At 43.2% G+C, this 52468-nt stretch carries 62 protein-coding genes, 4 tRNA genes, 1 rRNA gene and 1 pseudogene (1 of these 68 only partly in view); 48 read left to right on the forward strand and 20 right to left on the reverse strand.

Annotated features, from left to right (window positions below):
• From rplP to FTV18_RS01250, 21 genes are all read left to right on the forward strand, one after another.
• Nucleotides 1-409, forward strand: the 3' portion of a protein-coding gene (rplP, locus tag FTV18_RS01150) for a 50S ribosomal protein L16 (RefSeq protein WP_004786917.1). Its footprint begins 5 nt before the window's first position; only the last 409 of its 414 coding nucleotides appear in the window; its start codon lies beyond the left edge, outside the window; it ends in the stop codon at nucleotides 407-409.
• Entirely contained in the window at nucleotides 409-606 is a 198-nt protein-coding gene (gene rpmC / locus FTV18_RS01155; protein WP_004786915.1) for a 50S ribosomal protein L29, read from the forward strand. The genes rplP and rpmC overlap by 1 nt, the downstream gene beginning before the upstream one ends.
• Complete coding sequence (rpsQ, locus tag FTV18_RS01160) at nucleotides 603-860, forward strand: 30S ribosomal protein S17 (protein ID WP_004786913.1); 258 nt, start codon at nucleotides 603-605, stop codon at nucleotides 858-860. Before rpmC ends, rpsQ begins: the two co-directional genes overlap by 4 nt.
• 91 nt (nucleotides 861-951) lie before the next feature.
• Nucleotides 952-1320, forward strand: coding sequence for a 50S ribosomal protein L14 (gene rplN, locus FTV18_RS01165; RefSeq protein WP_001982634.1), 369 nt, complete (start codon nucleotides 952-954; stop codon nucleotides 1318-1320).
• 9 nt (nucleotides 1321-1329) lie between these two features.
• On the forward strand, nucleotides 1330-1647 hold the full coding sequence (rplX, locus tag FTV18_RS01170; protein WP_004786911.1) for a 50S ribosomal protein L24: 318 nt from the start codon (nucleotides 1330-1332) through the stop codon (nucleotides 1645-1647).
• A 16-nt stretch (nucleotides 1648-1663) separates the two neighbouring features.
• On the forward strand, nucleotides 1664-2200 hold the full coding sequence (rplE, locus tag FTV18_RS01175) for a 50S ribosomal protein L5 (protein ID WP_004786908.1): 537 nt from the start codon (nucleotides 1664-1666) through the stop codon (nucleotides 2198-2200).
• 9 nt (nucleotides 2201-2209) lie between these two features.
• Entirely contained in the window at nucleotides 2210-2515 is a 306-nt protein-coding gene (gene rpsN / locus FTV18_RS01180) for a 30S ribosomal protein S14 (RefSeq protein ID WP_004786907.1), read from the forward strand.
• Between the two features lie 12 nt (nucleotides 2516-2527).
• Complete coding sequence (gene rpsH / locus FTV18_RS01185) at nucleotides 2528-2923, forward strand: 30S ribosomal protein S8 (protein WP_004786905.1); 396 nt, start codon at nucleotides 2528-2530, stop codon at nucleotides 2921-2923.
• Between the two features lie 13 nt (nucleotides 2924-2936).
• Nucleotides 2937-3470 (forward strand): 50S ribosomal protein L6, encoded by a 534-nt coding sequence (gene rplF / locus FTV18_RS01190; RefSeq protein ID WP_004786903.1) that lies wholly within the window; start codon nucleotides 2937-2939, stop codon nucleotides 3468-3470.
• Nucleotides 3471-3484: 14 nt separating this feature from the next.
• Nucleotides 3485-3835, forward strand: coding sequence for a 50S ribosomal protein L18 (rplR, locus tag FTV18_RS01195; RefSeq protein ID WP_004281497.1), 351 nt, complete (start codon nucleotides 3485-3487; stop codon nucleotides 3833-3835).
• Nucleotides 3836-3837: 2 nt separating this feature from the next.
• The gene (rpsE, locus tag FTV18_RS01200; RefSeq protein ID WP_004786901.1) at nucleotides 3838-4335 is read left to right on the forward strand and encodes a 30S ribosomal protein S5; all 498 of its coding nucleotides are present in this window, start codon (nucleotides 3838-3840) and stop codon (nucleotides 4333-4335) included.
• Nucleotides 4336-4341: 6 nt separating this feature from the next.
• The gene (gene rpmD, locus FTV18_RS01205; protein ID WP_004786899.1) at nucleotides 4342-4518 is read left to right on the forward strand and encodes a 50S ribosomal protein L30; all 177 of its coding nucleotides are present in this window, start codon (nucleotides 4342-4344) and stop codon (nucleotides 4516-4518) included.
• Nucleotides 4519-4521: 3 nt separating this feature from the next.
• Nucleotides 4522-4962: a 50S ribosomal protein L15 gene (rplO, locus tag FTV18_RS01210; RefSeq protein ID WP_004786897.1), complete on the forward strand. Its 441-nt coding sequence runs from the start codon at nucleotides 4522-4524 to the stop codon at nucleotides 4960-4962.
• 45 nt (nucleotides 4963-5007) lie between these two features.
• Complete coding sequence (secY, locus tag FTV18_RS01215; protein ID WP_171505548.1) at nucleotides 5008-6327, forward strand: preprotein translocase subunit SecY; 1320 nt, start codon at nucleotides 5008-5010, stop codon at nucleotides 6325-6327.
• Between the two features lie 20 nt (nucleotides 6328-6347).
• Nucleotides 6348-6464: a 50S ribosomal protein L36 gene (rpmJ, locus tag FTV18_RS01220; RefSeq protein ID WP_000867907.1), complete on the forward strand. Its 117-nt coding sequence runs from the start codon at nucleotides 6348-6350 to the stop codon at nucleotides 6462-6464.
• Between the two features lie 107 nt (nucleotides 6465-6571).
• Complete coding sequence (gene rpsM / locus FTV18_RS01225; protein WP_004786893.1) at nucleotides 6572-6928, forward strand: 30S ribosomal protein S13; 357 nt, start codon at nucleotides 6572-6574, stop codon at nucleotides 6926-6928.
• A 19-nt stretch (nucleotides 6929-6947) separates the two neighbouring features.
• A complete protein-coding gene (rpsK, locus tag FTV18_RS01230) occupies nucleotides 6948-7334 on the forward strand; it encodes a 30S ribosomal protein S11 (RefSeq protein ID WP_001040166.1) in 387 nt (128 codons plus the stop codon).
• Nucleotides 7335-7346: 12 nt separating this feature from the next.
• Nucleotides 7347-7973 carry a 30S ribosomal protein S4 gene (gene rpsD / locus FTV18_RS01235; RefSeq protein WP_004786890.1) on the forward strand — a complete coding sequence of 209 codons (627 nt, stop codon included), beginning with the start codon at nucleotides 7347-7349 and terminating at the stop codon, nucleotides 7971-7973.
• A gap of 16 nt (nucleotides 7974-7989) precedes the next feature.
• Entirely contained in the window at nucleotides 7990-8997 is a 1008-nt protein-coding gene (locus FTV18_RS01240; RefSeq protein WP_004786889.1) for a DNA-directed RNA polymerase subunit alpha, read from the forward strand.
• An 18-nt stretch (nucleotides 8998-9015) separates the two neighbouring features.
• Nucleotides 9016-9381 carry a 50S ribosomal protein L17 gene (gene rplQ, locus FTV18_RS01245; RefSeq protein WP_004786886.1) on the forward strand — a complete coding sequence of 122 codons (366 nt, stop codon included), beginning with the start codon at nucleotides 9016-9018 and terminating at the stop codon, nucleotides 9379-9381.
• 207 nt (nucleotides 9382-9588) lie between these two features.
• Nucleotides 9589-11079: an NAD(P)/FAD-dependent oxidoreductase gene (locus FTV18_RS01250; protein WP_180016537.1), complete on the forward strand. Its 1491-nt coding sequence runs from the start codon at nucleotides 9589-9591 to the stop codon at nucleotides 11077-11079.
• A 53-nt stretch (nucleotides 11080-11132) separates the two neighbouring features.
• Here the strand turns inward: FTV18_RS01250 and FTV18_RS01255 are convergent, their stop codons facing one another.
• Nucleotides 11133-12305: an acyl-CoA dehydrogenase family protein gene (locus FTV18_RS01255; RefSeq protein WP_180016536.1), complete on the reverse strand. Its 1173-nt coding sequence runs from the start codon at nucleotides 12303-12305 to the stop codon at nucleotides 11133-11135.
• Between the two features lie 182 nt (nucleotides 12306-12487).
• On the opposite strand from FTV18_RS01255, the gene FTV18_RS01260 reads away from it, so the two are divergent.
• The 5 genes from FTV18_RS01260 (at nucleotide 12488) to FTV18_RS01280 (ending at nucleotide 17815) form a co-directional block, all read left to right on the forward strand.
• Nucleotides 12488-12745, forward strand: coding sequence for a succinate dehydrogenase assembly factor 2 (locus FTV18_RS01260; protein WP_005233752.1), 258 nt, complete (start codon nucleotides 12488-12490; stop codon nucleotides 12743-12745).
• Nucleotides 12738-13124: a hypothetical protein gene (locus FTV18_RS01265; protein WP_180016535.1), complete on the forward strand. Its 387-nt coding sequence runs from the start codon at nucleotides 12738-12740 to the stop codon at nucleotides 13122-13124. Before FTV18_RS01260 ends, FTV18_RS01265 begins: the two co-directional genes overlap by 8 nt.
• Before the next feature lie 545 nt (nucleotides 13125-13669).
• Complete coding sequence (locus FTV18_RS01270) at nucleotides 13670-14710, forward strand: hypothetical protein (RefSeq protein ID WP_004786877.1); 1041 nt, start codon at nucleotides 13670-13672, stop codon at nucleotides 14708-14710.
• A 72-nt stretch (nucleotides 14711-14782) separates the two neighbouring features.
• The gene (rrtA, locus tag FTV18_RS01275) at nucleotides 14783-15355 is read left to right on the forward strand and encodes a rhombosortase (RefSeq protein WP_180016534.1); all 573 of its coding nucleotides are present in this window, start codon (nucleotides 14783-14785) and stop codon (nucleotides 15353-15355) included.
• Nucleotides 15356-15532: 177 nt separating this feature from the next.
• Nucleotides 15533-17815: a TRAP transporter large permease subunit gene (locus FTV18_RS01280; protein ID WP_180016533.1), complete on the forward strand. Its 2283-nt coding sequence runs from the start codon at nucleotides 15533-15535 to the stop codon at nucleotides 17813-17815.
• A gap of 48 nt (nucleotides 17816-17863) precedes the next feature.
• Here the strand turns inward: FTV18_RS01280 and FTV18_RS01285 are convergent, their stop codons facing one another.
• From FTV18_RS01285 to rnr, 6 genes are all read right to left on the reverse strand, one after another.
• Nucleotides 17864-18739, reverse strand: a complete 876-nt coding sequence (locus FTV18_RS01285) for a DMT family transporter (RefSeq protein WP_180016532.1) — start codon at nucleotides 18737-18739, stop codon at nucleotides 17864-17866.
• A 60-nt stretch (nucleotides 18740-18799) separates the two neighbouring features.
• Nucleotides 18800-19219, reverse strand: a complete 420-nt coding sequence (locus FTV18_RS01290; protein WP_180016531.1) for a hypothetical protein — start codon at nucleotides 19217-19219, stop codon at nucleotides 18800-18802.
• Between the two features lie 14 nt (nucleotides 19220-19233).
• Complete coding sequence (locus tag FTV18_RS01295; RefSeq protein WP_171064841.1) at nucleotides 19234-19446, reverse strand: YheV family putative zinc ribbon protein; 213 nt, start codon at nucleotides 19444-19446, stop codon at nucleotides 19234-19236.
• A 40-nt stretch (nucleotides 19447-19486) separates the two neighbouring features.
• Nucleotides 19487-21526 carry a M3 family metallopeptidase gene (locus FTV18_RS01300; protein WP_180012366.1) on the reverse strand — a complete coding sequence of 680 codons (2040 nt, stop codon included), beginning with the start codon at nucleotides 21524-21526 and terminating at the stop codon, nucleotides 19487-19489.
• 83 nt (nucleotides 21527-21609) lie between these two features.
• Complete coding sequence (locus tag FTV18_RS01305) at nucleotides 21610-22191, reverse strand: hypothetical protein (protein WP_179992776.1); 582 nt, start codon at nucleotides 22189-22191, stop codon at nucleotides 21610-21612.
• A 78-nt stretch (nucleotides 22192-22269) separates the two neighbouring features.
• Nucleotides 22270-24717, reverse strand: a complete 2448-nt coding sequence (gene rnr / locus FTV18_RS01310; protein WP_180016530.1) for a ribonuclease R — start codon at nucleotides 24715-24717, stop codon at nucleotides 22270-22272.
• Between the two features lie 260 nt (nucleotides 24718-24977).
• On the opposite strand from rnr, the gene FTV18_RS01315 reads away from it, so the two are divergent.
• The 5 genes from FTV18_RS01315 (at nucleotide 24978) to FTV18_RS01335 (ending at nucleotide 26314) form a co-directional block, all read left to right on the forward strand.
• Nucleotides 24978-25067 (forward strand) — tRNA-Ser (locus FTV18_RS01315).
• A gap of 13 nt (nucleotides 25068-25080) precedes the next feature.
• Nucleotides 25081-25157 (forward strand) — tRNA-Arg (locus FTV18_RS01320).
• A gap of 48 nt (nucleotides 25158-25205) precedes the next feature.
• Nucleotides 25206-25282: transfer RNA gene (locus FTV18_RS01325), tRNA-Arg, on the forward strand.
• A gap of 117 nt (nucleotides 25283-25399) precedes the next feature.
• Nucleotides 25400-26005, forward strand: a complete 606-nt coding sequence (locus FTV18_RS01330; protein WP_180016529.1) for a dihydrofolate reductase family protein — start codon at nucleotides 25400-25402, stop codon at nucleotides 26003-26005.
• Between the two features lie 232 nt (nucleotides 26006-26237).
• Nucleotides 26238-26314 (forward strand) — tRNA-Arg (locus tag FTV18_RS01335).
• A 100-nt stretch (nucleotides 26315-26414) separates the two neighbouring features.
• Here the strand turns inward: FTV18_RS01335 and FTV18_RS01340 are convergent.
• Entirely contained in the window at nucleotides 26415-27716 is a 1302-nt protein-coding gene (locus FTV18_RS01340; protein ID WP_180016528.1) for an SRPBCC family protein, read from the reverse strand.
• A gap of 160 nt (nucleotides 27717-27876) precedes the next feature.
• Here FTV18_RS01340 and FTV18_RS01345 point away from each other — a divergent pair, with 160 nt between their 5' ends.
• The 3 genes from FTV18_RS01345 (at nucleotide 27877) to FTV18_RS01355 (ending at nucleotide 30240) form a co-directional block, all read left to right on the forward strand.
• Entirely contained in the window at nucleotides 27877-28374 is a 498-nt protein-coding gene (locus FTV18_RS01345; RefSeq protein WP_125279712.1) for a YcxB family protein, read from the forward strand.
• 26 nt (nucleotides 28375-28400) lie between these two features.
• Nucleotides 28401-29042 (forward strand): fumarylacetoacetate hydrolase family protein, encoded by a 642-nt coding sequence (locus tag FTV18_RS01350; RefSeq protein WP_179992780.1) that lies wholly within the window; start codon nucleotides 28401-28403, stop codon nucleotides 29040-29042.
• A 259-nt stretch (nucleotides 29043-29301) separates the two neighbouring features.
• Complete coding sequence (locus FTV18_RS01355) at nucleotides 29302-30240, forward strand: DMT family transporter (protein ID WP_180012352.1); 939 nt, start codon at nucleotides 29302-29304, stop codon at nucleotides 30238-30240.
• Nucleotides 30241-30367: 127 nt separating this feature from the next.
• Here FTV18_RS01355 and FTV18_RS01360 read toward each other — a convergent pair whose 3' ends face one another.
• Complete coding sequence (locus FTV18_RS01360; protein ID WP_159122614.1) at nucleotides 30368-31615, reverse strand: YihY family inner membrane protein; 1248 nt, start codon at nucleotides 31613-31615, stop codon at nucleotides 30368-30370.
• A gap of 113 nt (nucleotides 31616-31728) precedes the next feature.
• Between FTV18_RS01360 and wrbA the strand changes: the two genes are divergently transcribed.
• Entirely contained in the window at nucleotides 31729-32325 is a 597-nt protein-coding gene (gene wrbA / locus FTV18_RS01365) for an NAD(P)H:quinone oxidoreductase (RefSeq protein ID WP_159122613.1), read from the forward strand.
• Between the two features lie 50 nt (nucleotides 32326-32375).
• Here the strand turns inward: wrbA and FTV18_RS01370 are convergent, their stop codons facing one another.
• Nucleotides 32376-32792 (reverse strand): hypothetical protein, encoded by a 417-nt coding sequence (locus FTV18_RS01370; RefSeq protein ID WP_171064836.1) that lies wholly within the window; start codon nucleotides 32790-32792, stop codon nucleotides 32376-32378.
• 190 nt (nucleotides 32793-32982) lie between these two features.
• On the opposite strand from FTV18_RS01370, the pseudogene FTV18_RS01375 reads away from it, so the two are divergent.
• Both FTV18_RS01375 and FTV18_RS01380 read left to right on the forward strand, forming a co-directional pair.
• Nucleotides 32983-34092, forward strand: a pseudogene (locus tag FTV18_RS01375) (CsgG/HfaB family protein); the annotation flags it as partial.
• An 86-nt stretch (nucleotides 34093-34178) separates the two neighbouring features.
• A complete protein-coding gene (locus FTV18_RS01380; protein WP_004786838.1) occupies nucleotides 34179-34853 on the forward strand; it encodes a hypothetical protein in 675 nt (224 codons plus the stop codon).
• A 282-nt stretch (nucleotides 34854-35135) separates the two neighbouring features.
• Here the strand turns inward: FTV18_RS01380 and FTV18_RS01385 are convergent, their stop codons facing one another.
• From FTV18_RS01385 to FTV18_RS01395, 3 genes are all read right to left on the reverse strand, one after another.
• On the reverse strand, nucleotides 35136-35711 hold the full coding sequence (locus tag FTV18_RS01385) for a xanthine phosphoribosyltransferase (RefSeq protein WP_004786836.1): 576 nt from the start codon (nucleotides 35709-35711) through the stop codon (nucleotides 35136-35138).
• A 90-nt stretch (nucleotides 35712-35801) separates the two neighbouring features.
• A complete protein-coding gene (locus FTV18_RS01390) occupies nucleotides 35802-36461 on the reverse strand; it encodes a DUF3108 domain-containing protein (protein WP_373683638.1) in 660 nt (219 codons plus the stop codon).
• Nucleotides 36462-36668: 207 nt separating this feature from the next.
• Nucleotides 36669-37355: a hypothetical protein gene (locus FTV18_RS01395; RefSeq protein WP_004786832.1), complete on the reverse strand. Its 687-nt coding sequence runs from the start codon at nucleotides 37353-37355 to the stop codon at nucleotides 36669-36671.
• A 261-nt stretch (nucleotides 37356-37616) separates the two neighbouring features.
• Between FTV18_RS01395 and FTV18_RS01400 the strand changes: the two genes are divergently transcribed.
• Nucleotides 37617-38474, forward strand: a complete 858-nt coding sequence (locus FTV18_RS01400; RefSeq protein WP_180004392.1) for an energy transducer TonB — start codon at nucleotides 37617-37619, stop codon at nucleotides 38472-38474.
• Here FTV18_RS01400 and FTV18_RS01405 read toward each other — a convergent pair.
• The 5 genes from FTV18_RS01405 to miaB all read right to left on the reverse strand — a co-directional run bounded on the left by FTV18_RS01405 (nucleotide 38471) and on the right by miaB (nucleotide 42512).
• Nucleotides 38471-38872: a hypothetical protein gene (locus tag FTV18_RS01405; protein ID WP_034704356.1), complete on the reverse strand. Its 402-nt coding sequence runs from the start codon at nucleotides 38870-38872 to the stop codon at nucleotides 38471-38473. The two genes, FTV18_RS01400 and FTV18_RS01405, sit on opposite strands and share 4 nt — an antisense overlap.
• A gap of 158 nt (nucleotides 38873-39030) precedes the next feature.
• Nucleotides 39031-39330 carry an antibiotic biosynthesis monooxygenase gene (locus FTV18_RS01410; protein ID WP_180016527.1) on the reverse strand — a complete coding sequence of 100 codons (300 nt, stop codon included), beginning with the start codon at nucleotides 39328-39330 and terminating at the stop codon, nucleotides 39031-39033.
• Between the two features lie 92 nt (nucleotides 39331-39422).
• On the reverse strand, nucleotides 39423-39905 hold the full coding sequence (gene ybeY, locus FTV18_RS01415; RefSeq protein ID WP_180016526.1) for an rRNA maturation RNase YbeY: 483 nt from the start codon (nucleotides 39903-39905) through the stop codon (nucleotides 39423-39425).
• A 34-nt stretch (nucleotides 39906-39939) separates the two neighbouring features.
• Entirely contained in the window at nucleotides 39940-41016 is a 1077-nt protein-coding gene (locus tag FTV18_RS01420; protein ID WP_004786823.1) for a PhoH family protein, read from the reverse strand.
• Between the two features lie 38 nt (nucleotides 41017-41054).
• The gene (miaB, locus tag FTV18_RS01425) at nucleotides 41055-42512 is read right to left on the reverse strand and encodes a tRNA (N6-isopentenyl adenosine(37)-C2)-methylthiotransferase MiaB (protein WP_180016525.1); all 1458 of its coding nucleotides are present in this window, start codon (nucleotides 42510-42512) and stop codon (nucleotides 41055-41057) included.
• Between the two features lie 334 nt (nucleotides 42513-42846).
• On the opposite strand from miaB, the gene FTV18_RS01430 reads away from it, so the two are divergent.
• The 6 genes from FTV18_RS01430 (at nucleotide 42847) to FTV18_RS01455 (ending at nucleotide 47753) form a co-directional block, all read left to right on the forward strand.
• Complete coding sequence (locus FTV18_RS01430) at nucleotides 42847-44781, forward strand: transglycosylase SLT domain-containing protein (RefSeq protein WP_373684721.1); 1935 nt, start codon at nucleotides 42847-42849, stop codon at nucleotides 44779-44781.
• Between the two features lie 34 nt (nucleotides 44782-44815).
• A complete protein-coding gene (locus FTV18_RS01435) occupies nucleotides 44816-45454 on the forward strand; it encodes a ribonuclease I (protein ID WP_179992790.1) in 639 nt (212 codons plus the stop codon).
• Between the two features lie 172 nt (nucleotides 45455-45626).
• Complete coding sequence (locus FTV18_RS01440) at nucleotides 45627-46613, forward strand: malate dehydrogenase (RefSeq protein ID WP_004786815.1); 987 nt, start codon at nucleotides 45627-45629, stop codon at nucleotides 46611-46613.
• Between the two features lie 177 nt (nucleotides 46614-46790).
• On the forward strand, nucleotides 46791-47069 hold the full coding sequence (locus tag FTV18_RS01445; protein WP_004786814.1) for a DUF2789 family protein: 279 nt from the start codon (nucleotides 46791-46793) through the stop codon (nucleotides 47067-47069).
• 46 nt (nucleotides 47070-47115) lie between these two features.
• Nucleotides 47116-47379 carry a DUF2789 family protein gene (locus FTV18_RS01450; protein ID WP_005233812.1) on the forward strand — a complete coding sequence of 88 codons (264 nt, stop codon included), beginning with the start codon at nucleotides 47116-47118 and terminating at the stop codon, nucleotides 47377-47379.
• A 116-nt stretch (nucleotides 47380-47495) separates the two neighbouring features.
• Nucleotides 47496-47753 (forward strand): DUF2789 family protein, encoded by a 258-nt coding sequence (locus FTV18_RS01455; protein WP_104425715.1) that lies wholly within the window; start codon nucleotides 47496-47498, stop codon nucleotides 47751-47753.
• 71 nt (nucleotides 47754-47824) lie between these two features.
• Here the strand turns inward: FTV18_RS01455 and FTV18_RS01460 are convergent, their stop codons facing one another.
• Together FTV18_RS01460 and FTV18_RS01465 are read right to left on the reverse strand one after the other, a co-directional pair.
• The gene (locus FTV18_RS01460) at nucleotides 47825-48352 is read right to left on the reverse strand and encodes a hypothetical protein (protein ID WP_159122609.1); all 528 of its coding nucleotides are present in this window, start codon (nucleotides 48350-48352) and stop codon (nucleotides 47825-47827) included.
• Nucleotides 48353-48423: 71 nt separating this feature from the next.
• On the reverse strand, nucleotides 48424-49026 hold the full coding sequence (locus tag FTV18_RS01465; RefSeq protein WP_159122608.1) for a 2OG-Fe(II) oxygenase: 603 nt from the start codon (nucleotides 49024-49026) through the stop codon (nucleotides 48424-48426).
• A 113-nt stretch (nucleotides 49027-49139) separates the two neighbouring features.
• Here FTV18_RS01465 and FTV18_RS01470 point away from each other — a divergent pair, with 113 nt between their 5' ends.
• From FTV18_RS01470 to FTV18_RS15620, 4 genes are all read left to right on the forward strand, one after another.
• Complete coding sequence (locus FTV18_RS01470) at nucleotides 49140-49997, forward strand: 23S rRNA (adenine(2030)-N(6))-methyltransferase RlmJ (protein ID WP_004786802.1); 858 nt, start codon at nucleotides 49140-49142, stop codon at nucleotides 49995-49997.
• Between the two features lie 37 nt (nucleotides 49998-50034).
• Nucleotides 50035-50856 (forward strand): CDP-diacylglycerol--serine O-phosphatidyltransferase, encoded by an 822-nt coding sequence (pssA, locus tag FTV18_RS01475; protein ID WP_005233819.1) that lies wholly within the window; start codon nucleotides 50035-50037, stop codon nucleotides 50854-50856.
• Nucleotides 50857-50880: 24 nt separating this feature from the next.
• Nucleotides 50881-51960: a DUF6670 family protein gene (locus FTV18_RS01480; protein ID WP_180012345.1), complete on the forward strand. Its 1080-nt coding sequence runs from the start codon at nucleotides 50881-50883 to the stop codon at nucleotides 51958-51960.
• A gap of 438 nt (nucleotides 51961-52398) precedes the next feature.
• A 16S ribosomal RNA gene (locus tag FTV18_RS15620) occupies nucleotides 52399-52468 on the forward strand; the annotation flags it as partial.

Here is a 52468-nt window from a genome sequence, read left to right on the forward strand (position 1 = left end):
GCAACCTAAACGTACTAAATTCCGTAAGGTGCAAAAAGGCCGTAACACTGGTCTAGCTCACCGCGGTAGCTCAGTATCTTTTGGTACTATCGCACTTAAATCAATCGAACGTGGTCAAATGACTGCACGTCAAATTGAAGCAGCGCGTCGTACAATTAGCCGTCGTATTAAACGTGGTGGTAAAATCTTTATCCGTGTATTCCCGGACAAGCCAATTACTTCTAAACCACTTGAAGTGCGTATGGGTAAAGGTAAAGGTTCTGTGGAATACTGGGTTTGCCAAATCAAACCAGGTAAAGTCTTGTACGAAATTGATGGTGTTAACGAAGACCTAGCTCGCGAAGCGTTCACGCTTGCTGCTGCTAAACTTCCGTTTAAAACCACTATCGTGACTCGGACGGTAATGTAATGAAAACTAAAGATCTACGTGAAAAGTCGGTAGAAGAGTTGACAGCTTTGCTTGATGAGCAACAGCTAAACCAATTCCGTCTTCGTATGGCGAAAGCAACTGGTCAATTGGGTAAATCGCACGAAGTGCAATTGACTCGCAAGACTATTGCTCGTATCAAGACCCTCCTTACCGAAAAACAGGGGAACGGACAATGAGTGAAAATACAGTCCGCACGTTAACAGGCAAAGTAGTAAGCGACAAGATGGAAAAATCTATCGTTGTTCTTATCGAACGCCGTGTTCAACACCCGTTGTATGGCAAATCAATCCGCCGTTCAACAAAATTACATGCTCATGATGAGAACAACACAGCTAAAGTTGGCGACGTTGTAACCATTAAAGAAAGCCGCCCAATGTCTAAAACTAAGTCATGGACTTTAGTTGAAGTTGTTGAAGCAGCTGCTGAGTAATTAACGTTCTTGTTGCATCATCGGTCAATTTCGAGTACTCTTTGAGCCTTTCGAAATTGTGACCGGTGATGCTCGGTTTTGGAGTAGGGCAATGATTCAGACCGAAACTATGCTCGACGTAGCAGACAACAGTGGTGCTCGCCGCGTACAATGTATTAAAGTACTTGGTGGTTCACATCGTCGTTATGCTTCTGTTGGCGACATTATTAAAGTTACTGTAAAAGAAGCAATTCCACGCGCACGTGTTAAAAAAGGTGACGTGATGAATGCAGTAGTTGTACGTACAAAATTCGGTATCCGTCGTCCAGACGGTTCAGTGATTCGTTTCGACGATAACGCTGCTGTTATTTTGAACAACAACAAAGCGCCGATTGCAACTCGTATTTTCGGACCAGTGACTCGTGAACTTCGTACTGAACAGTTCATGAAAATTATTTCATTGGCTCCTGAAGTTCTATAAGAGGCGATCATGGCTAAGATTAAAAAAGGCGATCAAGTAATTGTGATCGCAGGTAAAGAAAAAGGCAAACAGGGTACTGTTCTGTCTGTTTCTAATGACCGCGTTAAGGTTGAAGGCCTTAACTTGGTGAAGAAGCATCAAAAGCCGAACCGTGTTACTGGCGCTGAAGGCGGCATCGTAACTCAAGAAGCTTCGCTTCACATTTCAAACGTGGCAATTTTTAATGCTACAACCCAAAAGGCTGACCGTGTTGGTTACCAAACGATTGACGGCGTGAAAACTCGCGTATTCAAATCTAATGGTGAATCAGTGGCGGTAGCGAAGTAATAGGTTGAAAAAGGCAATGGCCAGACTTAAAGCACGTTACAACGACGAACTTAAAGCTCAATTAAAAGAACAATTGGGAATTAAGAATGTGATGGAGATCCCTCGCATCACTAAAATCACTATCAACATGGGTGTTGGTGCAGCTTCTGCTGACAAGAAACTCCTTGATGGTGCTCTTTCTGATATGCAAGCTATCGCTGGTCAAAAACCAGTTCTTACGTTAGCTCGTAAATCTATCGCTGGTTTCAAAATCCGTGATGGTTGGCCGATTGGTTGTAAAGTTACTTTACGCGGCGAACGTATGTACGAATTCTTAGACCGTCTGATCTCGATTGCGATTCCTCGTATCCGTGACTTCCGTGGTTTCTCTGCGAAATCATTTGATGGTCGTGGTAACTACTCAATGGGTCTTAAAGAACAGATCATGTTCCCTGAGATCGATTTTGACAAGATTGACCGTATTCGTGGTATGGACATTACCATCACTACGACTGCTCGCACCGATGACGAAGGCCGTGCGCTAATGCGTGCATTCGGCTTCCCGTTCAAATAAGAGGTCGAAATGGCTAAGAAAAGTATGATTAATCGCGAATTGAAACGCGAAGCTACTGTTGCTAAATACGCTGCAAAACGTGCTGAATTAAAAGCAATTATTGCAAACGTAAATGCTTCAGATGAAGAACGTTTCGATGCGATGATGAAATTACAGGCATTACCACGTAATGCATCTCCAGTACGTCTACGTAACCGTTGTGGTTTAACTGGTCGTCCTCATGGTTACTTCCGTAAGTTCGGCTTAAGCCGTAACATGGTACGCGATAAAGTAATGCAAGGTGATGTACCTGGCGTTGTTAAGGCAAGCTGGTAAGGAGCACTATAAATGAGTATGCAAGATACCGTTGCCGACATGCTAACACGTGTTCGTAACGCACAAATGGCAAAGAAACAAACTGTTTCTATGCCTAATTCTAAGTTGAAAGTTGCGATAGCTAACGTACTTCAACAAGAAGGTTATATTTCAAACGTAGAAGTTGCTGAAGTTGAAGGCAAAGCAACTCTTACTTTGACTTTAAAATATTTTGAAGGCAAGCCAGTTATCGAAACTGTGAAACGCGTAAGCCGTCCAGGTCTACGTCAGTATCGCGGTAAAGATGCACTTCCAAGCGTTAAGCAAGGTTTAGGTATTGCAATTGTTTCTACAAGCAAAGGCATCATGACTGATCGCGCTGCACGTGCTGCAGGCGTTGGTGGTGAAGTTATTGCTTTTGTTTCTTAATAGGTGATTCCTCATGTCTCGTGTGGCTAAAGCCCCAGTAACTGTACCTAACGGTGTAACAGTTACTCAGAACGGCCGGCAGGTCGAAGTGAAAGGCAGCAAAGGTACATTGTCTTTCAACCTGCATGCGCTGGTCGAGCTAAAACAGGAAGACGGTACTCTAGTTATTGCTCCTAAAGCTGAATCTAAAGACGCTTGGATGCAAGCTGGTACTGCTCGCGCTGTGCTTAACAACCTTGTAAAAGGTGTAAGCGAAGGTTTCGAACGTAAGTTACAACTTATCGGTGTTGGTTATAAAGCTGCGGTTAAAGGTAACGTTGTTAACCTTAACCTTGGTTTTTCACACCCGATCGACTATACGCTTCCTGAAGGTGTAACTGCTGAAACTCCAACTGCAACTGAAATCGTACTTAAATCTGCTGATAAAGCAGTTCTAGGTCAAGTCGCTGCAGATATCCGTGGTTACCGTCCACCAGAGCCTTATAAAGGTAAAGGTGTTCGTTATTCTGACGAAGTTGTACTTCGTAAAGAAGCTAAGAAGAAATAAGGCGCGAGGTTCTTATGAACGAAAAGAAACAATCCCGTTTGCGTCGTGCGAAAAGCACACGCTTGCACATCCGTGCATTGGGTGCGACTCGTTTGTGTGTAAACCGCACTCCGCGTCACATCTATGCTCAAGTTATCTCAGCAGATGGTGGCAAAGTATTAGCGCAAGCTTCTACTCTAGACGCTACTCTACGTGCGGGTACTACTGGTAACGTTGAAGCAGCTCAGAAAGTAGGTGCTTTAATCGCAGAACGCGCTAAAGCAGCTGGTGTTACTAAAGTTGCATTTGACCGTTCTGGTTTCAAATATCATGGTCGTATCAAAGCCTTGGCTGATGCTGCCCGTGAAAACGGCTTGGAGTTCTAATCATGGCTAAAGTTGAACAAAACGAAGGTCTTGTTGAAAAGCTGGTTGCCGTTGATCGTGTAGCCAAAGTTGTTAAGGGTGGTCGTATCTTCTCTTTCACAGCATTAACTGTTGTGGGTGATGGTAATGGTCGCGTAGGTTTTGGTCGTGGTAAAGCGCGTGAAGTTCCAGCTGCTATTTCTAAAGCACTTGAAGCTGCTCGTCGTAACATGATTACTGTTGACCTTGTTGATGGTACTGTTCAGCATCCTATCAATGCTCGTCACGGTGCAAGCCGCGTTTACATGCAACCTGCTTCTGAAGGTACTGGTGTAATTGCTGGTGGCGCGATGCGTGCAGTTTTAGAAGCTGTTGGCGTACGTAACGTATTAACTAAATGTTATGGCTCTACAAACGCTGCTAACGTAGTAAACGCGACTTTTAACGGTTTGCGTGATATGACTTCTCCTGAGAAAGTTGCTGCGAAACGTGGTTTAACAGTAGAACAAATTCAAGGGTAATCAATCATGAAAACGATTAAAGTTACCCAGACTAAATCTGCATCGCACCGCTTGAAAAATCACAAGCTGAGCCTGAAAGGTTTAGGTCTGCGTCGTATTGGTCATACTGTAGAAGTGCAAGATACGCCTTCTAACCGTGGTATGATCAACCAAGTCTACTATATGGTTAGTGTAGAGGAATAAGCCATGACTCTGCGTTTAAATACAATTGCACCTGCAGAAGGTGCTAAGCGTGACAACCTTCGTTTAGGCCGTGGTATCGGTTCTGGCGTTGGTAAGACTGGTGGTCGTGGTATCAAAGGTCAAAACTCACGTAAGAGCGGTGGTACTCGTCCAGGTTTCGAAGGTGGTCAAACTGCACTTTATCGTCGTTTGCCTAAATTCGGTTTCACTAGCCAATTGGCTTTGAAAACTGCTGAAGTACGTTTATCTGAGCTTGCTAAAGTTGAAGGCGACATCGTGTCTCTTGAAACTTTAAAAGCTGCGAACGTTGTACGTAAAGACATGACTCGTGCTCGTATCGTACTTTCTGGTGAAATTACTCGTGCATTCACTGTACAAGGTGTTGCATTGACTAAAGGCGCTAAAGCTGCTGTTGAAGCTGCTGGCGGTAAAGTCGAGGAGTAATCCCCAGTGTCTATGACTCCTAGTTCTTCAGGTCATGTCAACATGATGAAAGGCCAACCATTTCATGTGAAATACCGTGAAATTATTCGTCGAATGATGTTTCTCATTGGTGCGTTGTTGGTGTTTCGACTAGGAGCGCATATTCCAGTACCAGGGATTAATAATGCCGCGCTAGAAAATCTGTTTAATGCAAACCAAGGTACCATCCTTGGTTTGTTTAACATGTTTTCGGGTGGTGCATTAGAGCGAATGTCGATTCTTGCTTTAGGGATCATGCCATACATCTCTGCATCGATTATTGTGCAGTTAATGTCTACAGTGGTTCCATCGCTCGAAGCTTTGAAAAAAGAAGGCGAGCAGGGCAAACGTAAGATTAACCAATACACACGACAAGGCACGCTGTTCCTTGCACTTGTGCAAGCAATTGGTATGTGTGCTGGCCTGATCAGCCAGGGAATTACCCTGACCTCTGGTCTGGCTTTTTATGTTCCTGCGGTAACCTCTTTGGTTGCGGGGACCATGTTCTTGATGTGGCTGGGTGAACAGATTACCGAGCGTGGGGTGGGCAATGGTATTTCCATGATCATCTTCGCAGGTATCGTTGCAGGATTGCCGACTTTAGTTATGCAGTCTCTAACTTCAGTTGATAATGGCCAGTCTAGTCTAATTGGATTAGCAATTTTTGGTCTGTTATCGATTGCTGTACTTGCAGCGATTGTGTTTATCGAGAAGGCGCAACGTCGTATTCCGGTGAACTATGCTCAAAAGCAGCAGGGACGTCGTGTATTTACTGCACAGCAAACGCACTTGCCATTAAAAATTAATATGGCGGGTGTAATTCCGGCAATTTTTGCCAGCTCTTTACTTTTGTTCCCAGCGAGCTTAGGTCAGTGGGTTGGTAGTTCGGATCCAAGTGCAGGAATTATCAAGCGTAGTCTACAAGACTTGGCATTGGTGTTATCGCCTGGTCAGCCGTTGTATTTGGTGCTCTTTGGTGCGTTAATTATCTTTTTCTGTTACTTCTATACAGCACTGGTATTTAGTCCTAAAGAAGTGTCAGAGAACTTGAAACGCAGCGGAGCTTACGTGCCTGGTATTCGTCCAGGTGAGCAAACTGCTCGTTACTTAGATCATATTCTCAATCGTTTGACCTTTATTGGCGCGATATACATCACTGTCATCTGTTTAATGCCGATGATTCTGCAAAGCTCTTTTGGTATTCCATTTAGCTTGGGCGGAACATCGTTGCTGATCGTGGTAGTGGTGGTGATGGACTTTATGGCTCAGCTTCAAGCACATCTCACCTCGCACCAGTATGACAATCAAACGTTAATGAGAAAAACGACTGCTCATCCTAAGGGATAAGCGCACTTAGAGGTTTCATCATGAAAGTACAAGCTTCTGTAAAGAAAATTTGTGGTAGCTGTAAAGTTATCCGTCGTAATGGGGTTATCCGCGTAATTTGTAGCGCAGAACCTCGTCATAAGCAGCGTCAAGGTTAATCTGATCAAGACCTGTTGATTTCAGTAGGCGAATTGGGTTATTATCCGCCCCTCAAGATTTTTGTGGGGCGGTTGATTATCTCTACTGCCTTTTTGGAGAAAATTGAATGGCTCGTATTGCCGGTGTAAACATTCCGGATAACAAGCATGCTGTTATCTCTCTAACGTACATCTTTGGTATTGGTCGCCACACTGCTAAGTCAATCTTAGCTGCTGCGGGTATCCCAACTACTACTAAGATCCGTGAATTAGATGACGCTCAGCTTGATGCGATTCGTGCAGAAATTGCCAAGGTTCCGACCGAAGGTGATTTACGTCGCGAAATTTCCATGAACATTAAACGTTTAATGGATTTAGGCTGCTACCGCGGTCTTCGTCATCGTCGCAGCTTGCCTGTCCGTGGTCAACGCACCAAAACTAACGCACGTACCCGTAAAGGTCCGCGCAAACCAATTAAGAAATAAGATTTCTGGAAGCTAAAAGATGGCTAAAGATACTCGCACACGCAAGAAGGTCACTCGTACCGTCTCTGAAGGTGTTGCACACATTCACGCTTCTTTTAATAACACCATTGTGACTATTACCGATCGTCAAGGTAATGCACTGGCTTGGGCCACTTCAGGTGGACAAGGCTTCCGTGGATCACGTAAATCAACTCCGTTTGCTGCTCAGGTAGCTGCTGAAGTTGCTGGTAAAGCTGCTTTAGATTACGGTTTGAAAAACTTGGACGTCCTTGTGAAAGGTCCTGGTCCAGGTCGTGAGTCTGCGGTTCGTGCATTAGGTGCAGTGGGTTATAAAATTAACAGCATTACCGATGTGACTCCAATCCCTCACAACGGTTGCCGTCCACCTAAAAAACGTCGCGTGTAAGGAGAAACATTCATGGCTCGTTATATTGGTCCAAAATGCAAACTCTCTCGCCGCGAAGGGACAGACCTGCAATTAAAATCTGGCGTTAAACCATTTGACGTCAAAACTAAAAAACACGCTAAAGCTCCTGGTCAACATGGTGGAGCTCGTGGCGGTAAACAATCTGAGTACTCACTACAATTACGTGAAAAACAAAAAGTACGTCGTATGTACGGTGTTTTAGAGCGTCAATTTAGTAACTACTACAAAGAAGCTGCTCGTGTTAAAGGCGCAACTGGTGAAAACCTGTTGAAATTGCTCGAAAGCCGTCTTGATAACGTTGTTTATCGCATGGGTTTTGGTTCTACACGTGCAGAAGCTCGTCAGTTAGTATCTCACCGTTCAATCACTTTAAATGGCCGCCGCGTTAACATCGCGTCTATCCAAGTTAAAGCTGGTGACGTGATTGCAGTTCACGAAGGCGCTAAACAACAATTACGTATCAAAAACGCAATTGAATTAGCTGCTCAACGTGGCATTCCTTCTTGGATGGAAGTAGATCATTCTAAACTAGAAGGTACGTTCAAAGCTGCACCGGATCGTTCTGATTTACCTGCTGAAATCAACGAAAGCTTGATTGTAGAATTGTATTCTAAATAATCCTTGAGGTAGCAATATGACGCGTACTGCAAATGAGTTTCTAACTCCGCAAGCGATCAAGGTCGAAGCGGCAAGCGGGACCTCGGCAAAAGTTATTCTAGAACCCTTAGAGCGTGGCTTTGGTCATACTCTGGGCAATGCTTTACGTCGCATCCTTCTTTCTTCTTTACCTGGCGCTGCTGTGGTAGAAGTTGAGATTGAAGGTGTTGAGCACGAGTACAGTACTTTGGAAGGCTTGCAGCAGGACATCGTCGAGCTCTTGCTGAACCTAAAAGGATTGTCTATTAAGCTGTTCGATCAAAATGAAGCTTATTTAACATTAGAGAAACAAGGTCCAGGCGACGTAACTGCGGCTGACCTTCGTTTACCTCATAATGTTGAAGTGGTTAACCCTGAACACTTGATCGGCACATTAAGTGCATCAGGCAATCTTAAGATGCGCCTGAAAGTGGCTCAAGGCCGTGGCTACGAGACTTCTGACTCACGTTTCCCAGAAGGCGAGACTCGCCCAGTGGGTCGCTTACAGTTAGATGCATCTTACAGCCCGATCAAACGTGTGTCTTACACAGTGGAAAACGCTCGTGTAGAACAACGTACTGACCTTGATAAACTGGTCATTGATCTTGAAACCAACGGTACAGTTGATCCAGAAGAAGCAATCCGCAAAGCGGCAACAATCTTGCAACAACAAATTGCAATCTTTGTTGATCTTCAGAAAGATCAAGCTCCTGTGGCTCAAGAACCTCGTGAAGAAGTTGATCCAATTTTGCTTCGTCCAGTAGATGATCTAGAGCTAACTGTTCGTTCTGCTAACTGTTTGAAAGCAGAAAACATTTACTACATTGGTGATCTTGTACAGCGTACTGAGGTTGAGTTACTTAAAACTCCTAACCTTGGTAAAAAATCGCTTACTGAGATCAAAGATGTTCTGGCTTCCAAAGGCTTACAACTCGGCATGCGTTTAGAGAACTGGCCACCAGCTAGTCTCCGTATGGACGATCGTTTCGCCTATCGTAGCCGTTAATTAAGTAGGACTATCACCATGCGTCATCGTAATAGTGGTGTGAAATTAGGCCGTACAAGCAGTCATCGTAAAGCGATGTTCCAAAACATGGCTAACTCTTTGTTCGAGCACGAGTTGATCAAAACAACTGTGCCTAAAGCAAAAGAATTACGTCGTGTTGCTGAGCCTTTAATCACTTTAGCTAAAGTCGATACAGTAGCAAACCGTCGTTTGGCGTTTGCTCGTACTCGTTCAGCTGCAACTGTTGGTAAATTATTTACCGTTCTTGGCCCTCGTTACAAAGAGCGTAACGGCGGTTATCTACGTGTTCTTAAAGCGGGCTTCCGTGCAGGTGATGCTGCACCGATGGCTTACGTTGAGCTAGTAGATCGCGAAGTTAACTAATTTCGTGTAGAGCAGCAAACGTTGTTCGAAAAGGTCGGTTGAATAAACCGGCCTTTTTTATTGTCTTGCATTTACCCATTATCAGGCAGTTTAGAAATTTGTCCTGAAAAGATAAGAAAATAATCACTTTTATTCAAACTTGACATTGTGTATTGTCAATTTTGTGATTTAATAAAATATATGACAATGCTCAGGTAAAAGAAGAATATGGAAAAGCAAGTTGATATTTTAATTGTAGGCGCGGGGATCTCGGGAATTGGTCTGGCGGCCCATCTTTCTAAACATAGTCCTCAACGCTCATTCGAAATTATTGAACGTCGCGAAAGCTTTGGCGGTACGTGGGACCTGTTTAAATATCCTGGTATCCGTTCAGATTCGGACATGTCGACTTTTGGCTTCAACTTTAAGCCTTGGAAAAAAGAAAGTGTATTGGCTTCTGGCTCGGCAATTAAAAATTATCTTGCAGAAGTGGTTCAGGAATTTAACTTGAGCTCAAAAATTCATTTTCAACATCGCGTCGTTAGTGTCAATTATGATTCAGCGACACGTAAATGGTCAGTCGTAGCTGAAAACGCTCAGGGCAAAAAGCAGACCTGGATCGCTAACTTTGTTCTTGGCTGTACGGGTTACTACAATTATGATCAAGGCTTCCAGCCGGAATTCCCGAATCAGGATGCATTCAAAGGTACATTCATTCACCCGCAGCATTGGCCTGAAAATCTGGACTATAGCGGAAAAAAAGTAGTGATTATTGGCAGTGGTGCGACAGCGATTACCCTAGTTCCAGCCATGGTGAAAGGCGGTGCAGGGCATGTGACCATGTTACAGCGCTCTCCAACCTATATCGCTTCAGTTCCTTCGATCGACATGATTTACTCAAAAATGCGTAAATTATTGCCAGAAGACGTGGCCTATAAGCTGACCCGTGCGCGTAATATCGGCATGCAGCGTGGTATCTACGCACTTGCACAAAAACAGCCAAAACTACTGAAAACATTATTATTGAAATCTGTACAGTTTCAGTTGAAAGGGAAAGTGGATATGAAACACTTTACCCCGAATTATGAACCTTGGGATCAGCGCCTATGTGTAGTGCCAGATGGGGATTTATTCAAAATCCTGCGTGAAGGTCATGCATCTGTAGAAACAGATCATATCGAGAAATTTACTGAAACTGGGATTCAGCTGAAATCAGGTAAACATCTGGATGCGGATATTATTGTGTCTGCTACTGGTTTAAATATTCAGATTCTGGGTGGTATTCAGGCCACGATGGACGGCAAGCCTTTGGATACGTCGAAGCATATGCTGTATCAAGGGGTGATGGTCAGTGATGTACCGAATATGGCGCTGATTATTGGCTATATCAATGCTTCCTGGACCTTGAAAGTGGATATTGCCGCAGAATATATCTGCCGTCTGCTCAATTATATGGATCAGCATGGTTATGATGAAGTGATTCCAGAAGGGGATGCTACGGAATTACTTGAAGATACGGTGATGGGTAGTTTAACTTCAGGCTATATTGCCCGTGCCGCAGATGTGATGCCGAAACAGGGTAAGCATGCACCTTGGAAAGTATCTAATAACTACTTGGCAGACCGTAAAGAGCTTAAAACGGCATCTTTTGAAGATGGAGTATTGAAATTCAAATCGAAATCCAGTGCTGTGCCAGCCAAGCCAAGATTGGTGTCTTAAGTATAGACATAGATAAAAGGAGTACCTGATGTACTCCTTTTTCATATTTCAAATTAGAGTGATCTGGAAATCAGTTCCTTCATGATTTCATTGGTTCCTGCATAAATGCGGTTCGCGCGATTATCCAGGTACGCTCGTGCAATCGGATATTCCAGCATATAGCCATAACCGCCATGCAGTTGTAGGCATTCATCCACCACGTTGCTATACAGTTCAGAAATTTTGTATTTAGCAGCTGCGGCGGCATCAACTCCCAATTTTTGAATAAGCTGTAGTTGCATACAACGGTCCAGATAAGCTCGGCAGATTTCAATTTCGGTACGCAGTTCTGCCAGTTTAAAACGGGTATTTTGAAAAGCGCTGATCGGTTTGCCAAAGGCTTGACGTTCTTTGGTGTATTTTACCGTATGTGCGAATGCCGCTTCTGCCCCTGCCTGACATATGATGGCCACAATTAACCGCTCCCAAGCCAGTTCTTTCATCAGCATCATAAAACCCATGCCTTCCTGACCTAGCAGGTTTTCTTTAGGCACACGGACATTGTCAAAGAACAGTTCACAGGTATCCTGACCTTTCATGCCGATTTTATTTAAGGGTTTACCTTTACTAAATCCTGCACGATCTGCTTCGACCATAATCAAAGAAAGATTGGCAGAGCCTTTCTCACTATGACCCGTCTTACATACCGCAATTGCCGTATCACAAAGATAGCCATTGGTAATGAATATCTTGGAACCATTAATCACATACTCATCACCCTCTAATACAGCACTAGTGCGTACTGCCTGCAGGTCGGAGCCAGTTCCAGGTTCGGTCATCGCAATTGCCGTGACCACTTCACCTGTTGCCATTTTCGGGAGCCATTGCTGCTTTTGTGTTTCATTGCCAAAGTTCAGAATATAATTGGCTACGATATCGGAGTGCAGTGAAAATCCTGTCGCAGAGTCGCCTGCATAGGCCTGTTCCTCGATCAGAATCATGCTGTATAAACGATCTACCCCTGAACCGCCATAAGCTTCAGGCATCGTGGCACAGAGAAGGCCAAGTTCACCGGCTTTATTCCAGAGCTCACGATCGACATGCTGTTGCTGTTCATATTTTTCTGTATGAGGAATCACTTCCTTTTCATAGAATTTACGGACCATCTCCCGAAAGGCTTCATGTTCATCATTGAAAAGTTGACGTGGCAGCATGCTGGCCAATGGACGGATCGCGCTCGAATGCATCTTATAATTCCCTTATTGTGATGTTTTATTTAACTTAAGATAGAGCAGATGAGGGAACAATGAGCTGAATGTTCAAATCTGGGAAATCTACTGATGCTTTTGGTCATTTGTATGAAATACCTCGAAATTCAGCAATGGCTTAAGGTAAACTACTCAGGTTTGTAACGAGTTGGGAAAATTCGATGACTGATGACATCACCTTAGAAGAGCGCAAAGTAATTTATCGCGCGCGTCGTGGCTTGAAAGAGATCGATGTATATTTTGATCCCTACGTGAAAAACTATTATCTCAATGCTGATCCCTTCGAAAAACAGATGTTTGCTGAGCTGGTTGCACAGGAAGATCCGGACCTGTTGGACTGGTTTATGGAAGTGTCAGAACCCCCACGCCCTGAATTAAAAGATTTTATCAAGAAACTTAAATTTTACGTTCATGGATAATCGTTGTTTCAAGCTGAAACGCAGCAAGTGTGCACTGGTGTTTCAGCTTTTTATTTTTGCTGTATTAATGTTCCTGCTGTATCAGTTATTGCCTGTGACAATTTGGCTGGTTTGTGGCGTCATCGGTCTGGTCATCTATCAGTTGTTTTATCGCAAGACACCACACATTGAGCAGTTTGAATATCTGGATGGACGTGAATGGTCACTGACAGCGGCTGCGCAAGGCACACGGCGAGTATTGATCAGTCATGTGATTGATCACCAAGCTTATATCGTGGTGTATTTCCAGCATGCAAAAGCACGTCCGTTGCTCATCTGGTGTGACCAGTTACCTTTTAAACAATGGAAGTCTTTGAAAGTTTTAACAAAAATACTTTAATTGTCCGACAAATGACATTCCAAAATTTTAAATAAATTCATTAAAAATAAAGATTTATCCGCTAACCCCGCTTGAATTGTCAGACAAAAAATCATATTTCCCTGTAAAAACAATGAATTGTCTGACAATTTTTCAGCTGCTTTTTTTATAAGCAGGTACATTTAAGTCACCAACAGCGAACACAGGAGATCATGATGGAATTTCCAATGTGGATGTTTTTGATCGTTGCGATTGTGATGGCCCTAGTCATAGGACGGCTGGGAACGGTGCTGAAGGACAGATTTTCACCTAAATAACAGAATTAAGCTCGAGAACCTATTTTCTTCTCGGCTTGCCAAGTTGATAAGTAGCATGTGCTGAACCGTCGCAATGCTACTTTTTTTTGCCCAAAATTTGGGATTTTATCTACTACAGTCAATTGCAGCTGGGCAATTTAATGGCAAAGTGTCTGGTCTAAATTAGAGTAAATACTCTTTTATTCGTTATATGCTTCTGATATGTTTAGCAGAATAATGGACATAATCACAATTATAGAGGACAGGAAAATGTCGAGCGTCCGAAAAATATGCCAAGGTATGGCGACCATTGCAATAACAACAACAGTTCTAACAGGATGTTCTCAGGTCATTAAAACCGGTGCCAATGTGGCGCTGGGCTTCACTGAAAAGCATATTGTTCCACCAATCCTGGCGATGGATGATGCCGAGATGGTGTGTAATTCCGGGAATTCTTTAACACCAGCCATCATGTCGACCAAGGAAATGGGGGCTGATCCGACTCGTGTTGCGGTACTGATGTACTCCGCAGCAGGGATTTGTGCCGAGCAGAAAGCGCTGGATGCAGAGCTACGGTATCTGCGTGCTTCTAAAGTCAATCAGGTGACTGAAGCTCAGGATGCGCGGATTGAGCAGAAACGCTGGGCTGCACTGGCTGCACAACGCCAGTACACGGGTTATCAGTTATTCCAGACCCGTTATGAGAAAAAATATAAAAAAGCGCTGGGTGAAGGCTGTCCACGCATGAACAGTGATATTGAACAGACAGTTTATCTGCTGGGCATGCTAAGTGGCTTGCAAGCCATGACCAATGACATTAACTCGGGTGGGGCCGTACAAGTACCCAAAGATATTGCGGCTGTGGTCGAGCGTGGCATGACCTGTCTGGATAATACCAAATTCTGGGGCGCACCAAATGCAACTCGTGCTGTGATCTGGACTTTATTGCCAGGGGCAGGTGATGGGAAACCTGATCCTTACCAAACTCTGAAACAGTCAGTACAAATTGGTGAGCAAAAAGGTGTACGTTTATCACATGCCTTATATGCTGTAGCGGCACAGGCCAGTGGGGATGATGCCAAAATTCGTGATGCGTTAAGAACCTTTGATCAGGCACGTAGTGATGAGAAGCCGGTCAATCCTCAGTTCAAGCTGATCGACAGTATGGCTGCCATTATGGTGAATGGTATTTCTGACCGTTACTGGACTGAAAATACCGGTATTCGTAGTGCAGATGATGGCATGCAGACCTTCTGGGATGAAACAGATAATTCTTCAGAACTGGATGATCTGTTTAGCGCTGACCTATAAATTAATGAAAAATTAAGTGAATGATGCTCATAGAGGTCATTTTCAATATGCTGAAAGGAGTTCAAGGAGCCGATGCAAGATCAACATCTTCGACGAAAAATTATTTTTCTGGCGGCTTTTGTCTCTCTTTCAGCGAGTTTGCAAATCTTTAACGATGCTTTCATCTACTGGCAGGAAAGTCTGCTCGGGGAGTTTTGGCGGCTCTGGACCGCGCACTGGGTGCATGTCGGCTGGACCCATTATTTTCTGAATATTCTTGCCTTTATCTGTCTACCTTTCATTTTCCCCCGTGCATCTGTGTGGCATTTCGTCTCGATTCTTTTAATTCTGCCGCCGTTGATTAGCCTGAGTTTTTATTTTTTTCTGCCAAATATTGAAGCATATGCAGGACTATCCGGGGTATTACATGGGGCCTATGTCGCAGTCGCCTGTGTGCATCTGCTTTATCAACGCGAACGTGGATTTGCCGTGCTGGTATTATTTTTAATCTTTGCCAAACTGATTTGGGAAAATACCATTGGAAATCAGGAAACTGCACAACTTATCGGCAGTCCGGTACTGGTCGAAGCGCATTTATTAGGGGTGATCTGGGGAGTGGTAGTCGCATTGCTCTATATCTTGGGCAATTATGTCCAGGATAGCTGAAACTGTTGGCAGAAAAGACAAAAAGAAAAGATAAATTGTCATTTTTATTCTGCTGATTTTCATGCAGAGTCAAAACAGAAAATAATGATACTGACCCTTGTAAAGGAATTTTCGGGGCAGACAGGAAGACCAGCGCTTAAAAGAATGTAAGGCGCGAAAACAAGAATAGGAAAATACATGCACAACGATAATCAAAACAGATCAGGATTAGGTCTGTTACGTTATATCTGGACAGAGTGGATCTCGACCTTTGTCGTGCTCATCTTGCTCTTACTGACCTTAGTGATTGGAACCGGGGAAATGATTCATGGTCAGTTACTGCGTATGGGCGAGCGTCTGTATGGTGATCCGGCGACAGGCATGCAGTATTCGTTTTTGCGTGCTGAACCGAAAGCGCCTCAATGTGATCGTAATATTAATGTCGATCAAAAAGTTCAGGAGCAGATGAAAGCAGATGCCGCCGATGAATATGCCGATTTCTTCGGCGTACGTTCTGAAGCGGATGTACGTGCTGCAGTGATGCAGGCACAACAGGTTTGTGAAGAGTCTTACCAGTTCTATGACAAGGCGATAACGCATATTGAAGCGCATCCAAGTATTCGCGCCTATCGCAGTTTTGAAACATCATTCTTTGGCATTTTTAAGTTCGGGACTGAAAACCGTGCCTTGCTGCTGATCATTATGGTGGTATTCGCTGCAATCAGTGCGACATTGAAAACCCATCATATCGGTCTACGTAGTCCAGCCACCCGTATCGATTTCAAAGTCTATTCTGTGGCGATGCTGATCGCGAACAGTTTCCTGGTCTATTCTTCCTACAGCCAATATATGTCGGTGCTGAATTCCGGGGTGCCGATGGGAGACATGAAGTATGTCTACTGGCTATGGATGATTCTCTTTGGGACATTGACCCTGATCAGTCTGTACCAAGTCATTAAGCCACCTCAGGCGACCCGAGAAGGGGGTAGTTTCGGACTGGCTTTCTTAAGCGTGCCACTTTATGCCTATATGGCTATCAGTACCGGGTTTAACTTTGTCTTCTTGATGGATTACCCGATGGGTCAGGGCATCTATCTGGGGCAACTGGTTGAGTTTTCGAGCATCTTCCTGAATCTGGCCTTATTTATCTGGGCCGGTATGTTGCTGAAACAAACCCGTGTCGTAGACATGTTCCTGAATATCCTGCGTCCATGGAATCTGGCGCCAGAAACCTTGACCTGGTTAATCCTGCTGGCAGCTGCATTACCAACCGCTTATACCGGTGCATCCGGGATTTTCGTGATTGCTGCAGGTGCGATCATTTATAAGGAAGTGTGGAATGCCGGTGGTCGCCGTCAGTTTGCCTTGGCAGCAACCGCCATGTCGGGTTCACTCGGTGTGGTATTACGTCCATGTCTATTAATTGTTGTGGTGGCTTCACTGAACAAGGAAGTGACGACAGATATGCTGTATCACTACGGTGTCTACGTCTTCCTGCTCAGTTCAACATTGTTCCTGATCATTTCGCTATTCTTTGCTGAAAGCAAGTTCCGTATTGCTGCACCTGGTCTGGCTGCACCACAGTCTGCACGTGCCTTTGTAAATGTGATTCCTTATATCGTGATTTTCATCCTGATCTGGCTGTTCTACAAATATGCCTTGTCTACAGATCTGAATGAATTTACTGCGCCTGTCATGATGCCAGTCATTCTATTGATGATCGTGCTATTTGATAAGTTGCGTCACGAGCCTGCACCATTACCGCCAGTGGGACATTGGGATGAAACCTTAACCACCACCTTAGGTTCAGCAAATACGCCTGCAATGGCGACCGCGGGTACAGCCATTAATGCTGAATATCGTGAAGCAGACCATATTGAGCAGCAGGGCAGTGAGCTGGCTGTAGACCATGGTTTAAAACGTTCGGCTGTTGGTGAAAGCCTGCGTCAAGTTGGCTTCTGGAAATCATTACACATTTCGACCAGTGAAACGGTTGGACACATTGGTGCGCTGGTGATCCTGATGGCACTGTCTGTCAGTGTGGGCGGCCTGCTGGAACGTATGGAAATTATGGAAGCGTTCCCGACAGATATTAGCAGTACCATTCTGGTGATTTCCATGATTGTTGGCCTGATGGTGTTCGTTGGCATGATCATGGACCCATTCGGTGCGGTGATCCTGATTTCAGCAACCGTTGCACCAGTTGCCTATCAGTATGGAATTCATCCTGTGCATTTCTGGATGATTACCTTGATTGGTTTTGAGCTGGGTTATGTGACACCGCCAGTTGCCCTGAACCATCTGTTAGCAAGGCAATCCATTGGTGATGCGGAGGTGGCTGAAGCGGATGCAGAAGTTCGACATAAGTCCTTCTATTATCGCTATGAGCGCTGGATTTTACCGATGATTGTGTTACTGCCAGCGATGCTGATCATTGCTTATGTGCCTTATGTATTTAAGCTCTTCGGCTGGTATCAGTAATTTAAGCAAATCAAAAAAAGCACCTTCGGGTGCTTTTTTATTGTGGCCTTAACGCAGCCTAAGCTTATTTTGTAAAGCAGGGCTACAGAGTAAAATCCCACAAAATATCAGTCCTAGTCCGAGCAGGCTATAGAGATCCGGAATTTCTTCCCAGAATAAAAAGCCCCATAAGCCAGCAAAGAAAATTGCAATATAGTTCACTGGCCCAATCTGACCAGCAGGTGCCAGTTTATAAGCATTGGATAGAAATAACTGACTGGTATTTGCCAATAAACCGGCTGCAATTAAATAACCGAGTTCAGTCAGGGTATAAGGACGCCAATGCCAGAACATTGGAATCATGGAAATCAGGGTGCCGATCAGACAGAAATAAAACACAATCCGTTCTGGCGGTTCGGTTTGGGTTAGAGCACGAACCGTAACAAAAGCCATAGCAGCCAGGAAGCTGGCACTCAAGCCAATCACGGACATCAGGTTAAATAAACCGGAATCAGGCTTAGCCACGCACAACACGCCAATAAAACCGATCGCAGCAGCCAGTAACATGCTTTGAGTGACTTTTTCTTTTAGAAACAGCCAAGCAATCAGCGGAATAAAAATTGGTGAGGAATAGGTAAAGACCATGGCATTGGAGAGCTTTAAATGTGCAATGGCATAGAAAAATCCATACATCGCCGTCAGACCTGCGACAGAGCGCCAGGTGTGCATCCAGAGTTTTTCAGTTTTAAAAAAACTAATGCCTTTATTGAAGATTAAAGGAAGAAAAATAAACAGGCCGACAAAATTCCGGAAAAATACCACAGTGGCATTGTCAACGGTGTGTGTGGCGAAGCGGATACAGACGCCCATGACTGAAAACAAAAAAGCGGAACAGGTCAGAAAGACAATTGCCTTAACCAGATGCGAGGGAGAGGCTACACTCATGAGGGAACTTAGCTAGAAAATCTGTGGATATTCTAGCTGAAAATCCCTAACTCATTCTGACTATTGTGCCAGTTGTGCTTCGAGTAACTTGATTTGTTCCTCTTTAAGTTTAATCAGCTCATCCGCATCACTATGCTGTTGCTTCAGGCTTTTTTCCTGCTCATTGAGCTGTTGCTGAATATCTTCCAGTTTGGCAATTTCTTCTTTCGCCAAAGTGGCATTCTCAGTAACTTCTTCTCTTATAATAGAGGCATCGACCAGAACATTTTCAGAAGTAGGCACAATTTCTTCCGGTTCAGGTTCTGCTTTAGGTGCGGCGTGTGTCACCGGTGCATGCATCAAGTCACCCTGATGTGCTGGTAATGTTTCATTTTGCGTGAGAAAAAACTGTGTAATTATTAAAACAGCAATAATCACAACAATTAATCCACTCACTATTCCCCATAAAAGTTTAGGATTTTGTCGATGATCTAGAGTCATTTAGGTTCCCGAAATTATTCTTTTGGCTGACGGGGTTTAAACTGAATCACACCAATTTCATCCGGAACGGCTGGTGACTCAGGTTCCTCGATATGGGTAGGACGGTTTTCTTCATACCCACATTCGATACATTCAATCCATTCAGCTTCACCAGAGGTCAGCATAACGATCCGATCCAACGCCTGACATTTAGGACATTTTGCGCCTGCAATGAAACGACGTTTGATAGCCATCATACTCACCCTGTGATTTACTTAAAAACGTAGTTTAAGCGTTTTTAGAGCGGTTCGTCCAACCTTGATGACGTAACAAAGCATCTATTTTTGGCTCGCGTCCGCGGAAATTGATAAATGCGTCAAGTGCTGTATCTTTTCCGCCAACTGCTAGAATTTTTTGTCTAAACTGCTTTCCGGTTTCAGTGTTAAAAATTCCTTCTTCTTCGAAGCGATCGAAGGCATCACTGGCCAAAACTTCTGCCCATTTATAAGAATAATAGCCCGCTGCATATCCACCCGCGAAGATATGACTGAAGCTGTGCTGGAATCGGTTATATGCTGTAGTAGGTAAAACGGCATATTTTTCACGAATCTCGTTTAAGGTTGCCTGAATCTGTTCAGCACTCAATGCCGGATTGGCACGGTGAATGGTCAGGTCGAATAAAGCAAATTCCAGCTGACGCAAAGTTTGCATACCGGACTGGAAGAAACGGGCATCTAATAAAGCTTTTAACAAGTCAGCAGGTAAGACTTCCTTGGTTTCGATATGTTCGCTGAGCAGGTTTAAACTGTCCTGATCCCAGGCCCAGAATTCCATAAACTGGCTTGGTAGTTCGACAGCATCCCAATCCACGCCATGCGTACCAGCCACGGCAATATTGTCCACCTCTGTCAGCATATGATGCAGACCGTGACCAAACTCATGAAACAGGGTAATCACTTCATCATGAGTCAGTAGTGCAGGGCGGTTACCCACAGGTGGAGTAAAGTTTGCTACCATATAACAGATTGGTTTTTGCAGGCCTTCAGCAATTTGCATGCGTGAACGGAAGCCGCTCATCCAGGCACCGCCACGTTTGCCCTGACGTGCATAGAGATCGAAATAGAAACCGCCAATCACTTCGCCCTGATCTTCCAGTTCAAAATAACGCGTATCTGGATGCCAGACTGGCGCTTCACGTTCAACCACCTGAATGTCATATAAACGTTTCAGGATACTGAACAGGCCTTGCAGAATTTTTGGAGCCGGGAAGTAGGGTTTTAGCGATTCCTGAGACAGATTAAACTGCTGCATTTTCAGCTTTTCAGAATAGTAACTGCTGTCCCAGGGCTTTAATTCAGTAATACCATCTTTAGCAGCAATGGCTTTCAGTTCAGCCACTTCCTGTTTAGCAGGCGCACGGGCATGTTCCGCCAGATCACGCAGGAATTCATCAACAGCTTCGACATTTGGCGCCATTTTGCTGGCCAGTGAATATTCGGCATAGTTATTAAAGCCTAATAGTGCTGCCATTTCCTGACGTAATTTCAGGATTTCTTCCATGATGGCTGTATTGTCAAATTCAGTCTGTTCGGACTGATCTGACGCGCGTGTGGTATAGGCTTTATAGAGTTCTTCACGCAGGCCACGATCTTCGGCATGAGTCATAATTGCCAGATAAGACGGGAAATCTAAAGTGGCAACCGGCTGATCCAGTTCACGTTGCTGGCCATACTGTTTTAAGAGTTCAATATTGCTTTCAGACAGGCCCGCTAATTCTTCTTCCTTAAGCGGTCTGAAATAAGCTTGAGTTGCATCCAGTACATGATTGGAGAAATCTGAGGAAAGTTGTGACAAACGTGCAGAAATTTCTGCATAGCGTTTTTTGGCTTCACCCTCTAGAGCCACACCTGACAATTTAAAGTCACGTAGCGCCAGTTTAATTGCACTTTGCTGAGCTTCCGGCAGTTCATTGAAGACCGGTGCATCCTGTACATGCTGATAGGTTTGATATAGCGCCGTATGCTGGCCCAACTGGGTATAGTAATCACTTAGACCCGGTAATAATGCCTGATAGACATCACGGGTTTCACTATTATTCATGACTGCGTTGAGATGCGACAAAACACCCCAGGACTCGCTCATATTATTTTCTAGCGTGTCGACCTGTTTCAGAACAGCAAGTTGTTCCTGGACAGTATCAGGTGTCTGGTTCAGTTCATTTAGAAATTGCAAACCTTGCTGAATGCAGTTTTCAATTTTTTGTTTAAGATCTGCCAGCGTAATCTGATCGAATTGTGGAACGGGTAAAGTTGCTTTTTCTAATGTCATGTCGTTTCTGCCGAAGTCATTTCCTGTGTTAAATCTAGATGTAGGGCTTATTGGCAGGGAAATCAAGCATACGACGGTATTATTTATTCGACTTCAGACTGGATCCTGATCTCTTCAATCTCATGCACAATGCTGCCTAAATTACTTGTTGTAAGCTTAAGCTGTAGTTCAACGGGTTTATTTTGATAAAGCAGAAACTCAGAAGCAGATAACTCCATAACCGGTAAATGTCTATATTCTGTGTCAAAGGCATAAGAGATATGATTTCGAACACCTTTGAATTTCCCAGCCTGAGTAGTAATCGAAATACTGTTAGTTTCGCCTGTCAGCTTCGTATAAAGATAGGGTGGATAGGTGGTCAGATTAATCCAAAGTGCTGAGATCATGACCGAAGGAAAGATAAAAAGACTATAAAATTTGGGGCACTTTCTGAAATTACGCCAATGATAAGGTGGAAACCATAAACCATGCTGTTTGAGTCTTATAAAATACAGCAATATTCCAATACATATGACACAGCTTATAATCAATGCAAAATAATTCGTAAGTGGCGTTGCTACAAAATTAAAATACTTGAGTGCAATAAAGTCACTGAGGATCAAAATCGTAAAAATTAGAATCGCATAGATATGTAAATGCTGTTTATTATTTGATGCAATAAGCATGATATTTTTTTAGTCGTTATTTAACTGAATTATAAAATAAAAAGAGCGCCGTAGCGCTCTTTTTATGATCATCAGAAATTATTCAGTCTTGGCTTTTGCATTCGACTTTTTCTTTTTGATCTTGGCTTTTTTCTTTACTTTATCTTTAGCCTTTGCTTCAGACTTTCCTGCAGATTTTTTAGCAGGCTTTTTGCTGTAGGAACTGGGCTTGGATTTGTCTTTTTTGCGTCGTATGGGCTGTTCTCCATCATCACTGGGCTGGGCTTTTTGCGCACGCTCATGATTATTGAAGACTTCCTCTTTTGCTTCCGGACGTGGTGCAGGTTTTTTTTCTGCGACACGTGGAGCACGGGCGCGAATTGGACGACCCGCATGAGTCAGTTGCTGGATCAATTCAAAGTCAATTTTGCGTTCTTCCAGATTGACTCCAGCGACCTTGATCTTGACTTCATCACCCAGACCAAAGATCTGGCCACGGTTCTGGCCGACCAGACTCTGGCTGCTTTGATCAAAGACAAAGAAGTCATCGCCCAACTGGCTAACATGCACCATACCATCGACATAGAGGTCTTTCAGCGTGACAAACAAACCAAATTCAGCCGTTGCACTGATAATTCCGACGAACTCTTCACCAAGATGTTGCTGCATATAGTGACATTTCAGCCAGGTCGTTACAGAGCGGGAGGCTTCATCAGCACGGCGTTCTGTCGCTGAGAAATGCTCACCGGCATCATCTAAAGATGCACCTGAAATTGGATATGGCTTTTTACTCAAATGAGCTTTGATAGCACGATGTAATAACAGATCCGGATAACGGCGAATTGGAGAGGTGAAGTGTGTATACGCTTCATAGGCCAGACCAAAGTGGCCAGCATTGTCGGCACCGTAATAGGCTTGCATCATGGAACGTAATAACACGGCATGAATACTTGGCGCATCAATCCGGTCTTTGGTCGCTTCAATCACCGCTTGATAATCGGCTTGTGTTGGCTGTTCCGGGAATGGCAGACCCAGCAGCTTCACGAAATCACGAACTTTCTGGATACGTGAGAACTCTGGTGGTTGATGCACCCGGTATAGCATCGGTATTTCATTTTTCAATGCATATTCAGCTGCTGCAACGTTGGCTAGCAACATACATTCTTCAATCAGCTTATGCGCATCATTACGGGTTCGTGGCAGAATCTCATTGATACCGCCCAGCTCATCGAAAGTCATATAGGTTTCAATGGTTTCGAATTCCATTGCATTACGTTCAGCACGTAAGTCTTTTAAAATTTGATACAACTGGAACAGGGTATTTAGTGATTTACGTACGCTACGATCTTCCGTGATTGCTGTGCTATAACCTTCAAAATACTTCGCGACCTGATCATAGGTCAGACGTGCCTTGGAATGCATCACCGAAGGATAGAATTCATATCCGGTCACTCGGCCAGCTCGTGACAGTTTCAGATCACAGACCATGCACAGGCGATCGACATTCGGATTTAATGAACACAGGCCATTAGAGAGTGCTTCAGGCAACATTGGTAAAACGAAGTGTGGGAAATACACGGATGTCCCGCGTTCTTGCGCTTCATCATCCAGTGGTTTGCCCGGACGTACATAATGACTCACATCAGCAATTGCCACGACGACACGATAACCACCGCCCGGACGTTTTTCTGCATAAACCGCATCATCAAAGTCACGTGCATCTTCCCCGTCAATGGTGACAAGCGCTAAATCACGTAGATCGACACGGCCTTCACGGTCTTTGGCAGAAGGTTCTTTAAAACTTTCCGCTTCTTTCAACACTTCTTCAGGAAATTCATACGGCAGGCCATATTCCAGAATCGTCTGTGGAATGATGATTTCGGTATCGGCTTTATCTGCCATCGACTGCACAATATGGCCAGTCGCAAATTCTTCTTTGGTTGGGTAGGTATCAATTGCCACGCGGATTGAATCGCCGACTTTGACCTTGGCATGCTCGATCAGCTCTTTTTCTAGAGTAATTGGCTGATGTGCATTTGGATTGGCTGGCTGAACAAAGTATTCGCCTTCATATTCAGACACTTTCCCGATGATCTGTTTGACACGATGCTGCAAGACTTCGGTAATAAAGCCCCAAGCTTTACCTTTGCGATCTACTGAGGTCTGACGGACTTTAACACGGTCACCATTAAAGACCTGACGCAATTCACGCTCAGGTAAGAGCAGGTCATCTTCACCTGAAATATTGGCTGTGCCGCTTCCCTTGGAGTTGATATACACCGTTGCTTCATGCTCAGGCTGTTCCGCCGCGATCTGGAACTTGTAACCGTCTTTCATTAATTGCCCGTCACGTACCATCGCGATCAGACGATGGCTCAGGGCATCAATACTTTTTTGATCGGCAATTTCAAAATATTCCACCAGGTCGGCATGGGACAGGGCAGTTTTTTCTTCTATAGTTTCGAGAATCAGGGTACGGCTTGGAATAGGGTTGTCATAACGTTCGGCTTCAGCTTTTGCTTCAGGATCGACCCAATTTTTCATCATATCTTTAAAGTGTCCTTGGAGATAGGTTTAGCATAAGTCATGTCAGTGCAGACTGCACGTAAATGATTGCAATAATCTGTTTAAGTTTTCGATTTTTGGCTAATTTTAGATAACTGGAAATTTATCGGGTTTTTCAGGACTTAAATGACTAAAAACAGGGAAATTGTTTAAAAAGTATTTAAACGAGCAAAAATATGCAGTTTTTTTTCAAGCTGTGCTTGCAGTGCTATGCCGAAATTTGTATTATGGCGGCACGTTACGGTGAGATGGGTGAGTGGCTGAAACCACGTCCCTGCTAAGGACGCATACGGGTAACTGTATCGAGGGTTCGAATCCCTCTCTCACCGCCACTTTACTTATGTCGCGCTCATAGCTCAGCTGGATAGAGCACTTGGCTACGAACTAAGGGGTCGGGAGTTCGAATCTCTCTGAGCGCACCAATAAGTAAATCGGAAAATAACGCAGTCTATAAAGACGACACAAGTTACGCGCTCATAGCTCAGCTGGATAGAGCACTTGGCTACGAACTAAGGGGTCGGGAGTTCGAATCTCTCTGAGCGCACCAACTTGAACAATGAACCGCACATGTTGCGGTTTTTTTGTGCCTAAAATTTACAGAATCCGCCTGAATCACATGCTAAAAATAAATCCTAGATGACTCAATAAAAATAAGGGCATTGTGATGAGAAAAATTATTGTCCAGGAATTTCTGACTCTAGGCGGTGTAATGCAGGCACCCGGCGGTCCGGAAGAGGACATATCTGGAGGCTTTCAATATGGTGGCTGGGTGGCGCCGTATTTTAGTGCTGAACCCGATCCAGCATTTGATCACATCATGCAAAAATGGATGCAGTCTACCGATATTCTGATTGGTAAGAATACCTTTCAGATTTTTGAGCCTTACTGGCCGAAGCATGCTGAAGACTGGCCAGGAATTAATGAAGTAAATAAATATGTGCTATCCACCAGTTTGGATCACTTGGACTGGCAAAATACGATCTTTCTAAAAAGTATTGATGAGATCATTAACCTGAAGGCTTCAGGGGAGGGGAATATTCGGGTGTATGGCAGTGCTGCAGTGGTACAGGCGCTTTTTAAACATGATCTTGTGGATGAACTCTATTTAATGACCTTTCCTATAATATTGGGCAAAGGAAAACGTCTATTTGCTGAAGACTCTATGCCAGCAGCATTTGCACTGACAGATCATCAAGTGACTTCAAATGGCGTGGTATTGAGCTGTTATCAGCGGGCAGGCAAGGTTAAAACTGGCCTGGTTGGAGAATAGCTCTATTAGGCTGTGAGCAAATGAATATGAGGTAACTGAAAGATTAATTTAGCTAATCCTGAAATTTTGCCAAGTCTGGGTTATTGCTTTTAACTCTAAATTTGCAGGAATTTTCATCAAAAAAACTGAAATATTGTAGTATCGTTTAATTACTGTACGTTCGGTTATAATTTTATTAAAAAACACTTAACAAGTGCTGAAAACTCTATATAATGCACCCCATCAAGACGTCGCGCTCATAGCTCAGCTGGATAGAGCACTTGGCTACGAACTAAGGGGTCGGGAGTTCGAATCTCTCTGAGCGCACCAATCTTGATAAAGAATTCTGAAAAAACCGCACATTGATGCGGTTTTTTTACGTCTTTAGTTTTTAATTTTTCATATAAAAAACCAATAATTAGACATGAACTTAAGATTTTAATTTCTGCTGTACTTTTAAGGCATAGACGGTATTACCACCAACTGCCGGCAACATGTCATGATAGGGAAGGCTGCGCATGGCTTTCAGTAAAAAAGGCGCCTGATCATGAATTTTCATGGAACTGGTGATTTGGAATAGCGTTCCCTGAGATTGCGGCAAAAGCTTCATTCCACCCCGTACAAATTTTAAATCTCCGCCATTAGCATAGAATTGGTTTTGTAAGGTATTTGGCTGTTCAAAACGCATTTTAAAATTAAAGGGAATCTGAATGACGCCCAAGCCGACTGATACCTTGTAGTTGGCATCAATACTTTGCGGGTTGACTGGGTTCAGTTCCACTTTTTTGATTTGTCGCGGAAAGAGTTTCTGGCTGGCCTGAGCCGATAACCAAGGCTGCAGCTTCTCAGTTGGATGTGAGAAATATTGATAGGTAGTACTGAATCTTAGATTTTCTGAACCTTTACCGGCCTTGACCTGATAATTGGGCAAAATAAAGCTGACAGGTTGTCCTGATTTTTGACTAAGCTGGGCAATTTTCTGAGTTTGCTGATTGCTGAGCTGAACTTGGGGTATTGCCATATTTAAAATTGTAGCAGCAGGATATTTAAAACGCTGTTGTAAAGCTTCAAGCAGAAAGGCATTGGTGCCAGCAGGAATGCCGAGTTTGGCTTCCGGCAGGGTATTTAGAATCTTGCTAAATAGAAAACCTCGCGGCTGGTTTAGATCACCCCATTGCGTCACCGTTACTAAGGTTTTATTGGGGCTCAGTGCAAACCATTCCAGCTTTCCGGCCCCATAGGGAATTGGCGCGTCCAGAATTAGTGTGCTGATACTGTTATTTTCCAGATGATGCTGCATCACCACAGTTTCTTTAAAGTTTAAGACCGGGATTGGGGTAGGAATATGCACCTGATATTTGACTTGTTGAATGCTACCTTGCTGTTCAATCACCTTGGCGGATTTTAGGGTCGGAAACAGGCCGACATAATTCGGATAATGTTGCAGTAATTTTTCGACTTGTGCTTCGGATGCAGGCAAGACTACAGCCGCACTATAAAACTGGGATTTGCTACTAGAAGCCGTTTTAAAAGTCGGTAGATGGGTTTTGCTGGCAGGATGCGCATAAATCAGGATACGTTCGCCAGTGAGTTCAGCCAGTTGCTGAGAATTGCCTTGAAATACATCAAGACTGCTTGGCAGATTAGGGGTCCATAGCATTATTTTTGCGAAAGCTGGTGAGATTGCACATAAGGTACTACTCATCAGCAAATAGGGGATCAATCCTTTCATCCAATGTCCTATTGTGTGTTTTTTGTTTTAATGATGATTTATTTAAAACTAAATTCAGTTATTTCCAAAGCAAAGTTATGTAATTGATAGCATAAGCCATGAGTTTTAAGCATATTTTGATATAGTATGGATCAGGATTTTATATTTTTGATGTAATGCTATGACTGAGTCAGCACCGACTTTATCCACCCGTTATTATCTCACTCTAGAAGAATCTCAGGATGGATTTGCCCTGGCCACTTTTGGCAAAAAACAGATTTCACGGTTTCTGACGCCTTTGGTTAGCATCGGAATTATTATCTGGGGCTTTTCGATGGGCCTGAATGGGGTTGGTCGTTATTATGTGGCTTTGGGTGCCTTCTTTCTGATTCTACAGGGCATCATGCGTTACTGGTTCCTGCCGATGATGTTTAAGCGCCAGTTTGTAAAATATCAGTTTGGAAAAAGTGAACAAGGCATTGACCTGTTTCAGGACTATGCAGAAATTTTCAATAACGGACGTAGCAAGGTCGTGCATTATAATGAAGTACAAAGTTTTGCTATCGGCAAGCTGACCTATATGCTGGAACTGAAAAACCGTACAGTGGTGATTGTGCCAAAACGTGCCTTTAAAGATGGTACTGAGCAAAGCATTTTCGAAAATACCTTCAAGAAATAAGACAGATCAAGAACAGGAAAGAGATCATGAGTACACGCCCATCAAAAATTGTTTGTGTCGGTCGCAGTTATGCTGACCATGCCAAAGAGCTTGGAAATGCGGTACCTGATCGTCCTGTGTTGTTTATCAAGCCACCGAGTGCTTTGACTGCACTGGATGCTGGTATTGAATGGAATCCGGACTGGGGTAACTGTCATTATGAGTGTGAACTAAGTTTGCGTATTGACCGTACCTTAAGCAAGGAAAATGATCCTGCCAAAGTTTTGCAGGCAATTGGTGCTGTGACTTTAGGTCTGGATCTGACCTTGCGTGATCTACAAGATGACCTAAAGAAAAAAGGTCAACCTTGGGAACGGGCCAAAGCTTTTGACGGTTCTTGTGTACTTGCAGACTGGATACCGGTAGCCGATGTCATTACTGACTGGAAAGATGTGCATTATACGCTAGAGATCAATGATGAGCGGCGTCAAAAAGGCGATACAGCTTTATTGATTTTTGATATTGCAACTTTATTGGCAGACATTAGTCAGGTATTTACACTGGAAGCAGGTGATGTGGTCATGACCGGTACACCAGCAGGAGTGGCAGCCTTACAATCGGGTGATCAGTTGAAAATGACCCTAAAAGGCCAAAATCAGGATTATGTTTGGACGACATTTGTAAAGTAAGACCGGATTTTTGAGATCAAGGAGCCGAAGGGCTCCTTTATTTTGTTTAGAAAAGTGTAATGAGCAAGGGATGATTTATCAGACTGATCAGGCACGGTTGCCATTCAGTTTCTAGATATAAATTGGATAGCGTCTAAATCGTTTTTTACGCATCACGAATATTGCCTGAATCCCCCCATCGTATGTCTATTTTGATGTTATATCTTCTACTTCTAACATTTTTAGTATGTAGCGGCTCCAATCAAGAACGGGAATATATTTGAATCATCGTCAGGCACTAGATGTCAAAGCATCTGCCATCATGTTTGTACTGTGTATGTTGTGGGGTTTGCAGCAGGTCGTACTGAAGTGGGCGGCCAGTGATATTTCTGCCCTGATGCAAATTGCATTACGTTCAGCCTTATCTGCACTTATGGTTTATCCTTTAATTCAGCAGAGTGTACGCCGTCAGCTTTGGAATGCACGATACTTATCTGCGGGTTTACTGGTTGGTGTGCTGTTTGCCGCTGAATTTTATCTGGTGGGTGAGGCGCTGCGTTATACCTCAGCTTCGCATACCATTGTCTTGCTCTATACTGCACCAATTTTTGTGGCTTTGGGCTTGCACTGGAAACTGCCGGCGGAACATTTGTCTCATGTGCAATGGGGAGGAATTTTTCTTGCCTTTAGTGGTATTGTGGTGAGTTTCCTGCTGCGCCCGCAGACAGGATCTGCTTTACAATCTCATGCCTTATGGGGAGATTTTCTGGCGCTACTGGCGGGCGTGTTCTGGGCAGCCACGACCGTGAGTCTACGTTTGAGCTCGCTGGCTGAAGCGCCTGCAACCCAAACCTTATTCTATCAATTGCTGATCGCTGGCATGGTATTGTTGCCTTTGTCCTTTTTGACTGGGCAAGCCAGTATCCAATGGACGACCTTGTCTATTTCTAGCCTGATTTTTCATACGGTGGTGATTTCCTTCGCCAGTTATCTGATCTGGTTCTGGATGCTAAAACATTATCTGGCTTCACGATTAGGGGTATTTTCCTTTTTAACACCAGTATTTGGCATGCTGTTTGGCGTGTTAATTCTAAATGAGCATATCGAGATCAATTTCATTGTTGGGACCTGTATGGTGATGCTGGGCGTGATTCTGGTGAGTTTACAGGGATGGTTAAACAAGCCTGTGCCTCAGATCAAGACTCAAACCTCTATATAAAAATCCGGTCAATGAAAATAACGACACTTAGTTTTTGGATTATAGCTTTAATGACAGCAAGGATGATTATCTGCTGACAATTGATCCAATTCATTTAAAAAAATCCTCTCAAAAGAGAGGATTGAATTTATTTACTGCGGAACAGTTCTGATAATGGAAAACTGAGCTTTTCTTCCAGAAACTGATCAGTTTCATTCAGTTTAGGTGAGAACTTTTGCATCCAGAGATCATCAGTATGCACATCAGTCAGATGCTGTTTGCGCGGCAATGGATAAGGAAGCTGTAGATAAAAATTCCAGAAGCTGACCTGATCCAGATCGCGTACCAGCACATATTCATTGTCATCTGTACGTTTAATCAGATTCTGTTTTTCAAACATGCTGACATAGCTAGGCCAGCGTCCAATTTCATCCCGTCCCAAAACTTCTAGTGCCTGGGCTTCACTGACACTTTCACCAGTTTTCTGCTTTTTATAAAACAGTTCTAATAGATCCAGCAACATGACGATTGGATGGCGCTTATTGTCCTGTCCAGATTCGAATGCAGTCAGGGCATAGCTGATTTCCACGCCCAGCAATACAATAATCCAGGACAGATAAATCCAGAGCAGGAAAATAGGGACAGCTGCGAAAGCTCCGTAAACAATTTCATAACTGGTAAAGTTTGACATCAAAAAGCCGAACAGGTTTTTCAGAAGTTCGAAGACGATGGCACTAAACAGACCGGCAATAAAAGCTGATTTGAGCGGTACACTCCGATTGGGAATAGTCCAGTTCAGAATAAAAAAGCCAAGCACGGTCAGAGAAAAAGATATTACCCAGAGAATAAAGGCACCATCCAGTTCATAACCGGCAAAGTTATTACTGAGAATATTCATGGAGGCCAAAGTAGAAGAAATCACAAAGGCGCTGCCCAGCAAAATTGGACCAAGTGAAATTATGGTCCAGTAACGCATAAAACCGATAATGCCACCGCGGGTTTCAGTCACACGCCAGATCCGGTTAAAGACCGTTTCGATACTACTGAGCATCAGTACTGTTGTGATAAATAAGAAAAGAATACCGATAATAGTTAAATTGCTGGACTTCTCCGTGAAGGCATTGAGGGCTTTATCGAAAGCGATCGTTGTTTTAGGTAAAAAGTTACTATAGATCAGCTGTTGGAGCTGTTGTCGTGCCGGTTCCAATGCTCTGATTGAAGAGATAATGACCAGAAACACGGTCAGCATCGGAACTACAGCAAACAGGGTAGTATAGGTCAGTGAACCAGCCTGCTCACGACATCGGTCAGCCTCGAAACGCCGTAGTACAAATAAAATAAATTGAAACCAGTGTTTTTCATAAAAAGGTAACTTCTTTAAATATTCAACGATCATGCGCTTTCAATCTCAATTTTTTTATTCATCATGAATTTTCATTCTTCAGCTTACCCAAAAAAGTTGCGAAATACCGTATAGTTTTATTTTTTTAAGTAATGAATAAGAACTTTATGCAACCTTATGTCCTTGTTTTATATTACAGCAAATATGGCTCAACCAAAGAAATGGCGCATCTGATTGCGAATGGTGTTGAAGCAGCAGGAATGGCTGTAAAAATTCGTACTGTTCCAAATATTGCGACCGTAGTGAAAGAAGCAGAGCCGAGTATTCCGGCAGAAGGTGATATCTACTGTACTTTAGATGATCTTGCCCAGTGTGCTGCTTTGGCATTAGGTTCACCCACCCGTTTTGGGAATATGGCTTCAGAAATGAAATACTTTTGGGATCAGACCACCAGTTTATGGCTGAATGGTGCTTTGCATGGCAAGCCAGCCTGTGTTTTTACCGCGTCAGGCTCAATGCATGGCGGACAGGAAAGTACTTTACTGACGATGCTACCGCCATTGTTTCATCACGGTATGATGATCATGGGATTAAGCAATGCGACACCAGCTTTGTCTAATACTAAAAGTGGTGGCACGCCTTATGGCGCAAGTCATGTGAGTGGCCCACGACATGACCAAGGCTTAAGCCAGGATGAGAAAATTTTGTGTGAAGTACAGGGTAAACGTCTGGCCGAGGTTGCTTTAAAACTCAATCAAGCTTAATAAGTTAATTAAAAAGGAAATGAAGAATCAGCTTCATTTCCTTGATTTTATTAATCTTCTTTTTGATCTTTTTGATCTTTTTGATCTTTTTGATCTTTTTGATCTTTTTGATCTTTTTGACTGAATCTATGTTTGCAATTCAGACACTGATAATCCAGAAACAGATTGCGATCTACAGAAACACCTGCTTTTTTACCTAAGAAGTTTCCGACCACGCCACCAGTAATGCCTACGCTGATTGCGCCTACGAAGGTTCCCACCGTGCCGCCTACAATTACCCCTAAAGGACCTGCGACTGTTCCAATGGCAGCACCAATTGAAGCACCAGAGGCTGCACCACCTACTGTACCGGCAGTGGCACCAGCTGAGGTCATTAAAATACCACCAATTTTTTTCAGATTCTTTTCGTGATCGCGTAGCTCAATTTCCGTTGAACCACATTTAGGACATTGCATAGGATTTTCCATCAGCGATTAGTATTTATTCATTTTAAGCAAATGTGTGATATGGAACCTTACTTAGACAAGTAATTATTCAGCACATCCGGCTCAACAGTATGTAGGTTCTGAATATTGAAGTCAGGAACATTTCATACCAATTTGATTCTAGTGGAATTTTATTCAGAGAAGTTTAGCTGAGTTGTAAATACATGCATTTTCCACTAAGAAACCGGTGAAACTGGTACAAGGACCTCCTATTACCGATATTTTTACCCCTTTTGATATGGCTTTATCCTGTTTAAAAGGGCAATTACGTAATGATGTCAGCTTCTCTGTGGGTGCGATTCTGGATCAAACCGGTAAAGATGTGGTGACCAATGGAGGTAGTGGGAAAATGGTCACTCAAGGCGCTGGAGATATGGTGCAGTCTGCTTTATTTCAGGCGGGAGTCAACTTAATGAACCGACGTGATCCCCGAATTATTGAAAGTGAAGCCAAGTGGGGGATTCGGGATCCAAGACAGATTCAGGCCTCTGATTATTATGTGACTGGCAGTATTAACAGTCTGGATTTTATTCCGGGGGGTGGATTTGATATGCAGATTGCGGGTGTTGGCCCGAACTACAGTCAAACCCGTATTATGGTTGGTCTGGATTTATCTCTTACCGATACACGTACGAGTAAAGTCGTTGCGAATGTATCGCTGCAAAAGCAGATTGCTGCACAGGATTATGGTGTCAGTGCCGGGCGGTTTACTGGACGTACCTTGTTAAATGTTCAAATCGGTAAAGGAGAACGTGAGGCGACTAATTTTGCTTTACGGCAAATGTTGAATCTGGCCACTTTTGAATTACTCAGTCAGGTTGTCCCACCTCCAGTCTTTGCAGGTTGTCGTGCACAAATACCACCTGAATATGGTCAGCTCAATCTGACACGAAGTTCTGTGGCTTTGCATAAGTACAAAAAAAGTCAGGAGCAAAATAGTATAGCGTCCAGTACTGCTGTTCAGGAGTCAGCTGCAACAGAATCTTCTTCATCCAATGAAAAAAATAAATCGACCAATTCACCGAGTAAGGATACGAAGCCACCTAAAAACAAAGAATCCGAAGTGATTCAGAATCCTGAAGCAGATCCTGAAATGAGTAAACAAGATTTAATTAAATATATCAGTAAGAAAAAAGCTTCGTCTTCTTCAGGTGTAATAAAGAACAAAAAAGATTCGCAAGAAATGAATTCTAAAGAAAAAGAAGAGGAGAAAGTATCCATGTTGTGGGATGCCAATCCTGAAGTTATAGAAAATTACTGGTCAAGTTCTCAGCGTGATTAATTGACCAGTAAAAATGGGCTCGCTCCCATTATGAGAAAGAAATACTGAGCGAGAAGTATTTCAAAGCTAAAAAAGGAAAAACAACGATGAAAAACACGATCAAAACAATCGCTTTATCCGTCGCTTTCCTGTCTGGTGCAGGTATGGCATATGCTCAAGATGATGAAACACCAACTGAAGTAACCGTAGATACTGGTTTACAAGCGACCCTGGAGTCGATCTCTCAGCAGGTGGAAAATGGTTCTGCCTTGAATCTTGCAGTAAATACAGGTGATGTTGATGCCAGCGTCGATTTACAAGCATTAGGAGAGGTATCAAGAGAAGCACAGGATGCAATTAGTTCAATTGAAGGTACGATTGAAACTACAGCAATTGGCGCCGCGAATACAGGTAGTATTACACTAGAGCAAGGCAGCTTTAATAGCGTGATATCAGACGTATCAGATGAGACATATAACTATGACTTCAGTGAAGTTACCAGTGCAACTAATAACTCAGAAACTGTAGAAGAGCTCTCAGAGGTTGCTGATAGTTCAGACATCTCAGAAGTAGTGAGTACTACACTGGCGACCAACTACAGTGAGCAAATCAATGAAACTTTAAGTAATTATAGTGCAGCAAATATTGCTTACAATGCAGGTACCATTGATGCATCTGTAAGTGCAATTGCAGAAGGAACTCAAACTGCTGTTAACAACAGCATCACAACTACCGCCATTGGTGCTGTCAACAGCGGTAGTATTACTGTGACTGTCAAATAGTTTATTGTTGAAAATAAACCAAGGGTCTAACTATTGGCAGATAGTTAGGCCTCTTATTTTATAATAATATCAGTTTAAATTGTTGTTATTTGTCGGATAATAAATTCTTGAGGCTTTAGTTTTCTTGAAATCTCATAAGAAAAAGTCGGAGTACAACTATTTACGTGCAGTCGAAAATAGATAGTTTTATAGCTATGTTTTAGTTATTCCTAGCTAACCGAAATTAAAAAAATCCAATAAAAAAGAGTGCCGAAGCACCCTTTAAAATATTCATTTGTAAACTTAATCGCGAACAAATTCGACAGTACCATTTGCCAAAGATTTCACACGCGCTAATGATTCAACGCGGTAACCTTTTTCAAGTAACAAGTCACGGCCTGGCTGGAATGATTTTTCAATCACAATCCCGATCCCGACCACTTCAGCATTCGCCTGATGAATCAAGTCAGCAAGACCCAGTGCTGCCTGACCATTTGCCAGGAAGTCATCAATCACTAAAACCTTGTCAGATGAACTAATGTGTTTATTTGAAATGGCAATCGTGCTTTCAGTCTGTTTGGTAAATGAAAATACTTTAGAACGGTATAAATCATCTTTTAAAGTGAGAGACTGGTATTTACGTGCAAAGATTACTGGAACACCAAGCTCTAAGCCTGCCATGACTGCAGGTGCAATACCGGACGCTTCAATGGTAATAATTTTGGTTATACCAGCATCTTTAAACAGACGCGCAAATTCCTGACCAATTTGCTGCATCATGATTGGATCAATTTGGTGATTTAAGAAAGAATCAACTTTCAAAACTTCTTCAGATAGAACGATACCTTCGGCTAAGATTTTCTGTTCTAGTGCGTGCACGGGAGAATCCTCAAGAGCAGGTGCTTTTTAAAGCAAAAGCGTATTGTAAAAAGCACCCAAAAAAAATCAAGCGAAATTCACCAAAAAACCTTAGTTCGTTTTACCGTTATAGCTGGTCAGCAATAAACCGTAAGAGGTTTTCTTGTCGACATGCGATACTTTGACTGGTAAGTAGTCCAGTTTCGGTGCTAACCAGAAAGTAGTTTCACGGCCTGGTTTGTTGTGTTTAATCACTACTTTAATGGTACTAAATGAACCATATTTGGTGCTCACCGTTTCTGTACCTTGTTTGACGAATTTACGGCCTTCCACTTCTTTGGCATCAGCAATGTAGTAATTCGATTTTAAACCACCATTTTTCAGGTCTTCACGAATCTGCAATTCAGCATTTAACTCATCCAGTACATCTGCTCTCCAGGCAAAAGAACGTTTTTCATCATCTTTCTTGGTACTGATCGTTTTGCTAGAAGGATTAAAGTTAATACTCATGGTGTTGCTATGCACCAGAATCTTGCTGGTACGGCTGAAACTGCTTGAACCAATCTTGCCATTATTGAAAGTAAAACGGCTGGTTTCAGTCGCTGAAGCAACGCCACCTGCTTTAGCTGCAAAAACATAGGTCCAGTTATTACCAGATTTGCTTAAGGTACGGGTAGCAGAACCCATATTTTTTCCATTGTAGCTAAACTGATAATTGGCTTGGAAAGGCGCCATGGCGAAGGTCTGGGTGGATAAACCAGTAAGTACCATTGCGGTAGTCAAGCCTGCAGTCACCCCTAAAGTTTTGAATACAGTTTTCGCCATAAAGAATTGTCCTGTGTAATTTCAGATAAAATTGATCACTTTCCACTTTTTATTATTTGGTCAAAATGTGGAAAATGAAGGGAGATTTTCAATAAAAATGTATATTTCATGTAGTTACTGGTGAGTTTGTTTAGTTATTGAATTACACACAGTTTAAGTCGGTTCTTTCTGTTTGATCGGTGTGACTTTATTGTCATCCATGTCGTCTTCGTCCCATTTCTCTTCTTTTTCCTGAGAAAGCTTTCTGAACAGGGCAGCAAGATTCACATTACCGATCACCACCAGTTCAGCTTCGCGAAGTACGGCGTGATTTACATGAACCTTACCAAGCGTCTCAATCACCGAGCGGTTTTTACCTAACCAGCGGTTTAAATCCAGATGCAATAAATCATCTTTTACTTTAATGACGCCCAGTTTTTCCAGAATCATGCCAAGAGGGTCCTTATTCAGCACGCGCTGATAGAAAAACAGGGCGAATCGTACCCCCAGTTTATAAAAGACATTTGGGTATTTGGCTTCAATCAACTGGGTATCACTGATCTGTTCAAATACAATGAGCTGCGTATTCTTATTCAGCTCCATTTGCACCAGTTTTAAATCAACCGATAAGGTCACGTTCAGACCTTTATAGTCCAGCGTGGCATAGAGTCGTAACCAGTCATCATGCAGATCGGCATGCAGATCTTTCAGCATGGAAACATTGTCAGTGACAAAACGTTGAAATGTCGCATTCAGGAAAACTTGAGACAAAGGAAATTCGCGTTCATCCTCAATAAATCCTTCCGCCTTTTGATATGCCTGGCGAATTTTATTAGAAATATTGGAAATTAGCGTTTGCATCTTTAAGCGTCCTGGCAACTATATGTTTTAATTCGAAGTGTATCTTGTCGAATTGTATAAAAAATACAAGAGTTTCAGCTTGCAGTTTAGCAAAATAAATAGCACCATTTTTAGGGTTTTAGTTATGTAACGTTGAAGATTTGATGGGTTTGGCATTTTTAAAAGAAAAATGCAAAGCCGTTTATTTTTTAATTTTAAAAATGCTGTTTGGGGGATGGACTCAAGTCTGGGTTCGTAGCGATGAGATCAACCATGATATTAATGCCTCTGGTCAAAGCCTGGTGGAAAGATCCAATTTTTAATAGCGCCGTATTTGCAGCTGTTATTTTGCACGTGATTTTTCTCACGCTGGAATTTGGTATGCCACAAGATCAGGAGAGCATGACTAAAGAGATTGCGGTCAGTATTCGTCAAACTGATGAAAAAATTGAGCATGCAGATTTTCTGGCTCAAACTGATCAGCAAGGTTCAGGCAAATTTCGTGAAGCACATCGTATGTCGAGCGATATGCCTGCACCGTTGATGGAGCAAAAGACCGGAGAAGAGCAGCAAGAAAGTCCGGACATGTTGCAACAGCAGCGTGAATTAAGCTTTGAAGAAAAAGTGCTGATGACGACTTTAAGCTGGCAAAAACAGGCGGAAGAAAATCAGCGCAAAAAACTGCAGGAACAGTTACAAAGTCAGTTTCAGGCCAAAGCCGCTATGGTAGCCAGTCTTGAAGCCCAATATCTGCAACGACAACAAAACTTCAGTCGTCAGCAAAAAATTAAAACCGTAGATGGCATCCAGTCCAAACAGGATGTTTCTGCGGCTTATCTGGAAAAATTCCGTCAAAAAGTAGAGTTCTATGGTAACCGCTATTATCCAGACGCGGCTAAACAGCAGAATCTGGCAGGAGAGGTGCGCTTGATGGTGATCCTGAACCAGAACGGCGGAATTCGTGCAATTCGCTTAATTGACAGTTCAGGGCATAGTTTGCTAGATGAAGCTGCAAAATCTTCAGTACGCAAGGCAGCACCGTTCGGAGCATTTGATGCCAAGATGTCGGATATTTCCGAGTTACGAATCATTCGAACCTGGCGTTTTGATCCGGCTGAAGCAGAATTTGAGGTGCGTTAATCTGGACGCTTCGCCTGTATATAACTACCTTGCTGAGTTCCATCATCCCAAACCACATTTAAATGGTTCTCATCTATGGCTAGATATTTGGGAAATATCATCAAGTCCTGGTACTTTGGATCTGCTTTTAAGCCAATACACTCTTTATTTTGCCACCATGTTCCTTCGGCAAATTGATCTAGAGCACCATAGGCCAGATACCATTTAAAGGTACCATCTGCTTGCAGAAGCAACTCCGAACCTAATTCCATAACTCCGTTTAAATAATAATGGCCTGCCCATGAGCTTTGGTTCTGTTGAAATTTAATTTTTGGGCACATGGGAATTGAGTGGGCATAAAGTGCTGAACACAGCCAGGGAGAGAAAATAAGTAATGCAGTCGAGAACAATCTTTTCATTACGTTCTCCTAAAATTTTTGAAGCACAGTTCTTTGTTAAAGTTCATTATGTGCTTATGTATTTCTGGAAGAAATCATGAATGCGTAAGCAGATATTTTTTTAAAACTCTGTATCTAAGAACAGATCAAGAAAAAAATAAATAAGGATCGATGAGTATTTAATTTAACTGTGCATCATAGCGCCGTAAAACTTCACAGACTTCCACGCTGAAATATGTATACCAGCTATTTTTCCCTAGCTCTTGAGCGGCCTGATGTTCAGCATCTTCATGCCAGGCGCGAATATCATGAAGACTGTTCCAGTAAGAAAGCGCAATTTCCTGAGTACCTTCGGTTAAGGCTTCAAAATACTGGCACTGAAATTGTGAAAGGGCTCTTTCTCTCATTCGCTGGGCTGTTTCAAAATAACACTGATCTAATTCTTTAATTTGCGCTTTGAAAATCACGACATATTTCATGAAGGTTTTTATTTTATTTCTTAAATTGAGCTTATTATGAAGTGAATAAAATGAAAAAAGCGAGCCTTAGCCCGCTTTTTAATTATTGAATTTTAATCTCTTTCCAGATAAGGATTAGCAATACCCAGTTTGTCCAGAATCTCGATCTCAATGCCTTCCATTTCTTCAGCATCTTCCTCTGAAGTTTCATGGTCATAACCCATCAGATGCAAAGTGCCATGTACCAGCATATGGGTGAAATGGAGCAGTGGAGCTTTGGCCTGTTCAGCAGCTTCACGCAGCACTACTGGAATACAAATCACCAAATCACCGATCGGGAAAGCATCCAGAACCTGTGCCATTTCATCTGGAAGTTCACTTGGAAAAGACAGGACATTGGTCGGTTTATCCTTGCCGCGATATTCCAGATTGAGTTTATGACTTTCGTCATTATCGACACAGGCAATGCCAATTTCACAATCACTTTGGGTACCGATATGGCGCAAAGTGGTTTCTACAACTTTTTTAATATAGGCACGTTTCAGCACCAGTTCTGGTGACTGAAAGTCCTGTTGCAGGGAGAGACTAAGTTTCAACGTGAATCCTTAAAAATTAAATAACAATGCAGCTTTAATGCTGTGCATCAGCCGCAGCATCATTCTCAGCGATCAAGGCTTCCTGACGGGCTTTACGCTCAGCACGAGCCTCAGCGCTTAAACGCTGCTGTTCACTGTCCCAGCCTTCGTAGGCTTCAACAATTTTCTGAACCAGCTGGTGACGCACGACGTCACGAGAATGGAAACGGGTAATATGAATTTCAGGGATTTTATCAATCACACGTAAGGCATGTGCCAGACCAGACTGCTGACCTCGTGGTAAATCCACCTGAGTCACGTCACCAGTAATCACTGCACGTGAACCGAAACCTAAACGGGTCAGGAACATCTTCATCTGTTCAGGTGTAGTGTTCTGGGCTTCGTCCAGAATCACAAAAGAATGATTCAGGGTACGACCACGCATATAGGCAAGCGGTGCAACTTCAATAATCTGACGTTCGATCAGCTTGGCCACTTTTTCGAAACCAAGCATCTCATACAGGGCATCATAAAGGGGACGCAAATACGGATCGATCTTCTGGGTTAAATCCCCCGGCAGGAAGCCAAGTTTTTCACCTGCTTCAACTGCAGGACGAACCAGTAAGATACGCTGGATTTCATTACGCTCCAGCATATCTACAGCGGCTGCAACGGCGAGATAGGTTTTACCGGTACCCGCAGGGCCAATACCAAAGGAAATATCACTTTGCAGAATACGCTGTACATAACGTTTCTGGTTGGCACCGCGCGGATTGATCCGGCCTTTACGCGTCTGCAGCCAGACATTGTCCAGACCGGTATGTTCCTGTTCTTCCAGGTTCTCCTGGAGTTCACGATCGGTCTGGCTACCTTGAATCATCATATGCAAAGTATCTGCACTGATCTGCTGGCTGTGTTCAGATTCTTCATGAAGACGTTGCAAGAGCATTTCGGCTCTCTCAACGGCATCGATTCCACCATCGATAAAGAAACTTTCACCTCGGTGGGAAATTTTGACGTCTAAACGTTGTTCAATTTGTTTCAAATGACCGTTATAGGCACCTAAGACGGCTTGTAAACGGTCCATCGAAATTCCAGGAAAAGCTACTGTACGTCGAATCGTTGCAGTCAAGAGTGTTCCTTTTAGAAGTGTACGTTATATGCTCTACATTACGCCACGTCAGGCTCAAGATTCAAGAGCTCACCGTAAACTAAATTTAAAGTTTTAATTTCGGTGATTTCGATCTCTGCAAAGCGTCCTACCCACGATGCATTGCCAATAAAGGTGACATAACGGGTGTTGTCTGCTGTACCGACTAGAACGTTCGGGTCTTTATCAGAAACTTTCTCAACCAGTACGCGCTGGACTGTACCGAGCATGGCATCTGTTTTACGAATACTGGACTGTTTAATCCAGTCCTGAACTTTGGCCAAGCGTTCTTTTTTCACCTGTTCAGGTGTCGTATCTTCCAGCTCTGCGGCAGGGGTGCCCGGACGTTTGGAATAAACAAAACTATAAGAATGGTCGAAATCCAGATCCTGAATAAACTGATAGGTTTCTTCGAAGTTCTCATCGGTTTCGCCCGGGAAGCCGATAATAAAGTCTGAAGATAAATGCATGTCTGGGCGAACTTTACGTAACTTTTCGATTTTCTCGATATACACATCAATGGTGTGATTACGTTTCATCGCCTGCAATACATCATTGGAACCGCTTTGCACCGGCAGATGCAGATGCGACACCATCTGTGGCAGGTCACGATAGCACTGGATCAGATCATCATTGAATTCCAATGGATGGGAAGTGGTATAACGAATACGGCCAATACCTGGAATTTCTGCAACCAAACGTAACAGATCGGCAAAAGTACAGATTTTTCCGTCAAAGGTCTCACCGCGATAACCATTCACGTTCTGACCGAGCAGGGAAATTTCACGCACACCTTTTTCTGCTAAGCCAGCAATTTCAGCCAGAACGTCATCCAGCGGGCGAGATACTTCTTCGCCACGTGTATATGGAACTACACAGAATGAACAGTATTTTGAGCAGCCTTCCATGATCGAAACAAAGGCCTTATAACCTTCAACACGCGGTTCAGGCAGGAAGTCAAATTTTTCGATGTCCGGGAACGAAATATCGACCAGTTTAATTTTTTCTTTTTTCGGTTTTTCGACCTGCTCAAAATGCTGGTCCAGCATTTGCGGTAAACGGTGCAGGGTTTGCGGGCCAAAAATCATGTCTACATAATTGGCACGTTTCTGGATATTGTCACCTTCCTGAGAAGCCACACATCCACCGACACCAATAATCAGATCCGAATTTTTTTCTTTCAGCTTGCGCCAGCGGCCCAATTCTGAGAATACTTTTTCTTGTGCCTTTTCACGGATCGAGCAGGTATTCATCAGCAGAATATCCGCTTCTTTAGGATCAGTGGTCAGCACATAGCCGTGGGAATCGCCCAGCAGATCTGCCATACGGTGACTGTCATACTCATTCATCTGACACCCTTGCGTTTCGATATACAGTTTTTTAACTGAACCATCGATGGCTGGGGTGTGCGCTGGCTGGGTGACAGTGTTTTCTGAGGCAGCTGGGGCACCATTCGGAATGAAGGTTTGAACCGTCATGTAGGCTCCTACAAGGTAATACGTCGAAAGAGTGAACGAATAACCTGTTTGCATAGGCAAACGGGTAAATAAAAATTCAATTCACGTTCTGAAATCTTTAAAAGGCGCATATTTTAGCAGGAAAGTCGCTTAAACTTATAGCCTAAAATGCGGCTGGGAAAATATTGATTTATGGACAAAAAGTGTCTGAAAATTAATATTGTCTAATCATAAGGTTACATAAGTGAACAATACAGTGGGTTATAATTTTCCGGCTAACTCTTATGATAGGCAACAGGGGCTGGGCGAAAACTCGATGATAGAAGGCAAATTGATGTTTAAACACACTAAAAATATGAAGAAATATTATAAATTACTAAGCTTGAGTGTGGCGTGTCTCTGTTCAATGAGTGTGCAGGCAGCAGAAGAACAATTTAATGATGCCTTACGCGCGGCAAATGCTGGAAATATCGGACAATTACAACAATATCAGTCTGCCATGCAAAATGATGTCTTGGGCTATTATCCTGAATACTGGATTCTGAACCAGAATCTTGGCTCACAACCTGCCAGTCAAATTATCAGTTTCGCCCAACGTTATCCTCAGTCGGCTATGGCAGAAAAACTCGCAGCCGATTATGTCGAAGAAAAAGTCAAAATGGCTGACTTTTCTACTGCGCAACCAGTTCTGCAATATGTCACCAATGCCGATCCGGCTGAAGCCTGTGCAGTTGCACAAGTCCGTGCCAAAAGTGGCGATCAGCTGGTTTATGCTGAGTTTAAGGATGTTTGGCTAACCACCAATTCTCAACCTGAGTCTTGTACAGGCTTGGGACGCATGATGTTATCCAGTCCGCTTATGACCAATGAAGACCGCCAGCAGCGTTTGTGGGTGCAATTACGTGCTGGTCAGTCTGGACAGGCTATTGCCACTGCACAAGGTTTAGGGCTTAACCTGTCTCTGGCTCAGCTCAATACGATTCAGGCCAATCCAACCAATTATTTATGGTCAGCCCCTAAAAGTACTGCCGCTGATCATGCCTATCTGATTTATGCGTTGGGGCGTCTGGCAGATAGCGATCTTGATTCAGCAATGTCCATTGTAAAACGTACTGCTGAAGGCACACCGGTACAAGTACAAAAAACACTATTCAGAACTGTGGGTTATATCGGCGGCACTACGGTAATGAAAAATAACTTCAACCGTGAAGTGCTGAACTATCTGGATGCCAGTTATGGTTTGCCATTTAGTCCGGAAGAAGCCGAAATTTATGCCCGTCAGGCGATTCGTTTTAGTGCCTGGGAAAGTCTGATTCGTGCCATTGATGCCATGAGTGTGAACCAGAAACAGGAAGACCGCTGGCAATATTGGCTGGCACGTGCCAGTGAACAGCGCACAGATCGCGCTTCAAAACAGGCGGCAGAAAGTATCTATAAAAAACTGGCAGTCGGTGAGGATTATCATAACCTGCTAGCGCGAGATAGATTAGGCCAGTTAACGGCTTCTACACCAAACTCAGCACAGCCATCCAGCCAGGCCATGCAACGCCTGAACCAAGATATTCATTTCCGCCGTGCCTTTGTCTTGCGTAGTATTAATGCGCCAGAGAATTATATTAACCGTGAATGGAACTGGGCAGTTCGACAGGCTTATTTAAGAAAAGATGACGATTTACTGTTGGCAGCAGCCAAACGTGCGATGGATATGGGCTGGTATGACCGTGCCATTTATGCAGCAGATCGTACTGCGGACAAGCATAATTACAATTATCGTTATCCGATGCCACATCAGAATTATGTCGTGAGCCATAGCCGTAATGCTGGCATTGATGCCGCTTGGGCTTATGGTTTGATGCGTCAGGAAAGCCGGTTTAATACCGGCGCACGCTCTCATGTAGGCGCTGGTGGTTTGATGCAAATCATGCCGGACACCGCCAAACTGGTTGCTCGTCAAATGGGTGAGACTTATAACCCCGCAGCCTTAACCGATATGAACACCAATATCCGTTACGGAACTTACTATTTATCAACAATTCAGCGTCAATTGAGCAATAGTCCAGTACTGGCTACAGCAGGTTATAATGCCGGCCCGAACCGTGCCCGCCGTTGGCAACCCGAATTCCAAAGTATTGCTGCGGATCAATATACCGAAACCATTCCTTTACTGGAAACGCGAGATTATGTGAAACATGTCATGACGAACGCGACATATTACGGTATTTTATTGGGACAGGGCGCACAATCGGTCGGTAAGCGTATGCAAGCCATTCCGTTACGTAATACACCATAGCATTCAAAAAATCTAAGGGAAGGATAGTTTGTTGATCAAGGGAATAAGGGGTGCTCAAATTTCTGCTGGATGGGCTGCGCTTTTATTTTTAGCAGCAAGTCCAGCTGCCTTTGCACTGCCAACGGGTTATGTCATGGACATCCAGATGGTACCGGCACTTTGCAGTCTGGATCCGGCCTACAGTAAAAAAAGAAAATGTCTTGAAGGTTATTCCCTAAATATTTCTGGTCTCTATCCTCAAACCACATCAACACATTGCACTACTACCAGTTCTGCGAAGTTACCGCCTTTGCAGGCTAAAGTGGTGGCCCGTATCATGCCGGATGAAAATACCCGCGCATTGCTCTGGCATAATATTGGTGGTTGTATTCCGATGAATGCCACGCAGTATTTTCGTACGGTGATCAATCATGCTGATCGTCTGAAAGTTCCAGAAGAACTTACTGAGCAGGAAAGCCATACCGTTTCCATTGATATGCTGCGTTCCAAATTTCTGAAAATCAATCCGCAACTGCCTTCAACAGCATTGCGTTTTAACTGCCATCAGACCCGCGCATCCAGTCTGCTGACGTCGATTCAGGTCTGCTACAACGCCAATGGCGGCTATAAAGGCTGTCCTGCAAACATTATTAATACATGCCCAAAAACTGTCACAATAAAAGGGACATACTAAGCTTTTTAGCCAAATTAATTTATATTTCCTATCATACTTTTGTTGAAATCCATTCTCTTTTACATGCATCTCGAAGAGGATTGGAGTACAATCTTTGCCGTTTATGATTATTAAGATTAGATAGAACAGCTATTTAATCATTATGACGATCCTCTCAATTGGAGATAATTACATGAAGCAACCTGTTCGCGTTGCCGTTACTGGCGCTGCTGGTCAAATTGGTTACAGCCTATTATTCCGTATCGCAAGCGGTGAAATGCTTGGTAAAGACCAACCAGTTATTCTTCAATTATTAGAAATTCCTGTTGAGAAAGCTCAGCAAGCGCTTAAAGGCGTAATGATGGAACTAGACGACTGTGCTTTCCCATTATTGGCGGGCATGATCGGTACTGATGATCCTAAAGTAGCTTTCAAAGATGCAGACTATGCTCTATTAGTTGGTTCACGTCCACGTGGTCCTGGTATGGAACGTGCTGACCTGCTTAAAGTAAATGGCGAAATCTTCATTGGTCAAGGCCAAGCACTGAACGAAGTTGCTAGCCGTGACGTTAAAGTTCTTGTTGTAGGTAACCCTGCGAACACTAACGCTTACATCGCAATGAAATCTGCTCCAGATCTTCCAGCGAAAAACTTCACAGCAATGTTGCGTCTTGACCACAACCGTGCGTTAACTCAACTTGCTCAAAAAGCGGGTGTTGCAGTTTCTGACATCGAAAACATGACTGTTTGGGGTAACCACTCTCCAACAATGTATGCTGACTACCGTTTTGCGAACGTAAACGGCGAAAGCTTGAAAGACAAAATCAACGATGCAGCTTGGAACAAAGACGTATTCCTTCCAACTGTTGGTAAACGTGGTGCTGCGATCATCGAAGCACGTGGTTTGTCTTCTGCTGCTTCTGCTGCAAACGCTGCAATCGACCATATGCGCGATTGGGCTCTTGGCACAAACGGAAAATGGGTAACTATGGGTATTCCTTCTGACGGTTCTTATGGTATTCCTGAAGGCGTAATGTTCGGTTTCCCTGTAACTACTGAAAACGGTGAATACAAAATCGTTCAAGGTCTTGAAATCGACGAATTCAGCCGTGAACGTATCAACGTTACACTGAACGAGCTTGAAGAAGAGCGCGCTGCAGTTGCTGACATGATCAAATAATTTAATCTTTTTAAGATTAAGTTAAAAAAGCACTCCATTGGGGGTGCTTTTTTATTGCTATTTCTAAAAAATTTAAAGAACAAAAAATAACATCTTGTGAAGGAGGGACAACTGAACTTTGCGAGTGGCTCATCTAGTTTAATAAGAAGAATCATCAACAAAAGAGGAGGTACTGAGATGTTAGAGCAGCGACCTACCATGGAACTTTTTTTTGAGCAACTCGGCTTGGATTCAAGCCCGGAAGCAATCGATGAATTTATCAAAACCCATCAGATTGGGATGGACGTCCCCTTACATAAAGCTCCTTTCTGGACCAAAAACCAACATGATTTTCTGATTGGTCACTGGAAAGAAGATGATGACTGGGCAATTTTTGTAGATGTACTCAATGAGCAATTGCATATTGAGGCGGAAGGAAGTGGTTCTTGTGATCTACCTTCTTCTAAGCGTCAATAATATTTTCAAATCAATGAACTGATTATTTTTATGATGGAGTGAGCGAATGGTATTAGAACAGCAAGTGACTTTAGAATTATTATTTGAGCAATTAGGCTTGCCTGCTGATGAAGCATCAATTGATGAATTTACCAAAAATCATCAGCTACCATCAGACGTGATTTTGCCGGATGCAGATTTCTGGAATGAGGGGCAAAGCGCTTTTCTTCGCGAACACTGGCATCAGGATGATGAATGGATCGTAATCATTGATAAACTGAACCAGCTTTTACATGTCGAAAGTGATAAAGAAGGCCCTGAAAGCAATTAAAGTTTCTTTATACAAAAAGACACAACAAAACCTAGTTCTTTGACTAGGTTTTTTTTGTCTTATCTTATAAGTTAGTCCTATAAATAACTACAATATATCTGATATAAGGAGGGCATATGCTCGGGAAGAACCAACCATCCTTAGAACTGTTATTTTCTCAACTCGGCCTCGCTAACAGCCCGGCGGCAATTGAGCTTTATATACGTACTCATCAGCTACCTGCCCATATGTCATTGCATGAAGCACCGTTCTGGAATAAAGCGCAGCGTTCGCTGTTGATTAGTCATCTGGTACAGGATGATGACTGGGCAATCTGGATTGATGAACTGAATCAGCAATTGCATCTGGATGCAGATCGACGCCGTTTGGCTTGAGTAAATCAAATTAATTCATAAAAAATGCCTCATCAATGTGAGGCATTTTTATAGGAACAGATTTCGTTGTTTTAATGCATACGGCTACGCAGAATCTGGATAAACCATTCCAGTTGACGATATTCATCAAATGCCGGATGCTGGCCTACCAGTTCATGGTCAAAATGGGCCGTTTTACTGTATTTATTTAGCCAGTGACGAGTCATGGCAGGCTCTTTCTTACTGGCAGATGCATAAGCCAGGAAGAAATAAATATCCGCATGCTCATAATTGGTCATTGGTTTTAGAATCTGCTGGGTAATAAGCGCATAATGATCTTCTTTGGTCAGCTCAAAGTAGATCATATAGGCTTTGGCCAGGTGTAAAGACAGATTGATATACAAATCCAGTGGCATTTCTTCAAATTCAATCCGGCTCTGCTCCAGCAGAACAATCGCTTCTTGCAGGAAATGCACCTGCTCTTGACGTAACTGGCTAATAGTCACCAATTGCAGACGAAGATCCGCCCGTTCAAGCGCCAGCTCAGGCGTATTGCCATTTAAAAACAGCTGATCTGTTTCACCAATGCGTGCAATGATCTCTTTGGGGGTTGGTCGCATGAACGCAGTCCTTATATCTCAATGATTGCTATATGAGGCTGAAAATTGAAATTTAAAGCGTGGAAAAAGGATTAGAGCAAACAGGTATCACTTCTTAACCAGGCGGTGATTGATAAACGTTGATGTTTGGCTTTTAAAACTTCATGCATTAAATCACTTTGGAAGAAGGCAATACGGTTTGGTTTAGGCTGGATAATATGCCATTGATCATTTTTATCCTGCAGATGTAGTTCGCCGCCCCAGTTATCTTGCCAATCATCATGCAGATAATAAACCGCAGAAATCATCCGGCCATTTTTGCCTTGAGGATTATCGCGATGCAGGGCATAGAACTCACCCGCGTTATAGCAGGCAAAATGGGCTTCCACATCTTTAATGCCGAGGAAGAAAGCGCGGTTCAGCTCATGACCTAAAGCCTGTAAGGTTTGCACATGCTGGTTAGAAATTTCCAGATCTTCATTGAGCCAGAGAATGTGATCACTGCGGATATTGCTGACTACGCCATTCTGAATGGCTGCATCACGAAAGCGTTCCAGATTACTGGTACATTCAGCAATCAGCTGTTCAACATAGGATGGGGCATAAGCATTGTCGATCATGCTAAAACCATGCTGATCTAGATCATCAATAATCTGATCAACTGGCCAGGTTGCCGGGAGTTGAACTGCTTCCATAGAAACTCACCTAGAAGGGTAAATTGGGGTCGCGCTATTCTATGTAAGAATCGGGTCTGAACGAAACTATTTTTCATGTTAAAATAGCGGTTGATATTAGGAATTAATGAAACATGAATTACCGTCACCATTACCATGCTGGCAACTTTGCCGATGTCATGAAGCATGTATTGTTGCTTCAATTATTGACTCGACTCAATGCAAAAGATAAACCATATCGCTATGTAGATACACATGGTGGTGCAGGTAAATATGATTTATCCACCTCTGAAGCGCAAAAGTCAGGGGAATTCCTGAACGGTATTCATCGTCTGATCAAGCTGGATGATTCGGTCAAGCGTAATGCGCCAGAAGGCGTACAACAATATTTAAAAATTGTTGAGAAAATGCGTGAAAACTTTGGTAAAGGTGCATATCCGGGTTCACCTTGGTTTGCACTGGAAGGCATGCGTGAAATTGACAAGGCCACCATTTTTGAAATGCAGCGTGATGTGTTCCAGCAGTTACGTCATAACATTTTTGACAAACGCGCCGGTTTGCATGAGCGTGATGCGTATGAAGGCTTGCTCGCAGTCATTCCACCGAAAGAAAAACGTGGTCTGGTGATGATCGATCCGCCGTATGAGCTGGAGCGTAAAGACTTCCCACAGCTGGTTGAATTACTGGTTGCTGCTTATAAAAAATGGCCGACAGGCGTATTTGCAGTTTGGTACCCAATTAAAGACCGTGCCATGATTGAACGTTTCGAGAAGAAAATGTTCAAGACCGGGATTCGCCGTCAGTTGGTATGTGAAATCTGTGTATGGCCAGATGATACACCAGTGGGTTTAAATGGTTGTGGTTTACTGGTGATTAACCCACCTTGGAAGTTCTCTGAAGATGCAGACGAAGCGCTGCAATGGTTATTCCCGCATTTGCGTATGCAGGAAAATGGCGGTCATGCAGCAGTTCGTTGGTTAGTAGGCGAATAATATTTTAAAGATCGGGTCATAGTTAGGATCGACAAGAATGACAAGTACAAATAAGCCGGAACACGAATCTTCGAAAGATTTGCCATTTGATGGCATCACCTTCGAGGTGGAAGAGGTAGAGCATACCCAGGAAGGGCAAAGAGTTAAGCGTCGAGGTATCTATCTGTGGCCTAACCTGATTACAACCGCTGCGTTGTTATCAGGCTTTTACTCGATTATTGCCAGCATGAATGGTGAGTTTCAGCAAGCTATTTATGCGATTTTCTTGGCAGCTTTATTTGATGGTCTCGATGGTCGTGTGGCACGTGCGATTGGGGCACAAAGTCCATTCGGTGAACAGTTCGACTCACTATCCGATATGCTGGCATTTGGGGTGGCACCGGCTATTTTGATGTATAGCTGGGGATTAAGTGATTTAGGCCGTATCGGTCTGGCGGCTTGTTTTGTCTATACGGCTTGTGCAGCTTTCCGTCTAGCCCGCTTTAACGTTCAGATTGGAGTGGTGGATAAACGCTATTTTATTGGCGTTGCAAGTCCATTAGCAGCCGTCATTATTATTTCACTGGTCTGGGTAGGATTGGACTTCCCGGCTGTGTTTGATATTCGTGATTTTACTGTACAAATCATTAATGCTGCGATTATCGTAATCGTTGGCTTATTGATGATTTCTAATATCAAATACTATTCATTTAAAACCGTAGAGCGTAGACGGGTGCCGTTTTTCGTGTTGCCGATCGCGGTGTTTATCTTTGCAGCGATGACTTATAATATTCCGGTAGGGATTCTCGTGATCTCTGTCATCTATGCTTTGTCTGGTTTCCTTACAACCTTTATGGCAAAAAGACAGAGTACCTTATAACAATATAAAAATAAGGAGTTTGAGATGCAGTTTCTTCAAGATTTTCTAGATCGTTCGAAACAGCTGAATCAGACTCCTGCTGTTTCCCAGCATAATCTTGCCTATCATGGGCCAAACCAGAAATATAAAATTATTCATCAGGGCCTGACGCTTCCTGATCTGCCTGCACCCCTTCATTATCTTAATTTTCTTAGTATTATTGGTCAGCCTAATGCACCGATGTTGGCTAACCCGAGTGCTATTCAAACCAATGCACTGGATACAGCCACAGTAATCTGTAGTACCAGTCCGCATATGGCGGGACAATTAAATTGCTATTCAATCAAAAAGGATTGCAAGTTTCAGTATGGCCTGTTTCAGTTTCTAGATCGTGAAAAACTGACCGGCGACTTTCCACATTTTCGTTTACAACGTTTTGATTCTGAACTGGGCTTTGATCTCAGCATCCATACGACCAATCTGATTTCACACTTTACCCAAATGCGCTTTGCACTGGCTGATCATTGGTCTTTGCTTTGTTATTGTCAGGGCACCTTACATTATAAAGATCAGAAATACCTTATCGAGAGTTTAGGTAGTTTTGAATTTGCACGAAGCTTTAATTTTCCCTATTTGCCTTTAGCCTTTCTGACTTATCAGATTATTAACCTGAGTGAAGGACGGCAATTATTGTTGGCACAAATTCGAGATAGTCTGAACAGCATTGTGCAGTCACGAATTTATCTGCGTGACTTGAAAAATATGACCAGTCAAATGTTCGATCAAAAAGTCTATTTCAAGGTGCATCGGGTTTATCCGAGTGTGACTACTCCAAATGGGCAAAAGATGTATCTGCCGCGTGAGTTTGAATGGTGCTATGAAGATGGCAAAGGAATGCAGATCTGGCTGCAGGGACAAAGCCGAGGAGATTTCAAATTTGGTCTGGCTGCGGGTTATGTTGGAAGCTTTAATTACGAAGTTAGAATTAATGGCGAGACTGAGCATGGGGACGGGGGCTACTGTGAATATATAGATTGCCGCTCCTTGCGCTTTCAGGAACACAATAAAAAAGAGAAATTATTAAGTACATTGGCCAATCCTATACCTTTAATGCTCAAAAAATAGGGAAAATCGGCATTTTTGTAGAAATAATAATCAACTGAAGTATTTTCTTAAAAATAGGGGTTGCGCTTGCTTGGGATTGGTCTATAATGCACATCCATCGGCGGTGATGAAGATTAAAACTTCTGATAAAACAGTAACTTAGCATGAAATGGTTGAGTTGGGTTTTAGAAAGGAAGTTTAAAAATAATTTTCATTACTGGTTGACTTTCTAGAGATAGAGAGTAATATAGCCGACCTAGCTTGCTACTGACGAAGTAGTGAGAAGATCATTAAGAGATTATGAAGAACAACTTGTGTGGATTTTTACTGGTTGATTGATCGAAATTATTTTCATTGATTGATTGGTTTGAATTACTCGAAGTTTATTTGAGCGAAATTTAAGTCAGAAAATTGATGAGCCAAGTTTAAGAACTTTACTTATAAAGTTCGAAATGATTTTAACTGAAGAGTTTGATCATGGCTCAGATTGAACGCTGGCGGCAGGCTTAACACATGCAAGTCGAGCGGG

Origin of the sequence: Acinetobacter sp. YH12241, from assembly GCF_013417535.1 — a bacterium.
Taxonomy (GTDB): domain Bacteria; phylum Pseudomonadota; class Gammaproteobacteria; order Pseudomonadales; family Moraxellaceae; genus Acinetobacter.

What these genes read in the sequence shown, in the direction of transcription:
- FTV18_RS01440 (WP_004786815.1), top strand. Translation starts at nt 45,627, where the DNA reads ATGAAGCAACCTGTTCGCGTTGCCGTTACTGGCGCTGCTGGTCAAATT.
- rplR (WP_004281497.1), top strand. Translation starts at nt 3,485, where the DNA reads ATGAACGAAAAGAAACAATCCCGTTTGCGTCGTGCGAAAAGCACACGC.
- FTV18_RS01395 (WP_004786832.1), bottom strand. Translation starts at nt 37,355, where the DNA reads ATGCAAACGCTAATTTCCAATATTTCTAATAAAATTCGCCAGGCATAT.
- rplN (WP_001982634.1), top strand. Translation starts at nt 952, where the DNA reads ATGATTCAGACCGAAACTATGCTCGACGTAGCAGACAACAGTGGTGCT.
- rpsQ (WP_004786913.1), top strand. Translation starts at nt 603, where the DNA reads ATGAGTGAAAATACAGTCCGCACGTTAACAGGCAAAGTAGTAAGCGAC.
- FTV18_RS01340 (WP_180016528.1), bottom strand. Translation starts at nt 27,716, where the DNA reads ATGAAAGGATTGATCCCCTATTTGCTGATGAGTAGTACCTTATGTGCA.
- FTV18_RS01380 (WP_004786838.1), top strand. Translation starts at nt 34,179, where the DNA reads ATGAAAAACACGATCAAAACAATCGCTTTATCCGTCGCTTTCCTGTCT.
- FTV18_RS01265 (WP_180016535.1), top strand. Translation starts at nt 12,738, where the DNA reads ATGGATAATCGTTGTTTCAAGCTGAAACGCAGCAAGTGTGCACTGGTG.
- FTV18_RS01405 (WP_034704356.1), bottom strand. Translation starts at nt 38,872, where the DNA reads ATGAAAAGATTGTTCTCGACTGCATTACTTATTTTCTCTCCCTGGCTG.
- rrtA (WP_180016534.1), top strand. Translation starts at nt 14,783, where the DNA reads ATGCAAGATCAACATCTTCGACGAAAAATTATTTTTCTGGCGGCTTTT.
- FTV18_RS01390 (WP_373683638.1), bottom strand. Translation starts at nt 36,461, where the DNA reads ATGGTACTTACTGGTTTATCCACCCAGACCTTCGCCATGGCGCCTTTC.
- FTV18_RS01455 (WP_104425715.1), top strand. Translation starts at nt 47,496, where the DNA reads ATGCTCGGGAAGAACCAACCATCCTTAGAACTGTTATTTTCTCAACTC.
- FTV18_RS01445 (WP_004786814.1), top strand. Translation starts at nt 46,791, where the DNA reads ATGTTAGAGCAGCGACCTACCATGGAACTTTTTTTTGAGCAACTCGGC.
- FTV18_RS01480 (WP_180012345.1), top strand. Translation starts at nt 50,881, where the DNA reads ATGCAGTTTCTTCAAGATTTTCTAGATCGTTCGAAACAGCTGAATCAG.
- pssA (WP_005233819.1), top strand. Translation starts at nt 50,035, where the DNA reads ATGACAAGTACAAATAAGCCGGAACACGAATCTTCGAAAGATTTGCCA.
- FTV18_RS01370 (WP_171064836.1), bottom strand. Translation starts at nt 32,792, where the DNA reads ATGGAAAATCCTATGCAATGTCCTAAATGTGGTTCAACGGAAATTGAG.
- FTV18_RS01430 (WP_373684721.1), top strand. Translation starts at nt 42,847, where the DNA reads ATGAAGAAATATTATAAATTACTAAGCTTGAGTGTGGCGTGTCTCTGT.
- FTV18_RS01330 (WP_180016529.1), top strand. Translation starts at nt 25,400, where the DNA reads ATGAGAAAAATTATTGTCCAGGAATTTCTGACTCTAGGCGGTGTAATG.
- FTV18_RS01350 (WP_179992780.1), top strand. Translation starts at nt 28,401, where the DNA reads ATGAGTACACGCCCATCAAAAATTGTTTGTGTCGGTCGCAGTTATGCT.
- rpsM (WP_004786893.1), top strand. Translation starts at nt 6,572, where the DNA reads ATGGCTCGTATTGCCGGTGTAAACATTCCGGATAACAAGCATGCTGTT.
- rplX (WP_004786911.1), top strand. Translation starts at nt 1,330, where the DNA reads ATGGCTAAGATTAAAAAAGGCGATCAAGTAATTGTGATCGCAGGTAAA.
- FTV18_RS01470 (WP_004786802.1), top strand. Translation starts at nt 49,140, where the DNA reads ATGAATTACCGTCACCATTACCATGCTGGCAACTTTGCCGATGTCATG.
- FTV18_RS01450 (WP_005233812.1), top strand. Translation starts at nt 47,116, where the DNA reads ATGGTATTAGAACAGCAAGTGACTTTAGAATTATTATTTGAGCAATTA.
- FTV18_RS01410 (WP_180016527.1), bottom strand. Translation starts at nt 39,330, where the DNA reads ATGAAATATGTCGTGATTTTCAAAGCGCAAATTAAAGAATTAGATCAG.
- rpmJ (WP_000867907.1), top strand. Translation starts at nt 6,348, where the DNA reads ATGAAAGTACAAGCTTCTGTAAAGAAAATTTGTGGTAGCTGTAAAGTT.
- miaB (WP_180016525.1), bottom strand. Translation starts at nt 42,512, where the DNA reads ATGACGGTTCAAACCTTCATTCCGAATGGTGCCCCAGCTGCCTCAGAA.
- rplF (WP_004786903.1), top strand. Translation starts at nt 2,937, where the DNA reads ATGTCTCGTGTGGCTAAAGCCCCAGTAACTGTACCTAACGGTGTAACA.
- rpmD (WP_004786899.1), top strand. Translation starts at nt 4,342, where the DNA reads ATGAAAACGATTAAAGTTACCCAGACTAAATCTGCATCGCACCGCTTG.
- FTV18_RS01240 (WP_004786889.1), top strand. Translation starts at nt 7,990, where the DNA reads ATGACGCGTACTGCAAATGAGTTTCTAACTCCGCAAGCGATCAAGGTC.
- FTV18_RS01465 (WP_159122608.1), bottom strand. Translation starts at nt 49,026, where the DNA reads ATGGAAGCAGTTCAACTCCCGGCAACCTGGCCAGTTGATCAGATTATT.
- rpmC (WP_004786915.1), top strand. Translation starts at nt 409, where the DNA reads ATGAAAACTAAAGATCTACGTGAAAAGTCGGTAGAAGAGTTGACAGCT.
- FTV18_RS01270 (WP_004786877.1), top strand. Translation starts at nt 13,670, where the DNA reads ATGTCGAGCGTCCGAAAAATATGCCAAGGTATGGCGACCATTGCAATA.
- wrbA (WP_159122613.1), top strand. Translation starts at nt 31,729, where the DNA reads ATGCAACCTTATGTCCTTGTTTTATATTACAGCAAATATGGCTCAACC.
- rpsH (WP_004786905.1), top strand. Translation starts at nt 2,528, where the DNA reads ATGAGTATGCAAGATACCGTTGCCGACATGCTAACACGTGTTCGTAAC.
- FTV18_RS01260 (WP_005233752.1), top strand. Translation starts at nt 12,488, where the DNA reads ATGACTGATGACATCACCTTAGAAGAGCGCAAAGTAATTTATCGCGCG.
- rpsK (WP_001040166.1), top strand. Translation starts at nt 6,948, where the DNA reads ATGGCTAAAGATACTCGCACACGCAAGAAGGTCACTCGTACCGTCTCT.
- FTV18_RS01285 (WP_180016532.1), bottom strand. Translation starts at nt 18,739, where the DNA reads ATGAGTGTAGCCTCTCCCTCGCATCTGGTTAAGGCAATTGTCTTTCTG.
- rplE (WP_004786908.1), top strand. Translation starts at nt 1,664, where the DNA reads ATGGCCAGACTTAAAGCACGTTACAACGACGAACTTAAAGCTCAATTA.
- rnr (WP_180016530.1), bottom strand. Translation starts at nt 24,717, where the DNA reads ATGATGAAAAATTGGGTCGATCCTGAAGCAAAAGCTGAAGCCGAACGT.
- rpsE (WP_004786901.1), top strand. Translation starts at nt 3,838, where the DNA reads ATGGCTAAAGTTGAACAAAACGAAGGTCTTGTTGAAAAGCTGGTTGCC.
- secY (WP_171505548.1), top strand. Translation starts at nt 5,008, where the DNA reads ATGAAAGGCCAACCATTTCATGTGAAATACCGTGAAATTATTCGTCGA.
- FTV18_RS01360 (WP_159122614.1), bottom strand. Translation starts at nt 31,615, where the DNA reads ATGATCGTTGAATATTTAAAGAAGTTACCTTTTTATGAAAAACACTGG.
- FTV18_RS01300 (WP_180012366.1), bottom strand. Translation starts at nt 21,526, where the DNA reads ATGACATTAGAAAAAGCAACTTTACCCGTTCCACAATTCGATCAGATT.
- rplO (WP_004786897.1), top strand. Translation starts at nt 4,522, where the DNA reads ATGACTCTGCGTTTAAATACAATTGCACCTGCAGAAGGTGCTAAGCGT.
- FTV18_RS01255 (WP_180016536.1), bottom strand. Translation starts at nt 12,305, where the DNA reads ATGCATTCGAGCGCGATCCGTCCATTGGCCAGCATGCTGCCACGTCAA.
- rpsN (WP_004786907.1), top strand. Translation starts at nt 2,210, where the DNA reads ATGGCTAAGAAAAGTATGATTAATCGCGAATTGAAACGCGAAGCTACT.
- FTV18_RS01460 (WP_159122609.1), bottom strand. Translation starts at nt 48,352, where the DNA reads ATGCGACCAACCCCCAAAGAGATCATTGCACGCATTGGTGAAACAGAT.
- FTV18_RS01305 (WP_179992776.1), bottom strand. Translation starts at nt 22,191, where the DNA reads ATGCTTATTGCATCAAATAATAAACAGCATTTACATATCTATGCGATT.
- FTV18_RS01280 (WP_180016533.1), top strand. Translation starts at nt 15,533, where the DNA reads ATGCACAACGATAATCAAAACAGATCAGGATTAGGTCTGTTACGTTAT.
- rplQ (WP_004786886.1), top strand. Translation starts at nt 9,016, where the DNA reads ATGCGTCATCGTAATAGTGGTGTGAAATTAGGCCGTACAAGCAGTCAT.
- FTV18_RS01400 (WP_180004392.1), top strand. Translation starts at nt 37,617, where the DNA reads ATGCCTCTGGTCAAAGCCTGGTGGAAAGATCCAATTTTTAATAGCGCC.
- FTV18_RS01250 (WP_180016537.1), top strand. Translation starts at nt 9,589, where the DNA reads ATGGAAAAGCAAGTTGATATTTTAATTGTAGGCGCGGGGATCTCGGGA.
- rpsD (WP_004786890.1), top strand. Translation starts at nt 7,347, where the DNA reads ATGGCTCGTTATATTGGTCCAAAATGCAAACTCTCTCGCCGCGAAGGG.
- FTV18_RS01290 (WP_180016531.1), bottom strand. Translation starts at nt 19,219, where the DNA reads ATGACTCTAGATCATCGACAAAATCCTAAACTTTTATGGGGAATAGTG.
- FTV18_RS01345 (WP_125279712.1), top strand. Translation starts at nt 27,877, where the DNA reads ATGACTGAGTCAGCACCGACTTTATCCACCCGTTATTATCTCACTCTA.